General features: G+C 62.1%; 69 protein-coding genes and 3 tRNA genes (2 of these 72 only partly in view). 22 read left to right on the top strand and 50 right to left on the bottom strand.

The annotated features are described in order from the left end of the window. From A3M3_RS0108170 to A3M3_RS0107965, 41 genes are all read right to left on the bottom strand, one after another. Positions 1-166, bottom strand: the 5' end (the start) of a protein-coding gene (locus A3M3_RS0108170; RefSeq protein WP_155854328.1) for a phage portal protein. Its footprint begins 1,253 nt before the window's first position; 166 of the gene's 1,419 nt are visible here — the first part of the coding sequence; it begins with the start codon at positions 164-166; its stop codon lies off the left edge, out of view. A gap of 11 nt (positions 167-177) precedes the next feature. Then, a complete protein-coding gene (locus A3M3_RS0108165; protein ID WP_155854327.1) occupies positions 178-1,647 on the bottom strand; it encodes a terminase in 1,470 nt (489 codons plus the stop codon). Continuing rightward, positions 1,616-1,777 carry a hypothetical protein gene (locus A3M3_RS28805; protein ID WP_155854326.1) on the bottom strand — a complete coding sequence of 54 codons (162 nt, stop codon included), beginning with the start codon at positions 1,775-1,777 and terminating at the stop codon, positions 1,616-1,618. The genes A3M3_RS0108165 and A3M3_RS28805 overlap by 32 nt, the downstream gene beginning before the upstream one ends. Before the next feature lie 270 nt (positions 1,778-2,047). Beyond that, positions 2,048-2,875 (bottom strand): HNH endonuclease, encoded by an 828-nt coding sequence (locus A3M3_RS0108155; RefSeq protein ID WP_028265923.1) that lies wholly within the window; start codon positions 2,873-2,875, stop codon positions 2,048-2,050. Between the two features lie 76 nt (positions 2,876-2,951). After that, the gene (locus A3M3_RS28465) at positions 2,952-3,257 is read right to left on the bottom strand and encodes an HNH endonuclease (protein WP_051423031.1); all 306 of its coding nucleotides are present in this window, start codon (positions 3,255-3,257) and stop codon (positions 2,952-2,954) included. A gap of 356 nt (positions 3,258-3,613) precedes the next feature. Further along, positions 3,614-3,697, bottom strand: a tRNA-Ser gene (locus A3M3_RS27975). Positions 3,698-3,748: 51 nt separating this feature from the next. Beyond that, a tRNA-OTHER gene (locus A3M3_RS27970) sits at positions 3,749-3,821 on the bottom strand. A 379-nt stretch (positions 3,822-4,200) separates the two neighbouring features. Continuing rightward, positions 4,201-4,365 (bottom strand): hypothetical protein, encoded by a 165-nt coding sequence (locus A3M3_RS27965; protein ID WP_155854324.1) that lies wholly within the window; start codon positions 4,363-4,365, stop codon positions 4,201-4,203. Further along, positions 4,362-4,958: a hypothetical protein gene (locus A3M3_RS0108140; RefSeq protein ID WP_028265922.1), complete on the bottom strand. Its 597-nt coding sequence runs from the start codon at positions 4,956-4,958 to the stop codon at positions 4,362-4,364. Before A3M3_RS0108140 ends, A3M3_RS27965 begins: the two co-directional genes overlap by 4 nt. Then, positions 4,955-5,134: a hypothetical protein gene (locus A3M3_RS0108135; RefSeq protein WP_028265921.1), complete on the bottom strand. Its 180-nt coding sequence runs from the start codon at positions 5,132-5,134 to the stop codon at positions 4,955-4,957. Before A3M3_RS0108135 ends, A3M3_RS0108140 begins: the two co-directional genes overlap by 4 nt. After that, positions 5,131-5,541 carry a RusA family crossover junction endodeoxyribonuclease gene (locus A3M3_RS24270; protein ID WP_051423029.1) on the bottom strand — a complete coding sequence of 137 codons (411 nt, stop codon included), beginning with the start codon at positions 5,539-5,541 and terminating at the stop codon, positions 5,131-5,133. The genes A3M3_RS0108135 and A3M3_RS24270 overlap by 4 nt, the downstream gene beginning before the upstream one ends. Continuing rightward, a complete protein-coding gene (locus A3M3_RS0108125; protein ID WP_028265920.1) occupies positions 5,538-5,918 on the bottom strand; it encodes a hypothetical protein in 381 nt (126 codons plus the stop codon). The genes A3M3_RS24270 and A3M3_RS0108125 overlap by 4 nt, the downstream gene beginning before the upstream one ends. Then, positions 5,915-6,160: a hypothetical protein gene (locus A3M3_RS0108120; protein ID WP_028265919.1), complete on the bottom strand. Its 246-nt coding sequence runs from the start codon at positions 6,158-6,160 to the stop codon at positions 5,915-5,917. The genes A3M3_RS0108125 and A3M3_RS0108120 overlap by 4 nt, the downstream gene beginning before the upstream one ends. A 109-nt stretch (positions 6,161-6,269) precedes the next feature. Further along, the gene (locus tag A3M3_RS0108110) at positions 6,270-6,509 is read right to left on the bottom strand and encodes a hypothetical protein (RefSeq protein WP_028265918.1); all 240 of its coding nucleotides are present in this window, start codon (positions 6,507-6,509) and stop codon (positions 6,270-6,272) included. Then, a complete protein-coding gene (locus A3M3_RS0108105; protein ID WP_028265917.1) occupies positions 6,506-6,883 on the bottom strand; it encodes a hypothetical protein in 378 nt (125 codons plus the stop codon). The genes A3M3_RS0108110 and A3M3_RS0108105 overlap by 4 nt, the downstream gene beginning before the upstream one ends. Positions 6,884-7,108: 225 nt before the next feature. Beyond that, positions 7,109-7,456 carry a hypothetical protein gene (locus tag A3M3_RS24265; protein ID WP_051423027.1) on the bottom strand — a complete coding sequence of 116 codons (348 nt, stop codon included), beginning with the start codon at positions 7,454-7,456 and terminating at the stop codon, positions 7,109-7,111. A 27-nt stretch (positions 7,457-7,483) separates the two neighbouring features. Continuing rightward, entirely contained in the window at positions 7,484-8,122 is a 639-nt protein-coding gene (locus tag A3M3_RS24260; RefSeq protein ID WP_197023151.1) for a DNA cytosine methyltransferase, read from the bottom strand. Between the two features lie 54 nt (positions 8,123-8,176). Next, positions 8,177-8,596, bottom strand: coding sequence for a hypothetical protein (locus A3M3_RS0108090; RefSeq protein ID WP_028265916.1), 420 nt, complete (start codon positions 8,594-8,596; stop codon positions 8,177-8,179). Positions 8,597-8,789: 193 nt separating this feature from the next. Then, positions 8,790-9,083: a glutaredoxin family protein gene (locus A3M3_RS24255; RefSeq protein WP_051423026.1), complete on the bottom strand. Its 294-nt coding sequence runs from the start codon at positions 9,081-9,083 to the stop codon at positions 8,790-8,792. Positions 9,084-9,185: 102 nt separating this feature from the next. After that, a complete protein-coding gene (locus tag A3M3_RS27960; RefSeq protein ID WP_155854323.1) occupies positions 9,186-9,359 on the bottom strand; it encodes a hypothetical protein in 174 nt (57 codons plus the stop codon). Positions 9,360-9,364: 5 nt separating this feature from the next. Then, positions 9,365-9,811: a single-stranded DNA-binding protein gene (locus A3M3_RS0108070; protein ID WP_028265915.1), complete on the bottom strand. Its 447-nt coding sequence runs from the start codon at positions 9,809-9,811 to the stop codon at positions 9,365-9,367. Further along, positions 9,811-10,089 (bottom strand): hypothetical protein, encoded by a 279-nt coding sequence (locus A3M3_RS0108065; RefSeq protein WP_028265914.1) that lies wholly within the window; start codon positions 10,087-10,089, stop codon positions 9,811-9,813. Before A3M3_RS0108065 ends, A3M3_RS0108070 begins: the two co-directional genes overlap by 1 nt. After that, positions 10,086-10,649 carry a hypothetical protein gene (locus tag A3M3_RS24250; protein ID WP_051423024.1) on the bottom strand — a complete coding sequence of 188 codons (564 nt, stop codon included), beginning with the start codon at positions 10,647-10,649 and terminating at the stop codon, positions 10,086-10,088. The genes A3M3_RS0108065 and A3M3_RS24250 overlap by 4 nt, the downstream gene beginning before the upstream one ends. Beyond that, positions 10,646-11,329 (bottom strand): lambda exonuclease family protein, encoded by a 684-nt coding sequence (locus tag A3M3_RS0108055; protein ID WP_028265913.1) that lies wholly within the window; start codon positions 11,327-11,329, stop codon positions 10,646-10,648. Before A3M3_RS0108055 ends, A3M3_RS24250 begins: the two co-directional genes overlap by 4 nt. Positions 11,330-11,794: 465 nt before the next feature. Continuing rightward, the gene (locus tag A3M3_RS0108045; RefSeq protein WP_155854322.1) at positions 11,795-12,019 is read right to left on the bottom strand and encodes a hypothetical protein; all 225 of its coding nucleotides are present in this window, start codon (positions 12,017-12,019) and stop codon (positions 11,795-11,797) included. Beyond that, complete coding sequence (locus A3M3_RS0108040; RefSeq protein ID WP_028265910.1) at positions 12,016-12,345, bottom strand: hypothetical protein; 330 nt, start codon at positions 12,343-12,345, stop codon at positions 12,016-12,018. Before A3M3_RS0108040 ends, A3M3_RS0108045 begins: the two co-directional genes overlap by 4 nt. Then, the gene (locus tag A3M3_RS27955; RefSeq protein WP_155854321.1) at positions 12,342-12,491 is read right to left on the bottom strand and encodes a hypothetical protein; all 150 of its coding nucleotides are present in this window, start codon (positions 12,489-12,491) and stop codon (positions 12,342-12,344) included. The genes A3M3_RS0108040 and A3M3_RS27955 overlap by 4 nt, the downstream gene beginning before the upstream one ends. After that, entirely contained in the window at positions 12,481-13,047 is a 567-nt protein-coding gene (locus A3M3_RS26890) for an HNH endonuclease (protein WP_155854320.1), read from the bottom strand. Before A3M3_RS26890 ends, A3M3_RS27955 begins: the two co-directional genes overlap by 11 nt. Next, the gene (locus A3M3_RS0108025) at positions 13,044-13,535 is read right to left on the bottom strand and encodes a hypothetical protein (RefSeq protein ID WP_028265909.1); all 492 of its coding nucleotides are present in this window, start codon (positions 13,533-13,535) and stop codon (positions 13,044-13,046) included. The genes A3M3_RS26890 and A3M3_RS0108025 overlap by 4 nt, the downstream gene beginning before the upstream one ends. Beyond that, positions 13,532-13,822, bottom strand: a complete 291-nt coding sequence (locus A3M3_RS0108020; RefSeq protein WP_028265908.1) for a hypothetical protein — start codon at positions 13,820-13,822, stop codon at positions 13,532-13,534. The genes A3M3_RS0108025 and A3M3_RS0108020 overlap by 4 nt, the downstream gene beginning before the upstream one ends. Further along, positions 13,815-14,036, bottom strand: a complete 222-nt coding sequence (locus A3M3_RS0108015) for a hypothetical protein (RefSeq protein ID WP_028265907.1) — start codon at positions 14,034-14,036, stop codon at positions 13,815-13,817. The genes A3M3_RS0108020 and A3M3_RS0108015 overlap by 8 nt, the downstream gene beginning before the upstream one ends. 136 nt (positions 14,037-14,172) lie before the next feature. Next, the gene (locus tag A3M3_RS0108010) at positions 14,173-14,388 is read right to left on the bottom strand and encodes a hypothetical protein (protein WP_028265906.1); all 216 of its coding nucleotides are present in this window, start codon (positions 14,386-14,388) and stop codon (positions 14,173-14,175) included. Between the two features lie 9 nt (positions 14,389-14,397). Next, entirely contained in the window at positions 14,398-14,616 is a 219-nt protein-coding gene (locus A3M3_RS0108005) for a hypothetical protein (RefSeq protein WP_028265905.1), read from the bottom strand. After that, positions 14,613-14,906 carry a hypothetical protein gene (locus A3M3_RS0108000; protein ID WP_028265904.1) on the bottom strand — a complete coding sequence of 98 codons (294 nt, stop codon included), beginning with the start codon at positions 14,904-14,906 and terminating at the stop codon, positions 14,613-14,615. The genes A3M3_RS0108005 and A3M3_RS0108000 overlap by 4 nt, the downstream gene beginning before the upstream one ends. A gap of 109 nt (positions 14,907-15,015) precedes the next feature. Next, entirely contained in the window at positions 15,016-15,192 is a 177-nt protein-coding gene (locus A3M3_RS27945) for a hypothetical protein (protein WP_155854318.1), read from the bottom strand. After that, positions 15,189-15,338, bottom strand: a complete 150-nt coding sequence (locus A3M3_RS27940) for a hypothetical protein (RefSeq protein WP_155854317.1) — start codon at positions 15,336-15,338, stop codon at positions 15,189-15,191. Before A3M3_RS27940 ends, A3M3_RS27945 begins: the two co-directional genes overlap by 4 nt. Then, a complete protein-coding gene (locus A3M3_RS24240; RefSeq protein ID WP_051423020.1) occupies positions 15,335-16,069 on the bottom strand; it encodes a phage antirepressor in 735 nt (244 codons plus the stop codon). Before A3M3_RS24240 ends, A3M3_RS27940 begins: the two co-directional genes overlap by 4 nt. 75 nt (positions 16,070-16,144) lie before the next feature. Beyond that, entirely contained in the window at positions 16,145-16,534 is a 390-nt protein-coding gene (locus A3M3_RS0107980) for a hypothetical protein (protein ID WP_028265903.1), read from the bottom strand. Further along, positions 16,531-16,752, bottom strand: a complete 222-nt coding sequence (locus tag A3M3_RS0107975) for a hypothetical protein (protein ID WP_028265902.1) — start codon at positions 16,750-16,752, stop codon at positions 16,531-16,533. Before A3M3_RS0107975 ends, A3M3_RS0107980 begins: the two co-directional genes overlap by 4 nt. Positions 16,753-16,849: 97 nt before the next feature. Further along, entirely contained in the window at positions 16,850-17,089 is a 240-nt protein-coding gene (locus tag A3M3_RS0107970; protein WP_028265901.1) for a hypothetical protein, read from the bottom strand. Further along, positions 17,086-17,331, bottom strand: coding sequence for a helix-turn-helix domain-containing protein (locus A3M3_RS0107965; protein ID WP_028265900.1), 246 nt, complete (start codon positions 17,329-17,331; stop codon positions 17,086-17,088). Before A3M3_RS0107965 ends, A3M3_RS0107970 begins: the two co-directional genes overlap by 4 nt. Before the next feature lie 106 nt (positions 17,332-17,437). Between A3M3_RS0107965 and A3M3_RS0107960 the strand changes: the two genes are divergently transcribed. The 3 genes from A3M3_RS0107960 (at position 17,438) to A3M3_RS0107950 (ending at position 19,723) form a co-directional block, all read left to right on the top strand. Next, positions 17,438-17,686: a helix-turn-helix domain-containing protein gene (locus A3M3_RS0107960; RefSeq protein WP_155854315.1), complete on the top strand. Its 249-nt coding sequence runs from the start codon at positions 17,438-17,440 to the stop codon at positions 17,684-17,686. Positions 17,687-18,037: 351 nt separating this feature from the next. After that, positions 18,038-18,271, top strand: coding sequence for a helix-turn-helix domain-containing protein (locus tag A3M3_RS0107955; protein WP_028265898.1), 234 nt, complete (start codon positions 18,038-18,040; stop codon positions 18,269-18,271). Between the two features lie 390 nt (positions 18,272-18,661). After that, positions 18,662-19,723, top strand: a complete 1,062-nt coding sequence (locus tag A3M3_RS0107950; RefSeq protein WP_028265897.1) for a hypothetical protein — start codon at positions 18,662-18,664, stop codon at positions 19,721-19,723. Between the two features lie 51 nt (positions 19,724-19,774). On the opposite strand, the gene A3M3_RS24235 is transcribed toward A3M3_RS0107950, so the two are convergent. Next, positions 19,775-21,211 carry an MFS transporter gene (locus A3M3_RS24235; protein WP_035741501.1) on the bottom strand — a complete coding sequence of 479 codons (1,437 nt, stop codon included), beginning with the start codon at positions 21,209-21,211 and terminating at the stop codon, positions 19,775-19,777. Beyond that, positions 21,208-23,379, bottom strand: a complete 2,172-nt coding sequence (locus A3M3_RS0107940; RefSeq protein WP_028265896.1) for a RecQ family ATP-dependent DNA helicase — start codon at positions 23,377-23,379, stop codon at positions 21,208-21,210. The genes A3M3_RS24235 and A3M3_RS0107940 overlap by 4 nt, the downstream gene beginning before the upstream one ends. 130 nt (positions 23,380-23,509) lie before the next feature. Between A3M3_RS0107940 and A3M3_RS0107935 the strand changes: the two genes are divergently transcribed. The 4 genes from A3M3_RS0107935 to A3M3_RS0107920 all read left to right on the top strand — a co-directional run bounded on the left by A3M3_RS0107935 (position 23,510) and on the right by A3M3_RS0107920 (position 27,182). After that, on the top strand, positions 23,510-24,940 hold the full coding sequence (locus A3M3_RS0107935) for a phosphomannomutase/phosphoglucomutase (RefSeq protein WP_442853115.1): 1,431 nt from the start codon (positions 23,510-23,512) through the stop codon (positions 24,938-24,940). Between the two features lie 27 nt (positions 24,941-24,967). After that, positions 24,968-25,420 carry a hypothetical protein gene (locus A3M3_RS0107930; RefSeq protein ID WP_028265894.1) on the top strand — a complete coding sequence of 151 codons (453 nt, stop codon included), beginning with the start codon at positions 24,968-24,970 and terminating at the stop codon, positions 25,418-25,420. Between the two features lie 24 nt (positions 25,421-25,444). Continuing rightward, positions 25,445-25,894, top strand: a complete 450-nt coding sequence (locus tag A3M3_RS0107925) for an RrF2 family transcriptional regulator (protein ID WP_028265893.1) — start codon at positions 25,445-25,447, stop codon at positions 25,892-25,894. 127 nt (positions 25,895-26,021) lie between these two features. Beyond that, the gene (locus A3M3_RS0107920) at positions 26,022-27,182 is read left to right on the top strand and encodes a globin domain-containing protein (protein ID WP_028265892.1); all 1,161 of its coding nucleotides are present in this window, start codon (positions 26,022-26,024) and stop codon (positions 27,180-27,182) included. 38 nt (positions 27,183-27,220) lie between these two features. Here the strand turns inward: A3M3_RS0107920 and A3M3_RS0107915 are convergent, their stop codons facing one another. Beyond that, entirely contained in the window at positions 27,221-29,818 is a 2,598-nt protein-coding gene (locus A3M3_RS0107915) for a PEP/pyruvate-binding domain-containing protein (RefSeq protein ID WP_028265891.1), read from the bottom strand. A gap of 252 nt (positions 29,819-30,070) precedes the next feature. Beyond that, the gene (locus tag A3M3_RS0107910) at positions 30,071-31,906 is read right to left on the bottom strand and encodes a phosphoenolpyruvate carboxykinase (GTP) (RefSeq protein WP_028265890.1); all 1,836 of its coding nucleotides are present in this window, start codon (positions 31,904-31,906) and stop codon (positions 30,071-30,073) included. Between the two features lie 283 nt (positions 31,907-32,189). On the opposite strand from A3M3_RS0107910, the gene A3M3_RS0107905 reads away from it, so the two are divergent. Next, positions 32,190-32,263: transfer RNA gene (locus tag A3M3_RS0107905), tRNA-Arg, on the top strand. A 25-nt stretch (positions 32,264-32,288) separates the two neighbouring features. Here A3M3_RS0107905 and A3M3_RS28800 read toward each other — a convergent pair. After that, the gene (locus A3M3_RS28800) at positions 32,289-32,615 is read right to left on the bottom strand and encodes a helix-turn-helix domain-containing protein (RefSeq protein WP_028265889.1); all 327 of its coding nucleotides are present in this window, start codon (positions 32,613-32,615) and stop codon (positions 32,289-32,291) included. A 248-nt stretch (positions 32,616-32,863) separates the two neighbouring features. After that, positions 32,864-33,592 carry a FadR/GntR family transcriptional regulator gene (locus A3M3_RS0107895; protein WP_028265888.1) on the bottom strand — a complete coding sequence of 243 codons (729 nt, stop codon included), beginning with the start codon at positions 33,590-33,592 and terminating at the stop codon, positions 32,864-32,866. Positions 33,593-33,954: 362 nt separating this feature from the next. Here A3M3_RS0107895 and A3M3_RS0107890 point away from each other — a divergent pair, with 362 nt between their 5' ends. The 13 genes from A3M3_RS0107890 (at position 33,955) to A3M3_RS0107830 (ending at position 49,857) form a co-directional block, all read left to right on the top strand. Continuing rightward, complete coding sequence (locus A3M3_RS0107890; RefSeq protein WP_081736733.1) at positions 33,955-35,595, top strand: ABC transporter substrate-binding protein; 1,641 nt, start codon at positions 33,955-33,957, stop codon at positions 35,593-35,595. Positions 35,596-35,751: 156 nt separating this feature from the next. After that, positions 35,752-36,708, top strand: a complete 957-nt coding sequence (locus A3M3_RS0107885) for an ABC transporter permease (RefSeq protein WP_028265886.1) — start codon at positions 35,752-35,754, stop codon at positions 36,706-36,708. A 2-nt stretch (positions 36,709-36,710) separates the two neighbouring features. Further along, positions 36,711-38,849 carry a dipeptide/oligopeptide/nickel ABC transporter permease/ATP-binding protein gene (locus A3M3_RS0107880; protein WP_028265885.1) on the top strand — a complete coding sequence of 713 codons (2,139 nt, stop codon included), beginning with the start codon at positions 36,711-36,713 and terminating at the stop codon, positions 38,847-38,849. Then, on the top strand, positions 38,846-39,664 hold the full coding sequence (locus A3M3_RS0107875; RefSeq protein WP_231497209.1) for an ATP-binding cassette domain-containing protein: 819 nt from the start codon (positions 38,846-38,848) through the stop codon (positions 39,662-39,664). The genes A3M3_RS0107880 and A3M3_RS0107875 overlap by 4 nt, the downstream gene beginning before the upstream one ends. Positions 39,665-39,700: 36 nt before the next feature. Further along, positions 39,701-40,618: a dihydrodipicolinate synthase family protein gene (locus tag A3M3_RS0107870; protein ID WP_028265883.1), complete on the top strand. Its 918-nt coding sequence runs from the start codon at positions 39,701-39,703 to the stop codon at positions 40,616-40,618. Between the two features lie 110 nt (positions 40,619-40,728). Further along, positions 40,729-41,667 (top strand): ROK family protein, encoded by a 939-nt coding sequence (locus tag A3M3_RS0107865; protein ID WP_028265882.1) that lies wholly within the window; start codon positions 40,729-40,731, stop codon positions 41,665-41,667. 26 nt (positions 41,668-41,693) lie between these two features. After that, the gene (locus A3M3_RS0107860; protein WP_028265881.1) at positions 41,694-42,380 is read left to right on the top strand and encodes an N-acetylmannosamine-6-phosphate 2-epimerase; all 687 of its coding nucleotides are present in this window, start codon (positions 41,694-41,696) and stop codon (positions 42,378-42,380) included. Positions 42,381-42,546: 166 nt separating this feature from the next. Continuing rightward, the gene (locus A3M3_RS0107855; protein ID WP_028265880.1) at positions 42,547-44,007 is read left to right on the top strand and encodes a dihydrolipoyl dehydrogenase family protein; all 1,461 of its coding nucleotides are present in this window, start codon (positions 42,547-42,549) and stop codon (positions 44,005-44,007) included. Between the two features lie 30 nt (positions 44,008-44,037). Next, on the top strand, positions 44,038-45,648 hold the full coding sequence (locus tag A3M3_RS0107850; RefSeq protein ID WP_231497208.1) for a serine hydrolase: 1,611 nt from the start codon (positions 44,038-44,040) through the stop codon (positions 45,646-45,648). Positions 45,649-45,733: 85 nt separating this feature from the next. Continuing rightward, the gene (locus A3M3_RS0107845) at positions 45,734-46,483 is read left to right on the top strand and encodes a hypothetical protein (protein WP_028265878.1); all 750 of its coding nucleotides are present in this window, start codon (positions 45,734-45,736) and stop codon (positions 46,481-46,483) included. Next, a complete protein-coding gene (locus A3M3_RS0107840; RefSeq protein WP_028265877.1) occupies positions 46,480-48,516 on the top strand; it encodes a YhgE/Pip domain-containing protein in 2,037 nt (678 codons plus the stop codon). The genes A3M3_RS0107845 and A3M3_RS0107840 overlap by 4 nt, the downstream gene beginning before the upstream one ends. 2 nt (positions 48,517-48,518) lie before the next feature. Further along, positions 48,519-49,175 (top strand): TetR/AcrR family transcriptional regulator, encoded by a 657-nt coding sequence (locus A3M3_RS0107835; protein ID WP_051423016.1) that lies wholly within the window; start codon positions 48,519-48,521, stop codon positions 49,173-49,175. A 64-nt stretch (positions 49,176-49,239) separates the two neighbouring features. Continuing rightward, positions 49,240-49,857, top strand: a complete 618-nt coding sequence (locus A3M3_RS0107830) for a hypothetical protein (protein ID WP_231497207.1) — start codon at positions 49,240-49,242, stop codon at positions 49,855-49,857. Here the strand turns inward: A3M3_RS0107830 and A3M3_RS24230 are convergent. Further along, positions 49,830-50,786: an EamA family transporter gene (locus A3M3_RS24230; protein WP_081736732.1), complete on the bottom strand. Its 957-nt coding sequence runs from the start codon at positions 50,784-50,786 to the stop codon at positions 49,830-49,832. The two genes, A3M3_RS0107830 and A3M3_RS24230, sit on opposite strands and share 28 nt — an antisense overlap. Before the next feature lie 72 nt (positions 50,787-50,858). Here A3M3_RS24230 and A3M3_RS0107820 point away from each other — a divergent pair, with 72 nt between their 5' ends. Then, positions 50,859-51,809, top strand: coding sequence for a LysR family transcriptional regulator (locus A3M3_RS0107820; protein WP_028265874.1), 951 nt, complete (start codon positions 50,859-50,861; stop codon positions 51,807-51,809). A gap of 81 nt (positions 51,810-51,890) precedes the next feature. Here A3M3_RS0107820 and A3M3_RS0107815 read toward each other — a convergent pair whose 3' ends face one another. Further along, positions 51,891-52,421, bottom strand: a complete 531-nt coding sequence (locus A3M3_RS0107815; protein WP_028265873.1) for a SixA phosphatase family protein — start codon at positions 52,419-52,421, stop codon at positions 51,891-51,893. A gap of 94 nt (positions 52,422-52,515) precedes the next feature. Then, positions 52,516-53,120, bottom strand: the 3' portion of a protein-coding gene (locus A3M3_RS0107810; protein ID WP_028265872.1) for a winged helix-turn-helix domain-containing protein. The gene runs 265 nt beyond the window's last position; the window shows 605 of its 870 coding nt (coding positions 266-870); its start codon lies beyond the right edge, outside the window — the gene reads right to left on this strand; its stop codon occupies positions 52,516-52,518.

Here is a 53,120-nt window from a genome sequence, read left to right as displayed (position 1 = left end):
TATGCGGCGGAACCGAAAAGCCGATCTTGTCCAAACGCTTCTTATCGTCCACATACTGGGCGCGAAGCTTATTGCGGGACCCTTTCCGCCGAATAGTCGAAAGCATCCGGTAAAACGCCGCCGACTCCTCAAAAGAGAGCTTCCGAACCACATCATGAACAGCCACCAGCGTCACCCCTAACCAACAATTGCGTGTCTCTGCTTCCTCTCAGAAGCTGGGAGACGACGTTTAGCAAACTTGACCGCGCCGAAATGTGCGCACGTGATAGAGACGATGGGAGACAGATCAACGTCCAGGCTCGGACGGTTCCACTTGAACGAGCCCGGACGGTTCTTGATCTGATCCTGAACCGTGTTCTTAGCCGAATGATCAAGATGCTCCTGCCCAAAATGAGTGATCGCCGGATGCTTCTCGACGGCCTCACGCAGCATCACGCAGGCCTGCGAATACTCATTGGCGTCGAGAATCCGAACAAGCATCTTCTTGTTCTTCAAAGCGGCCTCAAGGATCGGACGCGCCGGAGAGTAAGCATCGATCACGACAGGAACGTGGCGCTTGGCTCGCGTCCACAACCAATCGACAAGGGCCGAAGTACCAGCCTCATCAAACGGCGCATCAGCAGCAACCTCCAGGTGCACACCACCATCATCAGAGAACGTCGCCACGCCTATCGAGACCTTCGTCCGCTCAGGATTCATATCCACGCCATAAGCAGCAACTGGCCACTCAGGATCAGGATTCTCAATGGCCAAGTCATCCCACTTCTTCGCAGTGAACGCCAGCTTGCCGAGCGAGATCTCATCCCAAATACCGAGCGCCTCACGCATAAACGAATCAGGAGAAAGTTTCCGACGCATCCGAAGCATCGCCGCTTCCTTCGTGCGCTGAGGATACGAAGGATTCGCCTTCCGCCACTGGGCACGATCATCAGGATCAGCCTTAGGATCAGCGCTGAACTCGATATACAGAGCATCAGGAGCTTCGCCATTCAGGGCAGCGCGGCGAGCATCCTGAAAGATCTCAGACGGGTCAATCGGCTTCGGAGGCGTGCCAATCATGATCGTCAACGCATTATCTGAAGCGTTCTGCGCCGGAATCATGTCATCAATAGAGCGTTCCGTGAGAATCTGAGCCTCATCAAAAACCACAACATCAAGCTTCGTGAAACCACGCCCAAAGCCGCGCTCCCGGGCACCAAAAACGACGCGCGAACCGTTCTTGAACTCGATCTTCTGCTCACTGCCGTTATCCGGCGTGCGATCAATATGTGGCGCCATTGTCGGCGTCGCAGCCATCGACTTCATGCCATCGAAGGTCTCATCAGCAGTCGAAGCGCGGTGCGCCGTCCAAACCACCGTCAAGCCGGGATAGATGATGCACAAGGCAAAAACTATCCAGCCGATCATGAACGTCTTGCCAACCTGGCGAGGAATACTGATCGTCACGCCACCGACAGTCGTCGCATACAGCCCATCAGCACCCTTGGACAGGATCAGTTGAGCCGAGCCCTGCTGCCAAGGGTCAAAGGTGATGCCGAGCTCGCGGCAGGTATCCCGAACCGCCGGCCAGCCGGTTGAAACAATCCCTTCCGGAACAATCACATGGCGGGCGGACTCAAACAGCGTAGGGGTCGAATGCCTCATCATCAGTCTCAGCCGCCTTGCTCAGATCATCACCCTCGGCCGCCGTCGAGAGCTGATCAATCTCCTTCGAGATCTCACGCACCTGCCGCGTCAGCGCAGCCAGGTCACGGGCCAACGTATTCTCGCTCTCCATATGCGTCACCAAAATGAGGCGTATGGCCTTCAACTCATCGAGACGCGTTCCATGCTCAGTAGCCTCACGCAAAGTCATTGCACGCGCAGGGACGTCAAACTCCGTAGCGATTCGCACCGGAGACAATTGCTTCCTCCCGGCCATAGGAACCACCTCCTAAACTGTGGAAAAACCCTCGCCCATCTGTGGAAAACGGCCCATGAGCGAGAATGCGCTAATGCCGTGGGTGCGAACTGGAGGCCCCCGGGGAGGGGACCCCCGCCTGGGTGCCTATGCCACTCGGAGGTGACTCACTCGGTTCAAGACAGGGTGGGTTGGCGCCATTTCGGATATCGCCTTTTCGAGCTCTGCGATGCGCGCCTCCAGTGAGTTGCGCGTGATCATTTCTGCAGTGTTCTCACGGTGGGTTACCGGTTGTAGGTGATCTGGATTGACACACGACGAGTTGGCGCATGCGTGGTGTGCGGCGAGTACGCCGAGCGGCTTGCCCTCGCAAGCCTCGATGACTAGTCGGTGGACCTGCAAGTACTTGTCTTTGAACTTGATGATTGGATAACCGCGTTTGAGTTGGCCTTGCCACTCCCAACATCCTTCGTCGTTGATGACGACTTTGGCTTGGATGCCTGCGATGAACCGTTCGTAGTTGCGGTCCTCGTACCCTGCCCGTATTTCCGATCGAAGGTCTCGCTTGGGCTGAGATGCAAGGTGGGCTCGCTCTGCTTGAGCTTGATCCCTGCGACGTGCGCGCTCAATCTTGGGGTCTGGATTCCCCTTGCGCTGCCACTCCGGAACCTTGTTCTTACACTCGCGATGCAGCGTAACGAGGGCGCCTCTGCTGCGCGCCATCGCTTCGCCGCAGTGCCCGCATGTGACGATCGGCTGCTCCTGACGCTTCGTCGCGTTGTAGTCGGCCATTCGTTCTCGTTGCCCGGCTTTGCATTTCTCGCAGCGGCATCCGCCCTTGTAGGCGTTATGCGACCCGTGGACCGGATTGGCCTTGCGGCATTGATTATGCGCGGCCTCACCCTGGGGCTTGGATGTCTTGGTCTTCTGCATTGGCAGATTGCAGATGGCGCACATGAGCGACATACTGGGCATATCGAACTCCTAGAAAGTTCGGTCGCGCTCCCGGATTGTTGACGCAATCGCGGGAGCTCTCTATTTGGTTATTGGGTCACCAGCGCCGGCTGGTCTTGAGCGGCTTCGCGGCCAGGATCGTAGCTGTGCTTGGGGCCGGACGGTTGCCTTTGGAAATGTTGCAAGTGCGGCAAATGACACTGAGATTTTCGATGGTGTCTTGGCCGCCTCTGGCGTACGGGACGATGTGGTCCGGTTCGGCACTGTTTGGCAATCTGCCTCGCTGATAGTCGAGCAGGACTCTGCAGTGCGGGCAGTGGGTCAGGCCTTGGGCTTGGGCGAGGCGCAATGCCTTGGCTCGAAGCTTCTTCCATTGACTGGTGCCTGTGCGTGAGGTTGCCATTGCTCGCCGCCTTGGTGTTCTCCGGTGTCGGAGCAGGCAAGGCCATAGCAGGTCCGCGAGAGCAGCGGTCCCGGCGTTACCTTCGTTCCGTGGGTGCGCTTGGGCGCCGTGGGTGACGTTGACTCCGGCACCGGAAAGGTTGTTCCCGCTCGCCCTGCTCGCGCATGTTTGTTGGTCAGGGGCGGGAAGTATTGGCTCCTGCATGGAGTAGGCGCGTAGCATCGCCTCGTTCTTAGGCTCCAAGGTGGCGAAGTCTTCCCGGAATACCGATCGATGATCCGGGTTCGCCAGTTGACTCCCTAGCTGCATGGTAAGGACATGCCCTTGTACCAGCTCGGAGCCTCCATGCAGGAGAGCGGAATGCAGAGGAGTCGAACCCCTACGGTTTCCCGTCGCCCGGTATTCGACACCGGCGCCCCACCACTGGGGCGTTACATTCCTTGCCAGAGCCCGCCGCGGCCGGCAAGGCTAAGGGGTCTTTTGATCGACCGTGGCAGCAGTTGGAATCGAACCAACCGTGGACTGATTTACAGTCAGCCCTGGCACCTTGCCTCTTCTACTGCCGGACAGCGCTGTTACGGGCGCCTCCCGGATGGTTGAGCCATCATGCTTTGTGTGTTCCCGCAGGATGTCCTTGGCAGGCGCATGGGGTCGCCCGGCGCATCCTTCGTTGGTTCCTTGCCTGACGTTGACGGGTTCACGGGGTGGTGGATGCTTGGGTCTTGACGCATCTACCGGACGAGGAACCATTTTGGTTCCCGTGGGCTGGCAGGACTCGAACCTGCTGAGCCACCCGTATGACTCAGCCCTCCCGCCGTTCATGTCCGGCGGGCTATGAAGTTGTGGTGTGCGCGCCCGCAGTGGATTTGGGCACGAAAAAAGCCGAGCGCTTAGAGCGTTCGGCTTGGTTGCGGGTACGTCAAATACGCCGCTTTGCCACACTTTACGGGACTGGCTGGCCGGTTGCAATTAGGTACGCGGCGTAGGCGAGTCGCAGGTGCTTGTCGCAGAGCTGGATGCTGATTCCGTCCGGGATGCTCCGGTCGCAGTTTCGGTACTGGCATACGCCGTCATCGTTGTTGTAGTGGAGGTGTTTCGCGTTGCTCATCTGTGATCCTCCTTTCTGGTTTGGTGCCATGCGGCTAGGACTTCGTGTGGATGGTAGGTGGGTGACGGTTCACGTTCAGCGGCTGTGAGCTTCCCTCGTCGTGCCCAGTCGCGGATTTGCTGGGCGTTGATGATGATCCCGGTCTTTTCTCTGAGCCAGGGCACGAGTTGGCGGGTGGGCATTGGTGGTGCGATGCCTTTGATGCGCTCGCGGTTTGCTGCATGGTTCACGGGCGGTTCTTCGGGTCCGCTGACGAGTAGTTCGGCTTTGGTGATCCAGTCTCGGATGAGCCATGCGATCCCGGCGGCCCGTTCGTCGCGTGCGTAGTCCTTGGCGCAACGGCCGACGCTCTTGAGGTTTTGTTGCAGCTGGAGGGCGTCGAGGTTGATGGGTGCAGCGCTGCCGGGTTTGCCACCGGCGTTCCATCCTGCGTTTGCAGGCCGGACGTGGTCGAGTTTGGCGATGGTGACGCCCAGGGTTTCGATGAGGACGTCCACTTTGTCGAGCCAAGCTTGCAGGTCGCGGACGCAGTGGGTGCACAGGTAGGTGTCAGTGTGGTTGAGGCAATCCTCCGTGGTGCATTCATGACTCATCGGCTGCCTCCGGCTTCGAGTTTCTGGATTTGCATGCGGAATCCGGTGGTGACTCTGACGGGTGTTCTTGGGTCGATGTCGTGGTTGAGGGCGTTTTGGGCGAATGCGAAGACGTCGCCGACGGTCATGCCGGCTTTCTTGTCGTCGGCTGCGTGTTCGATCTTGATGTTGCTCATGGCTGCTCCTGGGTGATGGTGATGTCGAGTCCGCTTAGGTTTTCGGCCCAGACTTTGCGGACATTCCAGTGGACGATTCGGGCATCGTCTTTGATGACTTTGGATTTGGTGAGGGCGTCGCCTACTGCTCTTTGGAGCTTGTCGAGGTCTGGTGTGCCGGCGGGTGCGTCCGGGTACTTAGTTGTGCGGGGTTTGGGCAGCCGGATCTCGCCCGCAATGGATACTGGCCCGTCGATGGTCGTCCAGTTGAGTCCGGCAGCGGCTCGGGCTGCTCCTTCGACTGCAGCGCGCCAGGCGGGCAGCTTCTCGTCCATCTCGACCATGACGATCTTCCGGCCACGCTTGAACGCTTTCTTGCTGCCTTGGCTGGCGGGGAGACCGTAGGCGACGACGCGCAGCGAGCTCATCGCCCGCCCCACTTTCGCCGGTCCCGACGCAGCGTGGGGTCGCGTGGGGTGTTCGGTGGCAGCGGGATCTGCGCGAAGCTCATGGCCTCTAAGGCATCAAGTGCAGACTTAGCCTCGGGGAGCGGCGCGTATTTTGCCGCAACGGCTGCGCTTTCTCGTTCGACAGCCGCCTTCGAGGCGTAGCCGGACCCAAATGCCGCAATGATTGGCGCGAAGGTAGCCGTCAAGCCGGAGCCCAGCAATGCCACGATGTGCCCGAACCCTCGCTCGTGCCGGTGGCATGCTTCGATGGCCCGGAACTGGTCGGGGTGCGTCAGTCGGACTTCGCAGGGTTCGCAGGTGTACGTCCATCGGGCTTTGCCTTCTTTGCGGTTCACAGCGTTTTCTCCTTGCGGTCGTGGATGTTTCGTACGAGTTGCTGGCCTTCGACGTCGTTGAGCATCACGTTCAGCGGGTCGGCGAGTATGAGCTCGTCGGGGTGGAACCAAAGCGGGTGCGATTCGAGGTCGGCGATGTGGAATGCTCCGGGCGCTTCATCGTGGACGGTGCCGGTTTGGTCGAACCAGCGGCAGGGTGTGGCGATTACGCGGACATGATCGCCGATTTTGAATTTGCTCATTGTTCGTCGCTTTCTTCTTCGAGGATGCGCAGTAGGACGTCGCGGGCGATTGGTGTCATTTCTTCGGGGTGTAGGAGTTTGATGGCCGCTTCGATGCGGAGATGGAGGCTCATTTGCGGAGATCGGCGAGGATGCGGGTGACGTCCATGGATCTGCGCCTTAGCGCGCCGGACTCGGGCGAACCGTATGAGTAATCGCCGTCTGACTTGGGGCGCGTGACGTTCCGCTTGGCCTGGTGGTCGTAGCGGACGCGCTCAGCATCGAGGCGTTCAAGCAGCGCGTCGCACGCGATGATGAGGCTTCTTGCTGCGGCCTTCGTGAGTTCGATCTTGCCTCGGGTCATGCTCATGCTTGCTCTCCTTCAACGACTGAAGCCGCCTCTTCCGAGACGGCTTCGTGGTGGTTGTGTGGTTCTGCTTTTCGGTCTGCGGCGCAGCATCGGCAGTTGTGTGCTTGTTCGCCTATGTGCCACTGGCATGGTTCGGGTCTGGGTAGTCTGGCTTTCGTCTTGGCCGGCCAGTGTGGGCCGGGGTGGAATATCGGCGCTGGTGTGACGCATGTTTGCTCCATGGCCTTGGTTGTGGCGGCGATGAGCAGCGAACCCAAGTCCATGGCGTCGGTGTGCTTGTTGATCAGGGACGTCAATGATGTGATGCCCCAGTCGGGTCGGATTTCGTGGAGCAGGTATGCGACAGCGCGCACTTGCTGGTCGGTGATGGTCAATGGATTCCTTTCAAGCCAAAAATCGCTCGAGTCTCGCGTTACGTAAGCGATGATTGGCTGGAACTTTTTTCATCGCTTCTTTGAAAAGCACCCCAAACACAAAGGCGAGATAACCCACACGAGGTGAGTATTAACTACTTGGTCTTGGTCTTGGTCTTGGACGATTTGAGGAACGGCGTTCGGAAACCGTTCCGGACGCTCTGGGAACGCTTTTGGAACGGCGTTCTACGTGCGTTCCTTAGCCGTGCTGTTTTTGTTCTGGATGAACTTCTCCTTGCGTTCCGCTGCCTTCTCCTTCGCTTCCAGGACTTGTTTCTTGGTGCGCTGATACTCGGCCCAGGACAGGAATTGGTAGTCCTCGCCGTCCGCCTCCCAGAAGCCCGTCTTTATGAGCTTGGCGGCTAGTTGCTTGCCTCGTGGCCAGGACTCCACGAACCAGAGCGGCACTGAGCCGTCTGTGAGGTAGTCGGTGCAGTAGGTGCCGGCGAGTAGCCATAAGCCCATTGCTTCGAGCCCAGCGGCGCGCGACTTTGGGTGGCCGTGCATCTTGTCGTCGGCGTTGAACCAAGCCACGGGGGATCCTTCCTTGATTGATGCGACTCATGCCGCGGCTTCAATATCAGCCTTGAGCTGAGCGAGCGCCTGTCCGGATTCGATGTGTTGCATGATTTGTCCGCCGATGAACCGGGAGTACGCCGGCGGTATAGCTTCAGCAAGGTTCTTGCGGTCGCTGGTCCAATGGATTCCCATTGCGTCCTGCCACTGCTTGACGGTTCCCTTGCCGCCTCCGCCGCCGTAGACAGCGAAGTATGGGCCGTCGAAGTACTCGCCGTGCCGCCAGCCGGCAACCCTTCCGCGGTGCTTCTTGTGTTCCAAGGGAAGTGCCGGGAATCCGGAGATCTCGAAGTATCGGTGGCGAATGACGGCAAGTCCGAACATCTCGCCGCAGAGCGTGAGGTCGCGGCGTAGGTCTGAGCCCTGGACATTCTCAATGACGGTGGGCACATCAAAGAGCGCCAGGAGCGCCCTTGTCGCCGGGATCAGATTGAGGTATTCCCGGCCCTTGTTGGTGCCCTTCGTGAGGGCGCTGGATGCTTGGCAAGGCGGGCTGGCGTGGATGGCGTCATATTCATGACCATGAGCCGCGAGGTAGGCAATCGCGTCGCCCTGGATGAAGGTCCCGGGGTAGTCGGGCATATCCTCAATGTCCACGCCATATACGTCAAAGCCAGCCTCCATGTAGCCCTTCCCTGCCCCCCCCGATCCGGCAGTAGAGGTCGAGCATCTTGGGTTTCATGCGGCTTTCTTTTCGTTGGTGCCCCAGTTCCATGTGCGGCCGATTCGTAGGGCCCGAATGTGTTCGTTTTGTTGTTCTTGGGTCCATTTGGCGTCGGGGTAGTGGCGGCGCATGGTTTCGGGGTCTACGTGGTGGGTGCGGCAGATTTCGATTTGGGACCAGCCGTCGCGTATGGCGTTCTCGATGAGTTGCCGGCGTTCTGGTGTTAGCATGCGGGGGCTGGTGATGCCGAGTCGCCGGCGGATTTGGGTGACGGCGCTTGTTGAGCATCCGAGGATTTGGGCGATTTGTTCGGCGGTTCGGTGGTTTTCGGTGAGTGTTCTGACGCGTTCGTAGTCGATGACAGGTCCGCGGCCGATACGCGGACGACTCGGGAAAGCTTCAGCGGTTGCGGCGCGCAGAAGGTCATTCGTCATCGCTCCTCCTTCTTGTGATTGCGGGTTGCGCGCATGACGTTGTTGATTGCCTCCCGCTCCGTTGGGTTGCGGTAGGTTTGGCGCGCCTGGTGATTGGCTTCGTCTTGCTTGTCGATCTCAAGGTGGTGCGGGCAGCGGTGATTGAGGCAGAGATCCATGGGCCCTCGGCAAAGAAAACAGCACGGATTTGCCATTAGGCGGCGTCCGCACGTGCGGTGAGGTGCGTTTCGATCTTGGCGACGTCGAGGCCGTACCAGTGCACGTCACCTTCAATGGTGGAGACGTAGACGACTGGGGCGCCGCTGTAGCCGAGGACTTCCTTGACGAAGTGCAGTGCTGCGGGGTCTTTGGTGACGTCTACTTCGGTGTAGTAGATGTCAGCTTGCTTGAGTTTGAGCTTCGTGATGCGGCAGGGCTGGCAGTTGGGCTTCGTATACAAGACCACTGCGGCGCCGTCTCGTGCTTGGGTTTCGAGTGCGTGGTTCATGGATGTCCTTTCGGTTGCGCACACCCCCTTCCGAGCTGGGGGTGTGCGCCGGGCATAAAAAAGGCCGCTCCGTGGCGGCCAATGTGTTGTGGTGCGGGCGGGCTAGAGCTTGCCGGGATAGTTTTCGCGCTTGAACGCGAAGGCGTCTTGCAGCACGACGTTGATGTCAGTCTCATAAGTGACTGTCCCGATGAGGTGGAGCGCATCGCTGCCCTTGACTCGGATCAGCAACTCGGCCTCTAGTGGGACGCGGATTGTCAGTGGGCTGTTAGCCATCGGCGCTATCCCCATCCGCCAGCATTGGCCGGTTGAGCGCCCCACGGGTCTTGCTGGGGTGCTGGTTCGTTGCCCCAGCCTTGGGAGTTCGTGGCGGCAGGCTGGGAGGTTGCGGCCGAGCCCTTCTTGTTGACCACGGACAGGCCGCGCACGGTCACATCAAGCGAGGTCTGGTGTACGCCGTCACGGTCTACGTACTCGCGCGCCATGAGATCGCCGAACACGCTCACCCTGGCACCCTTACGCAGCCGCTCGAAATAGTACTCAGCATCAGGGCCCCAGAGTGTGCAGCGGAACCATTGAGTCTGCTCAGCGGCCTTGTCCCAGTTGCCTTGATCGTCCTTCTTACCCTTGGTATCGGCCACCCTGAACTGAAGGCATGCGTTACCACTGGGCTTGAAGTCCATCTTCGGCTCGCCGCCAAGGTTGCCAGTGAAATTTATCTGCGCCATTACTCGGCAGCCTCAAGCTTCACGACGTCGGCCTCAACCTGTGCGGCGAACTTGTCCACGTCGGGCATGGATTCAAGATGGGGAGAATTCTGAAACACGTCTCCGCGGGACCAGTGAGCCCAGACCTTCAAGTATGATCCGCTGTGGAACACTGAATCTTCGTCGGCGAAGACTGCTTCGATGCTAAACATGATGGACTTATCAACAGCTTTGGCTCGAGCGAACAATGGCTCGAGCCGCGTGTGGGCGTATTGGGCGAGGGCTAGGACATTGCTCATTCTGATTCCTTGGTCTGTGCGTTGACGTAGTCGATGAAGTGTTGCGGCGCGTTGTTCTCGCCGAGCCACGCGAGGTAGCTGGGAACCTTGCCCTCAGCGATTGCCTTGGCCGTGTTGGCCTTGACACTGTCAGGGATAGTGAGGTCAGGCTGTTGTGGTGCGGGTACGGCGAGGGCTTCGGCTAGGGGCTTGACCGGATAGGGCCGCCGCTGACCCCTGCTCACCGTGATGCTGGGCGATGCGCCTTTAGGCCCAATGTCGGACATGTGCGAAATCCGGATGCCGCCAGGAACGTCTTTGCCGACCCTGACTGATGGATCTTTGAACAGGGTTACGCGCCGTCCAGCCCATTCAGAAGCTTCGTCGCCCCAGAGCTGAATAAGGACGGACAGCATTCCATTTGGTGGACGCCACGCTCGCCCTTCACCCTCTACCAGCTCAATGTCGTAGAGGGCTTCGGCGGTTCCATGTTTGACGCCAGCGATGGTGAACGTTCGTGGTCCGCCAGTGAAGTCGTCTGCGTTCCACTGGTCGGAACGTGGCTTTACTGCAACCTTCATAGTTTGAGCTCCAATTCTGCGTAGTGGTCGATGCGCTCGGTCATCGGCAATCCTTCGGTGGATTCTGCGTATCTGGCGAGCATTGCGTTTGCGGACATCTCGAACTCTGAGACGGATTCGATGATCGCCTCACGCCAGCGCTCATCAGGAGACACGCGCTTTACGTACAGCGGCATGCCACCACAAAAACTCACGTAATCGCACCACTTACGCCCGGAGACGAGCAGGCCACACTGGATCTGCGCCATATTCTCAATCGGCACTTCGTCGGCAAGGATCGTATTGAGCTGGATTTTCTGTTTCCGGGACTTGATCTCAATCAGCCCGTCATCGCCTACTAGGCCGTCTGGTGAGTAGCCGATCTTGAAGCCCCAGTCGTCACGGACCATGAACCCAAGTTCGGCCACTGGCGCATAGTGTTCGGCGTAGATTTCACGGGCGTAGGGCTCGTCCAGTGTGCCGCGCTCCATGTCTCTCGAAACGGTCATGGGCTCGACGTGCCCTGTGATGCGTTCGGCTACGAGCGTGGCTGTGAGTCCTCGGGCAGTCTCGTTCGCGGCCGGTTTGAGGGTCTTGGTGGTGACTAGCTGGCCAACGACGGATGCGGTCACGATGCCACACCGTGCGGCTAGCCACTCGTCGGACCCTTGCTCAAGTTCTTTGAAAATTTGCAAGCTCATGTTTCGTCCTTATCTGGGCATGAAAAAGGCCCCTCGTGGGGGCCGTGTTCCGGGCAGTTCGGGTTGGTGGGCTTCGGGCCACGCGGACTGTATCTGGCGGGCGGGCAGGTGCATCCGGGATAGGCGTTTGTTTGCCGCCCCCAGAAGTCTGCCCCGGTGCCCACGACGGGGTGGCTCATTCCCCGCCTCTTTCCGTCACCGCACGGGCACGGAGCCAGTCGGACCACTCTTGGCAGTCTGGCGCGGCAGGTTCATGCATCCCAAGAGCAGCGTTCGCGGCGTCTTTGAGTGCTTGTGCACGAAGGTGCGGGGCAGCGGCTTCGAGTATGGCCTTGGCTCGGTCGCGCCACACCAATTGGCGTCGAGGGTGCATGTCGTCATATTGATATCTCAGCGTTGGGCTGGACATGCATAGCGCCCTAGCAGCAGTCTCAATCACGCCGTCGGGGATCATTCCGGCCTCCTTCATAGTCCACACGTCCCACAGCAGCAAGATTCAGCGTCTTCGAGCTTCCCGTACCCGTTCGCGGCCAGCATGTGTGCCGCGTAACGTGCCTGATCCCATTCGCCAAGCCCGGCGAACACCGCTTCGTTGAATGCCTCCTTGATCGTCCGTGCCAGTTTCGTCAGGCCCTCGTCGTCGCGCACGGCGTCAACGATCTTGTGCACCTCGGCCATTGACGCGCTCACTCGGCCACACCCTTTGCCAACCGAATCTCAATGTCATTGGCCTGCTTACGTAACTTTGAGGCGCGGTCCTTGCACCAGTCCGCGAACTCCCGGCGCTCGTCGTTGGACAGGATGATTTCGTGTTTTACATCGTCCGCAGGACTCTTGCTCTTGAATATTCCTCCGAGGGTGCGGTGGAACCAACGCCCGCGCTTTACGGATACCTCGCTCACTGTTCCTGGCGTTTCGCATTCAAGCAGCATCCCGAGGCCGTCCAGAGCTCTGGCACGATTGCGGTATCTGTCCGCATAAGCCAAATCGGCGCGCATACTCTCAACGGCACTCATCGTTCCTCCTGGACTGCCGCTGAGAGCACGGCGCGGATGATCTGCTCGTAGTTCATGTAGCCTTCAAGGCAGCTAATAATCTCCCTGTGTACGCGTTCCACGGTGGCTTCGTCCAGTGTCAGGGTGTATGTCTTGTCAGCTTCCATGGTTCGCGGCCGCCTTTCGATTTTCGCGCTCTTTGGTGTTCCGGCATTCCTTGCAGTGCCGCTTCTTTCCGGGAACCAGCGGTGGAAGCTCGTGACCGCGCCTGCATACGGTAGCCGGCGCCTGCATCTGGTAGTGGCGGGTGGTGTTGATTGCCGCTGTCACGGGGTCAAGGTGGGACGGGTTGACGCAAGCCTTGTTGAGGCAAAGGTGGTCCAGTGCGATGTAATCCGGCAGTTCGGCGACCAAGTATTCGTAAGCGAACCGGTGTGCAAGCACGCCTTTTTTCTCAGGGCTCAGGGTGAATTTCCCGTAACCTTTCGGGTTTCGGGATTTCTGCCATTCCCAGCAGTCGCCATTGACCTTCACCCCGCGCCAGAATCGGACCTTGTTCGGAGTGGCGGTACGGGTGTAATCGGTGTGACCGTTCCTCTGAACACGAAGTAGGTGCATGTTGCACATGCCGTTTGCCCTGGGCGTCCGCTGACAGTCGTCAACTACACAGGCCGTTGCCATCTTCACGAATCTGCCGTGGAAGCCACGTGGTTGCTCACTCATGCTTCCCCCTCAAATAGGACCGTCGCGGAGAGATTGAACTCGCCAGCCGAATAGCCCATAGCCGATCCGACGGCAATCCAGTTCAGTCCGGCAGGTTCGGCCTCGTGTGCCCTGACAGCCGTCATGCCGCGCCAGTGAACGACCGCGCCTTCTGGCAGCGCGTCCAGTTCCTCAACAGTGGTGACCGTGCGGGTCTTCCGGTAACCAGCCCGTTCGAGAGGTCCGGTAAGGTCTTCCAGATATTCGTAGCCGCAGAATGCTTCGTGGCTGCTCCCATGCGGCGTACAGGTGCAACTGCCCACTTCGAGCAGGAGAATGCCGTCATCGATAACCAGCTTGTCGTTCTCGATAGTGCGGGGCTTCCGGTAGCCAGCGGCGAGGATAGCGTCGGCTGCCTTGTCGGGGCTCACGTAGTCATCGGCGTGCGAGCCGGGGATGTACTCGCCGCAGTCTTGGATGATCTCGGCCAGCTCGTCGCGGGCGTTCATTTCCCCTCCCCGAGTGCAGCGGTCACGGCGGTGACAGTCGGGCACGGCCAGCGCTGCCAGTTGCCGTCATCGGTCCCACAGCCGGTACAGACCTTCACAACTCGCTCGTGACGGCCCGGGTTCATGAGCGCATCAACCGGCTCATGGAGCGCAATCACCTTGTCGAGGGCTCCCAGCAGGCGCGGGACGTCCGCTTGGGACTGTTCCACGGTCGCGTGGCCCGGGTGGTCAGTGGCCGCAGCTTCCCGTGCGCGGATTGGTGCCAGGAGGGAAGACAGATCAGACATTGGTGGGCTCCGTCGCGTAGACGGGGCAGATGTCATAGAACCTGCCCCAGTAGGTCCGGTCATCCGTCTCGTCCTCCAAGTTCTTGCAGTAGGCCTGATACGGGCCCGTCATGGATTCGAGCGCGTCAACTCGCAGCGGGTGAAGTTCGCCGTCCCAGTCGATTTTCTTGGTCTTTTTGTCGACTACCACGTAGCCGATGATCTTCTCGCTCATTGTTGTGTGTCCTTACGGTTGAGGATGTCGGCTAGTAGTGCTGGTGGGAGTTTGGCCAGGTTCGCGCACAGGTGCGGGACGTGGGTGAGGTCCGGGAGGTGAATGTCACGGGTGGATGTGGGGACCGTTACGGGGGTCATGACTTGCTCGCTTCATCGAGGGCCGCATCCATAAGCGCCTGCATGTTGTCCTCGCGGCTCGAATCCTTCGTCCATATGGCTTTCAGGAATGCTTGGTTCTTGTAGATCAGAACGACACCGACAGGCTCATGTCCAAGCTGCTTGTCGCCTACCGCCAGCATCTTGTCGATGGTCGATAGCGTTGTCTCACGCTCGCTCGTTACGGGGGTCATTGGTTCGCCTCAGTAATTCTTGAGGATGTCAGCCGGGTGATCGGTTCCGCCCCAGTCCATGCCGCTCCCACAAACGGGGCAATCGACGAAGAATGGCGAGTTCTCCCAGTCGTCCTCGTCAGGCAGGTCAGCCACGGCATCCGGGTGTGGATAAATGACCATTGACGTCATGCAGTCTTCGTCTTCGCAGGTGCCCCAGTGGGCCGTGCGGTCTTCACGCTTGCTCATGCGACTTTCCTGACGTCGGCCGGTGCGGGGTGGATGAGGTCGTACGCGGTGGGTCCGGTGCAGACCGTCAGGCTTAGCGGGGTGGTGGACGCCGCGTACCGCACATGCGTCACCGTGCCAAGGACGCGCTGATCGTTGCGGACCAGATCACCAACCCGGATCACATGCCGTGCGGCGATGATCTCGTTGCGCGCATCCATGACAGTGAGCCCGTACATGCGGGAGTAGCGGAACACTTCGGCCGGCGTCGGGTTCGTCACCGGGTTACGGGGCATGAGTTCGGCGGTCATGGCTTGCCCCAAACAATGTGGTGACGGCCCGGGACAACCTGCGGGACGAGACGGTCAGCAAGTCGGCGGGCAAGCGTCCAACGGTCAGCGCGGCGGTGTGTGGTGGTCATTAGAATCCGTACTCCTTTCTGGCGGCGTCAGCGTCGTCTGACAGGCGGGTGTCACGCTCGGCATCGAGCAGGTCATAATCGACGTCCTCCGGCTCCTCAAGCAACCGGTCATGACGCATCGCGGCAGGGATGAACATGGCGGTCATGATGGTGGCGGCCAGGATGAGAATGATCATGATGCTCCTTCGGTTTTGCGGGTTGTGTACGCCGCGATGTCTTCCTTGATGCGCTTCTGCTGGGCGAGCTCCAGCGCGAGGGTGATCTCGTCCGGCCGCAACTTCGGTTCGTACTGCTTCTTCTTCGGCTTCGACTGGGCGCTCATGCTGCGTCCGGGGTGATATAGCCGCGGCGAACCAGCAGTCGGAACAAAGGGTCAACGCCGGACGGCAGAAGCTTGGACGAATATGTGACCCACGTTGCGCCGCTATTCCGCTCACCACTGGAGGCCTTCACCTCGAACCAGAGCGCGAACTCCTGATACGGGCGCCGGTCAGCCTGAATGACCTTCGCCGCGCGCAACCAGTCGAACAGCGTCTGCCGGCCAACCTTGAACATGTTGGCGACGGCACCGAGACTGAGCGAACCGTCCGCCTCGATGAACTTCTCGAACGCCTCAGCCTTTGGCGCGAGCTCCAGCACCCGAGACTCCGCAGCGTTCGCCCGATCCGACTCTTCGAGGATCGCCAGGGCGAGGGTGCGCGGATCGATAGCGTTCAAGTCAAGCGGCGCGTGACCGTAGCTGCCCGTCTTGCGGATGGCCGGGAGTACTTCGCCAGTCAGCCAGCGGCGGAAGGTAACCGCTTCCGGCTTATCGGAGCGGATCACAGCCTCATACATGCCGGACTCATTGACGATGGTCACTTGGCGAAACTGGCCGCCTGAGCTGATGTGAGTCTGGCTCACATCAGCCTCATCTAGACGTTCGGCAACGCGGGAAGGGGTTGTCAGGCCGAGGATCTGACAAAGGTCAGTGAGGACGAACCAAGGCTCGCCGTCGATTAGCACCGTGCGGACTTCCTGCCCGCCGTAGTTGAAGAGTTGTAGAGTGGTCACGAGTTGTTCCTTTCGGTAGGTACACAAAAGGCGGTCACCTTGCGCGGTGGCCGCCTCGCTTTTTGTTCTTGGTCATTACGTGGCGGGGCGGTCATCTTCGCCGCCCCGCCCAACCCCATCTGTAGGCTTCGTGGTGTTCAAACACGCGCAACCATGCGCACCTAGAGAAGGGGAAGTAATTTGGTCTGGAAATTCATGTACGGCGGGGAAGTTATCTCGCGCGCCGTCACTAATGAGCTGCACGATCTCATCAGGAGTCAGATCGACGAGGCGCTTCTGAACACTAAGGGCGGCTGGGTTGAGCTTCAGGGGGTGGAAGGTGGCGCTCGTGAACTGCTGATCACCCCCGGTGTGGCCATCAGCTTTGAGAGCGTCCCGGAGGAGACCGCGCAGGTCTTCTAACTGCTTGGCGAGTGCGTCCGTGATCATGCGGGCGCACTCGGCCTGGGTAATGAAGTCGCTCATGCTACTTTCCTTTCGATGTTGCGGATTGCCTTATTGGCGGTGGGATCTGAATGACCGAGGATGCGGGACAGCCCGAGAGGGTCAAGCGTCAAGATGTGCATATAGTTGCGATCGAAGAATGACTTCGACTTATCGGGGAAGAGGAAGAGTAGGTGCGCGACGGCGGACTTCTTGTCCATTCCTTCGAGCGCCTCCTGCAAAAGGGCATAGAGCAGCACGGGAAACCTCCGACTAAAAAGCCAGTAGGGGATGAGTGGTGGTGTGCCCGATTGGGCGAGGGTGCCGGCGCCTTGCGCTGCGGCGGGGTGGTGCGGGTTAGGCGGAGAGTTTGCGGAGTGCGGCTGCGATGCGGTCTTTGTCGTATCCGCCGCGCTTAGTGCCTGCGATGATCTGGGCTATCTCGTCCTGCTGGGCGGGTGAGAAGCGGTAGAGGCGGCCTATGCGATCACAGGGCCACTCCCCTGTTTGGACCTTGCGTCGCACCGTGTGGTTGCTGAGGCGGTATTTCGTCGCCATGTCCTGCGCCGTTGCATAGGACTCTGAACGCCGGGTCATGCTGCTGCGGCCATCATTGGCACTTCGCCCGGGAGGATTTCGGTGAGGCTTACGTCGAGTGCTGATGCAATCCGCCTAAGCTGAAATACAGTGAACTTGCCAGGGTTGGCCATGTTTCGCTCGAAGGTGTTCCGGCTGATCCCGGCCTGATCGAAGAGGGTCTTGCGGGTGACACCCTTGGCGGCGAGGTGGTTTTCAATGTTACGGGCCAGCTGGCTCTCGGCTTCATTTGGTGAGGTCATGAAGAGACCATATGCGGTCAAATGACCACAAGTCAAAGGGACACGCGGGGAAAAATTACCCATATGGATGTTGCGTACGTGCAATTGACCGCATAATGTGGCCGTTATGAGCACAGAAGAGAGCGACTATTGGGCGGCAGTGGCAACCGTCATCAAAATGGAGATGGCCGCGGCTGGAATGAGCCAGGCCAAGCTTGGCGCGTCGGCAGGCGTTGGCCGGGAGGCAATGAGTAACTACCTGCGGGGAAACCGGGATATGCCGTTCAGCGTGCTCGTGAAAGTCGCCGCCGCGCTGGGCCTCAGTCCTCGCGGACTGTTCGAACTGGCCGAAGCTCGACTTCAGCAAGGAAAGTAGACGGCCTCATGCCGCGCCCAAGCGACTCGCGGATGACGTCCTGCGCAGTCTCGCATCCCATTGCGTGAAGCCGCTCAATCATTTTCAAATCCCCATTTCGTTAGAATATATGTTCGAGTGATTCAGACTATAGACCATGCAGCTGACACTCAGGTTCAGGTGATATGACGATGGCCCAGAACGGCTATTATGCCCCATATGGGCCACCCCTTCCGGGTAGCTCTATCCCGATCGGATCATTCTGGAGTAGTTTTGGAGTCGTTGCAGGTCAGACCCATATGGGGCACCATTGGCCCATATGAGTCGGTTGCGCGGCGATAGAATCTCGGCGATCTTCGGACGGATACGATCATGAGCATGCCCTCAGGTAAGCAGCCGGCTCCCGGACCACTCGCGCGCTCATTTTCCGCGCACGTGAAGGGCGTGATGGACCGTGAGAGGATCACCATTTCGGCCATGGCCGAAGCTACTGGCCTGTCGCGAAACTACCTGGGCAAGCGACTCCGGGACGAAGTACCGTTCACCCTCAATGACGTCGAGGTTATCTGCGAAGTCCTCGGCCTCACGCCACCCAAACTTGACTGAACATCAACGCAAAAAGGGCCCCCGCCGTCTTGGCGGGGCCTGATCTGTTTCCGGGCCTAAAGGTTGAAAAACCTCCCCCCCACTGGGGGGACGGGGCTTAAATTTCCCCCAATCTATGCACTTAATGCACCTTCAATATTCCGGCCAAGATGGGCCTACTTCCCTTTGTTTATAAGGCAGGATCGCCATTGGAGCCGGTTTAGAAAATGGGGTTCAAATCCCCCCGTCTCCGCGTTTTGGCCCCGGTCTTTTGGACCGGGGCCTTTTTGCGTCCCAGGTCCCGAGGGCCGGAATTTCTGGGTTTTGGCGTGGTTCATGTCGCAGACTCTTGGAATTCAGCTCGCGCCAATAGCCTCGTCCGGGTAATCCGAGACCGACGAGGAGAAATTCATGCGTTCAACGACGAGATTCGCCATCGCGACGGTTGGGGCCGTCTTACTGTCAACCATCGTGCTCACTCCGTCTGCATTGGCGGCCGGCAACGGCTCAAACGGCAACGGGCACCAAGGCAACACCGATGGCTTCAGCTTCGGAGTAATCGGCGACGTACCCTACGGCGATGCTGAAATCCAGGCATTCCCGTCCTATATCCAGGATCTGAACGCCCACAAGGAACTGAGCTTTGTAGCACATGTGGGCGACATCAAGAATGGATCATCGCAGTGCACGGACCAGTATTTCGAAGCCATCAAGAAGAACTTTGACAGCTTCACCGCGCCGCTCGTCTACACCCCGGGCGACAACGAATGGACAGACTGCCACCGGACGAACAACGGCGCCTACGACCCCTTGGAAAGGCTGGCCAAGGTTCGGGAAATCTTCTTCCCGAAACCTGGTGTCACCCTTGGTTCGCCCATGCAGCTGAGGTCCCAGGCCAAGGAAGGCTTCCCGGAGAACGTCAGTTTCCGCAAACATGAGGTCGCCTTCACCACAGTCAACATTCCAGGCAGTAACAACTCGATGCTGCCTTGGACAGGATTGGGCCAAACCCAGCCCACGGCCGCCCAGCTCAACGAGGTCCAGCAGCGGACCCAAGCGGATATCCAGGAGTTGAAGGACACCTTCCGCAAGGCGCGGAACAATGGCGACCGAGCCGTCGTCGTGATGACGCAAGCCGACATGTTCGACCCGACAATCGCGGCTCCGTCCCAGGCCGATTTTGGCGCTTTCAAGCCGTTGGTACAGACTCTGATCGAGGAATCCAACTCGTTCGGTGGACCCGTCTACCTGATTAACGGCGACAGCCACGTTTATCACCAGGACCATCCCCTCGCGACCGGTTCCGCGTGGCTGTCCTTTTACGGCCAGCCCACTGCGGCGAAGAACCTGACGCGAGTCACTGTGGATGGATCAAACAATGCGAAAGACTGGCTCAAGGTCACGGTCAATCCTGAGGATGCAGCGAACGTTGTGTCCTTCGACCGGATACCGTTTACGCACCCGGCTTCCTAGCTAGCGTCCGGCGTCTTTCGTTTTGCCCGGCCAGCCCTCTGGCCTTGCCGTTTAACCTTGCCGTTTCTCGGGCCTGCTCACGCTCCGGCTGACTGCTGCCCCGGCGTGCCGGGGCAGCATGAGGCTGTCCACGGTGCTCAAAAGCATCGCTACAGCCATCGCGAGGAACGCGCCACGGTACGCGGAGGAAGGGCCGCCGCCGAAGAGTGAAGCATGATCGAAAAGGCGCAGGAAGAGTGCGCCTACCGCGATGCCGGTCCCCGCTGCCAGTTGCACCAGAGTGGCCGAAACGGCGTTGGCCGAGGGAAGCTCTCCCGGAACGATGTCCGCATATTGCACGGAGGCGTAGGCCGAGAAGCCGATCGAACGGAAGGCTCCGCTGGCCAGGAGCAGGACAAAAATCAACGGCTCCGGGGTCCCGGCGTTGAGCATTGCGCAAGCTGCAAAGGTGATCGCAGAGGCAAGGGAGGCGGAGACCAAGACGGGCTTGAAGCCGAAACGGCGGATGATAGGCGTCGTTGCAGGCTTGATGCTGATGTTGCCGATGAAGACGGCAGCCACCATGGCGCCGGACCTGAGCGGATCCCAGCCAAAACCGTCTTGGAACAACAACGGCAGCAAGAAGGGAACCGAGCTGATGGTCAGCCGGTAGACAAACCCACCTGTGGAGGTCGCCCGGAAAGTGCGGGTAGCGAAGACCCTGAGGTCGAAAAGCGGCGACTTGGCCTTGAGCATCCACCAGGCCGCCCCGGCCAAAGCCAATACTCCGGCCAACAGCACAACGGCCGGGAACACGCCCGGGCCGTGACCGCCCACTCCTTCAAGGCCTACCACGAGAGATCCGACGCCGAAAGTGGTTAGTGCGAGCCCCCGCCAGTCGAGCCGTCGGCCAGTGTCACCTCCCGTGCGCGGAACCAGCCGCAACGCCGCGAGGAACGCGACAATACCCAGCGGTACATTGATCAGGAAGATCCAGTGCCATGAAAGATAGGTGGTGAAAGCTCCGCCCACGAGAGGCGCCAAAACGGGAGCGAGCAAGCCCGGCCAAACAAGGAATGCCGTGGCTCGGAGCAGCTCTGATTTGGGAGTACCCCGCAGCACTACGAGCGTCCCTACGGGCACCATCATGGCCCCGCCTGCGCCCTGTGCCACCCGGCTCAGCGTCAGCCAGGTGAGGTCCGGGCTGACCGCGCAAAGCAACGATGCCGTCGTGAATACTGCTATCGCCAGGCAGAAGATTCGACGTGCCCCAAAGCGTTCTGCGAGCCAGCTGCTAAGCGGAATTCCCATGGCCACGGTCACCAGGTAGGCGGTCATCGTGACATTGATATCGGCAGAAGCGACTGTGAAGTCGGCTGCAATGCTGGGCATGGCGGTGGTGAGGACCGTACCGTCCAGGAACTCCATGAAGAAGGTGGCGGCAACCAGCAGTGCGAGCCGTGGCTGCCACTTGGATCCGGACTCGACAGACGGGGCTGCGCCGTTCAAGCTGCTTGACCGAGTACGAGAGGCAACACCGATCCCGCTCCGGCTTGCCTGAGGGCGCGGCCGGCAATGGTCATGGTCCAGCGGCTGTCCGCCAAGTCATCGACCAAGAGGATGCCTTGGCCGCCGAGCGAGGCGAGGTTCTGTGCAAGTTCAGTGCCAACTACGAGGCGCTCCCAGACACCGGCCAACCGGTAGGCGCTGTTGCCTCCCCGGGCGCCGGCGGGTCCACCATGCTCGAGTTGGAGGGGGCCCAGATACGGCATCTGGCCGATCCCTGCTATGCCGCGGGCCAAGGATTCAACCAGCACCGGCTTGTTTCTGGAGGGGATGCTCACGACGGCTACCGGCCGTCCTTGCCCGCTCCAACCCGTGGTTCTGCCATCTCCGACGGCCCACTCGCGCAAGACCTGAACACAGCCCTGCAACATAGCAGGTTCAATTTCACGGTCAGCCGCGCCGGCCGCAAAGAGTTCGCGGAGGGCCCCTCCCCAACCCAAATCAGTCAGGCGGGCCAGGACACGGCCTTCAGCCAGCAACTCTTCCGGCTTGATCTTGCCTTTCACAGCCACGCCCAGCCGGTCCATGCCGCTGGGCCATTGAAGCCGGGGTTCCAGCACCAGGCCCGCGCGCCGGAGGGTCTGCCCCGCAGCGTCTGCGGCGGCTGCTTCCACGTTGGCCGGGAACCATATGCCGGCGCAATTGTCGCAACGGCCGCATGCACGTGCGGACTCGTCGTCCAAGACGGCGGTGATATATTCCATGCGGCATCCAGCGGTGTCCTGGTAAATCACCATGGAGTCTTGCTCGTCCACCCGGGCCTCGGCAATACGAGCGTAGCGTTCGGCATCGTAGATCCAGGGACGTCCCGTGGACCTCCAGCCGCCGCCGACTCGCTCCACCGCGCCATCGACCGCAAGGACCTTCAACAGGAGTTCCAAGGGTGTCCGGCGCAGGTCCACCCGCGCTTCGAGGGCCACGGTGGACAACGCAGAGCCGGACCCGGCGAGGACGTTGAGGACGGCTGCGGCCTTTTCCTCCGAAGGCATGGAAGCGGTGGCAAAGTACTGCCAGATTTCGCGGTCTTCGGACCCAGGCAGGAGGAGGACATCGGCATTTGCGGCGCCACGACCGGCTCGGCCCACTTGCTGGTAGTAGGCCACCGGCGACGAAGGTGCGCCGAGGTGGATAACGAAACCAAGATCGGGTTTATCGAAACCCATGCCGAGGGCCGAGGTGGCCACCAGCGCCTTCACTTGGTTGTCCTTGAGAAGCTGCTCGGCCCGTTCCCGGTCCGCGGGGTCCGTGCGTCCTGTGTAGGACAAGACCTGGTGGCCCGCTTCGGAGAGAAGCCGTGCAGTGTCTTCGGCGGCGGAAACGGTCAAGGTATAGATGATCCCGCTGCCTGGCATATCAGCAAGATGTGTGAGCAACCAGCCCAGGCGATCCCTTGAGTCGGCAAGCTTCAGGACACCCAGCCGCAAGGACTCTCGGCCAAGAGTGCCACGGATGGTAAGAACGCCGGAGCCGAGCTGCTCCTCGATGTCATGCACCACCCGGGAGTTGGCCGTCGCCGTGGTCGCCAGCACGGGGACGTTACCGGGCAACTGCTCGATGAGATCGGAGATGCGCCGGTAGTCGGGACGGAAATCGTGGCCCCAGTCCGAAATGCAGTGTGCCTCGTCAATCACCAGGAGGCCGGTACGGCGGATGAGCTCGGGCAGCTGGTTCTCCCGGAAGGAAGGGTTGGTGAGCCTTTCCGGCGACACCAGGAGAACGTCCACCTGGTCCGCGGCGAGTTGCTCGCGAACGTTGTCCCACTCGAGCTGGTTGGCCGAGTTGATCGCCACTGCGCGCACACCGGCCCGGGCGGCGGCGGCCACCTGGTCCCGCATGAGTGCGAGCAGCGGGGAGACAATCAGCGTGGGCCCGGCTCCTCGCCGCCTCAGCAACAACGACGAGACGAAGTACACCGCGGATTTACCCCAGCCAGTCCTCTGGACCACCAGGGCGCGCCGTCCGGCGTCTACGAGGGCTTCGATCGCCTCATACTGGCCGTCATGGAATTGCGCGTCCGTACTCCCCACAAGCTCCCGCAATACCTCAAGAGCTTGCAGCCGGGTGGTGGACTGTTCTGCTGCGAGGAGAGCAGCATCAGGGTTGTTGGGCATGGGTTCAGTATTCCAGCATGCGCAAACAGCCAGAACCTGGAACTTCATCTATGTGGACGAACATCCGTGTAGCGAAGGTTTTCCACATAGCCGCTTTTCTGGCGAGGTGACGGCCGGGCTCCACAGTAGGATTGAGCCCGTGAATAGCGAGCAGAAGAAGAAGACATTTGACCTCTCGGCTTCCTTCAAGGCCTACGACGTCCGGGGAATCGTCGGTGAATCCATTACATCCCGCATCGTGGAATCCGTCGGCGCCGCTTTCGTCGACACCCTCGGGCTTTCGGGCGAGACCGTTCTGGTGGGCGGCGATATGCGCCCGTCATCTCCCGAATTCATCAAGGCATTCGCCGACGGCGCCGCTCGCCGGGGTGCCAATGTCCAGCTTCTGGGCCTCATCTCCACCGACGAGCTCTATTACGCTTGCGGCGCCCTCAATGCCGCCGGCGCCACGTTCACTGCGAGCCACAATCCCGCAGAGTACAACGGCATCAAGATGTCCAAGGCTGGTGCTCAGCCGATCTCGTCCGAAACAGGACTCAAGGAAATCCAAGCACTCGCGGAGAAGTACCTCAATGACGGCGACATTCCTGCTGCGGACGTCCACGGTGAGATCAGCTCCCACGATGTACTGAAGGATTACTCGGAATACCTGCGCAGCCTGGTTGACCTTAAAGTCTCCCGTCCTTTGAAGATCGTCGTCGACGCCGGGAATGGCATGGCCGGACTCACCACGCCCGCCGTGCTCGGTGACACGCTGCTTCCGGCGCTGCCGTTCGAAATCGTCCCCCTGTACTTTGAGTTGGACGGTTCCTTCCCGAACCATCCGGCCAATCCCCTTGAACCTGAAAACCTGCGTGATCTGCAGGCCGCCGTCATCGAGCACGGCGCGGATATCGGGCTGGCGTTCGACGGAGATGCCGACCGTTGTTTCGTAATCGACGAGAAGGGCGAACCGGTATCGCCCTCGGCGATCACCGGCATGGTTGCGCGGCGGGAAATCGCCCGCGCCCAAGCCGCGGGAGAAGAAACCCCCGTGATCATTCACAACTTGCTGACCTCGCGGGCCGTCCCGGAGCTCGTGGCCACGGATGGTGGCAGGGCTGTCCGCACCCGGGTGGGACACTCGTTCATCAAGGCGGTCATGGCAGAAGAAGGGGCCGTCTTCGGCGGCGAGCACTCGGCCCACTTCTACTTCCGCGATTTTTGGAACGCGGACACCGGGATGCTCGCGGCCATGCACGTGTTGGCAGCCTTGGGCGAGCAGGACGGCCCGCTGTCGGAGCTCGGCCGCCAGTACGAGCCTTACGTTTCCTCCGGCGAAATCAACTCCGAAATCGAAGACAAGGCCGGAGCCATTGAGCGCGTCCGCGCCGAATTTGATGGCGAAGACGTCGATGTCGACACCATGGATGGCAGTACCTTCACCGCGAAGGATGGAAGCTGGTGGTTCAACCTTCGGCCGTCCAACACGGAGCCGTTCCTGCGCCTGAACGCCGAAGCAAAGGATGTGGCCACCATGGAAAAGGTCCGCGACCGCGTCCTCGCGCTGGTTCGAGCCTAGCCAGCAGCCCCGAAGACGAGCAGCAGCATGGGCAACACAGCCAACAACTCCGAAAATGCAGCAGAGCGTGAACTCCACTACGTCCGCGAGACCTTGGGGGCCGCCTTGGCGACGGCGCAGGAACACTTGGAACAAAATGGCGGCTTCCTGCCCTTCGCAGTCACGCTCGCGGACGACAACGAACTCCGGCTCGTCTTCGTCTCGCCCGGAGAGCCGGATGACGAAGGAAACGTCGATACAGAGTCGATGTTGGCCGACGTCCTCGAGTTGCTCCGTCAAGGTCGGGATGGATACCGCGCCGCCGCGATTGCCAGCGACGTCATCCTTCCCGAACATGGCTCGGACGGAATTCACGCCGCTGCTGAGGATCGCGACGGCGGGCTGATGGCAGCTGTGATCCCCTACGTTCAGACAAGCGGAGGTTTCACCTTTGACACCGCAGAAGCAGATACCAACGAACCCCTTATCTGGGTGGACTAGACCTGACTACGTAAGCTTAAAGGCATGAAGATCAATGCCTTCGCAGATGTGAGCCTGCGTGCGCTCCTGGTCCTATCGTCCGCGCCCGCAGGTGAACTCCTGACCACCCAAAACATCGCCGATGCTGTTGGGACGCCCTACCATCACGTCAGCAAGGCCATTGTTCGGCTGCGCGAGTTGGGCTTGATTGACGTCGAGCGCGGACGAAAGGGCGGATCCCGGCTCAGCACAGCCGGGCACAAAGCCACTGTGGGCCAGCTCCTTCGGGAACTTGATACCAGATCGGATCCCGCGGAGTGCCACTCCTCCCACGGCGACTGCCCCTTGATCATCGAATGCGGCCTACGTGGCGCCTTGGCCCGCGCCCGGGAGGCCTTCTACCGGGAGCTTGACGGCGTCGTCGTCTCCTCCCTGCCGAGTTTTCGGCAGATGGCCCCGGTGTTCCAAACGATCGGCTTGCGCCCCGGGATGTAACTCTCAGCCGTCGATTGGCAAAATCCTTCTACGACGTGTAGAAATGAGCCATAGATACTTGCATTCTAAATACAAGTATTAGTCTCGGCCCGTACGGAAGCTGTGGGCCACTACGACAGGAGTACGTATGCTCTCGGACAAGTCCTTCCCCGTCATTCAGGCGACGTTGCCGCTCGTTGGCTCCAGGATTGGCGACATCACCCCCAAGTTTTACGAGCGCCTCTTCGCCGCGCACCCCGAGTTGCTCGACGGGCTGTTCAGCCGTTCGAACCAGCGTTCCGGCAGCCAGCAGCAAGCCCTCGCCGGAAGTATTGCCGCATTCGCGAGCCACTTGATAAGCAACCCGGGAAGCCTGCCGGAGACTGTGTTGTCCCGCATTGCCCACCGTCACGCTTCACTCGGCATCACAGAGCCGCAATACCAAGTGGTCTACGAGCACCTCTTCGCTGCCATCGCAGAGGACCTGGCCGAAGTCATTACCCCTGAAATTGCCGAAGCTTGGACTGAGGTCTACTGGCTCATGGCGGACGCCCTGATCAAGCTCGAAAAAGGACTCTACGCAGCCCAGGCCAACGGCAAGATGTGGAGCCCCTGGAAGGTCGCGTCCAAGGCTCCCGCGGGCACCGGGTCCATGACCTTCGTCTTGGAGCCCGCAGACGATACACCCGTCAGCGAGGCGCTCCCCGGCCAATACATCAGCGTCAAGGTCACGCTCCCCGACGGTTTGCGCCAGGTCCGGCAGTACTCGCTTTCCGGCGCCGCAGGCACCAGCCGCAGCTTCACTACCAAGATCGATGACGGCGGCGAAGTTTCCCCCGTGCTGCACAACTCAGTGAAGGTCGGTGACGTCCTGGAGATTTCCAACCCTTATGGCGAAATCACGCTCAAGGACGGCGACGGGCCCGTAGTCCTCGCCTCGGCCGGCATTGGCTGCACGCCCACGGCTTCCCTCCTGCGTTCACTGGCCGATTCCGGCTCGAATCGTCAGGTCCTTGTCCTGCACGCCGAGAGCAACCTGGACAGTTGGGCGTTGCGCGGGCAGATGACGCACGACGTCGAGCGCTTGGATGCGGCAGAACTCCAGCTCTGGTTGGAGGAACCGCAAGGCGGGTCCAATGCGGGCTTTATGTCACTGCGCGAAGTGGACCTTCCGGCCGATGCCTCGCTGTACCTATGCGGCCCGCTGCCGTTCATGAAGCACATTCGCAATGAAGCGATCAATGCCGGAATCCCTGCCACGAAGATTCATTACGAAGTCTTCGGGCCGGACATCTGGCTCGCCAACTAGCTAGCAGTAGATGTCGTTTATAGGCCCCAAAACGACATCTAGTGCGAGTCAGTTGGGGTGCTCGAAGCGGCCGGCAGGACCACTCCCAAGGTTCCGTCGACGAGCACCCATTGCCCGTCGGTCAAGGTGCTGGTGGCCGAACCAGCGCCCATGACGGCCGGAATTCCGTATTCCCTCGCAACGATCGCCGCATGCGAGGCGAGTCCACCGGCATCCACCACAACCGCGGCGGCCCGTTGGAACAGCGGAGTCCAGGAAGGGTTGGTGTAGGGGCAGACCAGGATTTCCCCACTACGCAGCTGGCCGAACTCGCTCGGTGCCCGGATCACGCGAACCTGACCGGTTGCTTGGCCACGGCTGGACGGAGTACCGGAAACCAAGACGCCTGCCCGCTGCTTTCCTCGAGCAGGGCGCCCTCCAGAGGGCAGGTGTCCAGAGGGCAGGTGTCCAGCAAAAAGCAACGCAGGATCAAGCAGTGGAATACCTTCGAGCTCACGCCGTTTCGCCGCCCGAGCGAGCACCAGCGGCCGGAAACGGTGCCGGAGGGAAGCCGGCAGCGCGCCGTCGTCGGCGTCTGTAATGGACTCCAGTTCCTCGAACCGCAAGTGATAGATCTCCTCCGGCTTGTCGATCACGCCCGCCAACACCAACCGGCGTCCCAGCTCCCGGTAAGCGCGGCGGATCGACGGAATGGCTTTGGTGGCGTAGAAGTGGCTGTCTTCGCGGAACGCAATTCCAGCCCTGGCGGACTCGACCGCAGCGAGCATCCTCCGGCGCAGCGGTTCGAAACGGAGCACCGGGTGCCGGTTCAATTCCTCCATCGCTGTCCCGGCCTGGTCAACCGTTTGAAGCCGCCCGCCGGACATCGCTTTCACGAGGCCCAGAACCACTTCGGGGGCATCGGACCAGGTAGGCGAACTGCTCAAGACAACGCTAGTGGTTTCGCGGTGGCCGTATTCCAGCTGGAACGCCTCGAACGCCGCGCGGAAAACACCATGTTCGGGATCTTTTTCCACCAGGTCCAGCAGCTGGCCGGAATCGGCCTCAAGAAAGGCGCGTGACAGCCCGGGGTCGTCCGCCGCGATGGACGCCAGCTGTTCAAGGGCGCGGTTCGCCTGGCTTGTCCGGGTCTCCGCGCCGGCGATCAGCACAGGAGCCAGCTTCATCTTGCCAAGCAACAGGAGCATGAGGCGCATTTTCAGCATTGGCAAGAGAATCCCCGGCAGGTAGGAAATCCGGAGATCCCTGATGGCCCGCATCGTCCCGAAGCACTCCTCAACGAAGGCGATGACCGCGCGCCATCGCAGCGGAGCGAGGTCCGTTCCGTTCAACCGTTCCGTGTCGGCAAGGAACTGCCCAAAACGCGGATCCCGGGTCCACTCGCCGGCCTTGAATTCCTTTGAGCGGCGCAGCAATGACACCGGCGCAGCAAGCGACCGGAGGCTCGGGCACGGCACCGGCGGGATGAGCTGCACCACCACGCCGTCTTCCTCAGGCAGCAACTCCTCGACCATGGGGAATGCAACGCCCACGCTCCCGGCCATCCCGCGCAACATTTCCAATATGCCGAGGCGCATCCACCCCGAAACGTCCAGCGGATACGGCCGCTCCTGGAACATCTCCCAGAAGAAGGGTCCCACCCACCGTTGAAACCAGTTGAGGCTGGGCGGTTGGGGCGGGAGTGCGGTTATCGGCCGGACTTGCAGAACATACAGCACGCCTCCCGCCACCGCCCACTCAATGTCTTGGGGACGGCCAAAATGCTGCTGGGCTTCCTGTCCCAGCTGTGCCAGCTCCGCCAATTGCTCCGCCACGAGCCCGGGCCTAGCACCCGGCGTGCCGGTCATTTCCCGCGTTCCCCCGCCCGCAGCCGCACTGATCACTACCTCCCGGCCACCCGGCACGAAACTGAGCACTTTTCCGAAGCCGTCCAGGACGTAGCGCTCCGGCGTCACCCGCCCCGAAACCACGGCTTCCCCGAGCCCGGGATTCGCATCCACCACCATCTCGCCGCGCTCACCCGTTACCGGGTTCGCCGTGAACATGACGCCCGCCACCGCGGCGGGCACCATTTTCTGTACGACGACGGCGATTGCCACCTCGCGCCGGTCGATTCCCTGCCGGCGGCGGTAGGCCATGGCCCGCTCGGTCCACAACGAGGCCCAGCAGCCGACGACGGCCCGTACCACCTCATCCTCGCCGGTCAGGTTGAGGAAAGTGTCCTGCTGCCCGGCAAACGCGGCCCCCGGAAGATCCTCCGCAGTAGCACTGGAACGGACAGCGACCGCACCCCGGCCCAGCTTCGCATAGGCGGCGAGGATCTCCTCTCGAACGCGCTCGGGCATATCCGCGCTTGCGAACAGCTCCCGGATGGCGGCAGCGCGGGTTCCGTTGCCGCCGTTGGACGCACCGACGTCGAACGCGTCACCGGGCTCCGAGGACAACAAGAGGTCCAGTTCTGCCCCCGCCTTCGTTTCCGCCAGGAAGGAGAGGTACGCGCCCGTGGTGATGATGAATCCCGGCGGCACAGGAAACCCTTGACGCACCAATTCCCCCAGGGCCGCACCCTTGCCGCCGGCGACAGCAACGTTGCCCCTACCGAACTCGGCCAGTGACGCAGTGATCTGCTGAGCCATCCGGGGCTCACTGACCGTGGCGGGCGCATGGAGGATTGGTTTTGGCGGCTGGGCGTCGTCCATGGCGGTCCCTGAGAATAGAGAACTATTGGTTCCCTGAAAGCTACGCCAGGCGCTTGCACGGCACAATGCCCGGAGACGACGGCGGTCCCGCACCTTGAGCGCCAAGGTGCGGGACCGCCGTTCGTAGAAGGGGCCTCCGCCGCCGAGGGGCCCCAATCGAGCTTGCGAGATTGGGGAGGCGGTGGGGACCTAGGCCAGGCGGGCCTTCAGGCCTTCCAGCTCGGATAGCAACGCAGCCGGCAGGGACCCGCCGAACTTTGCGTACCACTCCTCGATCGATGCCAGTTCGGTCTTCCACTCGGCGGGGTCGACGCGGACTGCGGCCTCCACCTCAGCGGGGGTCATGTCCAGTCCTTCGAGATCGATGGACTCACCTGTCGGCACGAATCCGATGGGGGTCTCGACGGCGTCGGTCTTGCCTTCAATGCGCTCGATGGCCCATTTGAGGACGCGGGCATTGTCACCGAAGCCAGGCCACGCGAAGCCACCTTCAGCGGTGCGGCGGAACCAGTTGACCAGGAAGATCTTCGGCAGCCGGTTCTGGCCAAGGGAGTTCGCCTTGGCAGACAGGTTGACCCAGTGGTTTAGGTAGTCGCCTGCGTCGTAGCCGATGAACGGCAGCATGGCCATGGGGTCGCGACGCACAACGCCGACGGCACCTGCCGCAGCAGCAGTGGTCTCGGAGGACAGCGTCGAACCCATGAAGATGCCGTTGGACCAGTCGCGTGCCTCAGTGACCAGCGGGATGGTGGTCTTGCGGCGTCCGCCGAAGAGGATCGCGGAGAGTTCCACGCCTTCGGGGCTGAAGTACTCCTCGGCCAGCATGTCGATCTGGTCGATCGGCGTGCAGAAACGGGAGTTCGGGTGTGCGGCAGGCTTGTCGGACTCCGGGGTCCAGGAGTTGCCCTGCCAGTCAGTCAGGTGTGCAGGAGTCTCCTGCGTCATTCCCTCCCACCACACACCGCCGTCGTCGGTCAGCGCAACGTTGGTGAAGATGCTGTTGCCCTTGGCGATGGCGCGCATGGCATTCGGGTTGGTGCCCCAACCGGTGCCCGGAGCAACGCCGAACAGGCCAGCCTCGGGGTTGACGGCGCGGAGTTCGCCTTCCTTGCCAAAGCGCATCCAGGTGATGTCGTCGCCGAGGGTTTCTACCTTCCAGCCCTTGATGGTGGGGTCCAGAAGGGCCAGGTTGGTCTTGCCGCAAGCAGACGGGAAGGCCGCAGAGATGTAGTAAGTCTTCTGCTCAGGCGAGGTCAGCTTCAGGATGAGCATGTGCTCGGCCAGCCAGCCTTCGTCGCGGGCCATGACGGACGCGATACGCAGGGCGTAGCACTTCTTGCCGAGGAGGGCGTTGCCGCCGTAGCCCGAGCCGAAGGACCAGATGGAGCGCTCTTCCGGGAAGTGCACGATCCACTTGTCCGGGTTGCAGGGCCATGCAACGTCTGCCTGGCCGTCCTCGAGCGGGGCGCCCAGGGAATGCAGTGCGGGGACGAAGAACGCATCCGTCTGCGTGATGCGCTCCAGCACGTCGGTGCCGATGCGGGCCATGATGCGCATCGAAGCAACAACGTAGGCGGAGTCGGTGATCTCGACGCCGAACTTCGGGTCTTCGGCGTCCAGGTGGCCCATGACAAACGGGATGACGTACATGGTGCGGCCGCGCATGGAGCCCGCGAACAGTCCACGCAGCTTCTGCTTCATCTCGGCCGGAGCCATCCAGTTGTTGGTGAAGCCTGCGTCGCGTTCCTTTTCGGAGCAGATGTAAGTCTGCTCTTCTACACGGGCCACGTCGGCAGGATCGGAGAAAGCGGCAAAGGAGTTCGGGAACGTCTCCGGGTTCAGCCTTTTCAGGGTGCCCGCGGCGACGAGTTCGTCGGTCAGTTTCGTGTATTCCGCTTCGCTGCCGTCAACCCAGTGGATGCGGTCCGGCTGTGTCAGCTCGGCCACTTCCTCCACCCAGGCCAACAAGCGTCCATGCGTAGTAGGTGCCTTCTCAAGCAGCGGCAGTCGCGCCAGATCGCCCATCGTGGTTCCCTTCCTCGGGTTCAGTGGTGTGTCCTAAATGCTAGGGCTCGCGGAGTAGACCAATCTGGGTTCGGACGTGGGATCTCTTGAGCAATTCGAAGCAAAACCCCTAAAAATCAAGGATCTTGTTCAGCGCTTCGCTAAATTTAGTGACCAAGGTCACATAGACCGGTCTAGTTAGGTAGATTACATCCAACCAATTTGGCACGAAGGGCGATCTCGCGTAAAGTTTATTGAGGTTCGAGGGGGGAACGAGTTTGAAACTCCCGAGAATCACCAAGATGCGCCCATAGCTCAGCTGGATAGAGCGTCTGTCTACGGAACAGAAGGCCGGGGGTTCGAATCCCTCTGGGCGCACAAATGTGATGAGTCGAGACATCCTTCACGGATGAGTCGGGTCATCGGTTACACCCCGGTCTTCGGACCGGGGTGTTTTTCTTTGTCTGGCCTGGTAGTCGCGGCTCGGGTCGATGGTGAGTTCGCGGATGATCTCTCCGGTGGTTGTGTCGCTGATGGTGACCTCGGTGTCGTGGATGAGCATCAGGAGGTGCTTGCCGGCATGGGCGCGGGCGGCGTCGATGCCCCCTTCGGCTTCACGCCGGAGGAGTTCGTGGACCCAGCGGCGGCTGACTCCATAGCGGCGGGCCGCGGCGGCGACGGTCAGGCCTTGGTCACGGACTGCGAGGACGATGACTTTCTGCTTCGACATGAATCATGCTCAACCATCCCCGGTGTGAAGCATGTCCCGACTCACCAGTGAAGGGTCAGCTGTGAACTATGTCGTGAAACTACACACCTCTGGGCGCACAAATGAAGACCCGCACCGGCCTCGGTGCGGGTCTTTTTTCGTAAAATCGACAGCCGGGACGGCGATGACCTGGGCCGCGCACAAAAGCCAAGGGCCGCCGTCGTACTTCCTGGAAAGTACGACGGCGGCCCTTGCGTGCCGGTGGCGCTCTACGCGGCGACGGCCTCGCTGATGCGGCGGCGGATTCCGTCGAAGTGGCGGTTGAGCAGTTCGGCGGCAGCGGACTTGTCGCCGGTTGCCACGGCGGAATAGATGTTTCGGTGCATGGCAGCGGTGGCTACAAGGTCTTCGTTGGCCGAGCCGATTTCCACATGGATCTTCCGGTAGACCTTCCAGAAGACGCCCATGAGGTTGATGAGGAGCTCGTTATTCAGCGGTTCGAACAGCCGGCGGTGGAACTCGGCGTCGGCGGCTACGAAGTTCTCTCCGGCGCCTGCGAGCTCTTCCATCTGCTTGACGGTTTCTTCGATCGAGGCGAGCTGCTCGGCGGTCATTACGTCCATGGAGGAGCCGATCAGCCCCGACTCGAGGGCCTGGCGCACATCCACGAGTTGCAGCGCCTCGAACCCCTGGTGGCGCAGGGACAAACGGCCACGGAAGGTTAGGCCGTCCGCGAGGGCCTCGAAATTGCTAGGGGCGACGAACATGCCGAAGCCGTGGCGAATCTCGATAACACCCAGGGCCTGGAGCACTTTCAGAGACTCGCGGAGGGTGTTCCGTCCGACTCCCAGCGCCACGGAGAGTTCATTTTCCGTGGGCAAAGGATCGCCTGCCTCCAGCTCGCGCTCGAGGATCAGCTCCATAATGTCCGACTGAAGGGCCCTGAGCCGGGCCTGTGCGCTGAACCGCGCTTGCGGAACGACACCGGAAGTGGTCATGGCTCTCCTTGCAAAAGTACTCAACCTTGGCCGTTATCCATTTTTCGGGAGTGAAGACAAGGAATCAGTGCGGTGTTAATCTTTAGGTGAGCCTAGCGCCCACAACGAAGACGGTGCTTCGCAACATACAATATCGGATGTCCCATCTCCTTGATAGATGTTTGCCCTGATTTTTGTTTGAATCCCAGGCTGGTCACGGCGCGGCCGCGCACGCCGGGACGGCCGAGCCCCTGCGCGGCGGCGTCACAGGCCTATCCAAAGCCGAAGGTGACCCAAATCTCGCTTGACGACTTCCTGTGACCGCCCTTACAGTTTCATTACGAGCATCGGATGTCCTACATCCGATAACCAAGAAAACTTGAATGGTGAGGCATCTTATGAGCAACACGATTAACAACCTGTCGGTGGTCAACGACGCCAGCCGACGCAACTTTCTCAAGCTGAGCGCAGCTGCGGGCGCTGCCGCGGCTTTCACGGCTACCCTGTCAGCATGTGGCGGCCCCGCCGCAACCACCGCGGGTGGAGGGAACAACACGGCTGCGGTCAACAAGGACCTCACCATCGAAGCGGGCATCTCCTATGCGCTATCCACAGGTTTCGATCCTCTGACGTCCTCTGGTGCCACACCGCAGGCCGCCAACCTGCACATCTTCGAAGGGCTCGTGGAGCTCCACCCCGCCACCCGCGAGCCCTATAACGCGTTGGCCGCCAGCGACCCCAAGAAGGTCAACGACACCACGTACCAAGTGACCATCCGCGATGGTGCCAAGTTCCACAGCGGTGCACCTGTCACGACGGACGATGTTGTCTACTCCTTCACGCGCGTGATGGACCCGGCCAACAAGTCTCTGTTCTCCCAGTTCATTCCGTTCATCAAAGACGTCAAGGCCCTCGACGCCAAGACGGTGGAATTCTCCTTGAAGTACCCATTCCCGGGCTTTGGACCGCGAATCTCCGTGGTGAAGGTGGTTCCGAAGGCGTTGGCCTCGACCGACCCGAAGGGATTCGATGCCAAGCCCGTCGGTTCCGGCCCATACAAGCTGATCTCGGCCGTCAAGGACGACAAGATCGTCTTCGAAGCATTCGCCGACTACAACGGACCCAAGCCCGCACTCGCCAAGGGCATGACTTGGCTGTTGCTCTCAGACGCCGCTGCACGTGTCACCGCGGCCCAGTCGGGCCGAGTCCAGGCGATCGAAGACGTACCGTACCTGGACATGGACGGACTCAAGTCCAAGGAACGGGTTGAATCCGTGCAGTCCTTCGGCATGCTCTTCCTGATGTTCAACTGTGCCAAGGCCCCGTTCGACAACAAGCTGGTCCGCCAGGCCCTTCACTATGGACTGGACAAGGACTCCATCATCAAGAAGGCCTTGTTCGGCAACGCCAAGGCTGCGTCGTCGTACTTCCAGGAGGGCCACCCGGACTACGTCAAGGCCAAGAACGTTTACGGCTACGATGCGCAGAAGGCCGCCGACCTCCTCAAGCAGGCCGGCGTGAGCAACCTTGAATTCGAACTGCTCACCACGGACACGGCCTGGGTCAAGGACGTTGCCCCGCTGATGCTGGAGTCCTGGAACAAGATCCCCGGCGTCAAGGTCACGGCAAAGAACCTGCAGTCCGGCGCGTTGTACACCGACAGGGTCGGCAAGGCTGACTTCTCTGTGATTGCGGCCCCCGGCGATCCTTCAGTCTTCGGCAACGACGCAGACCTGCTCCTGAGCTGGTTCTACTCGGGTGCCACCTGGATGACCAAGCGTGCCTATTGGACTGCTCCGGAAAGCGCTACCCTGCAGGGCCTGATGGACAAGGGCTCACAGGCCTCAACCGCTGACGCCAAGAATATCACCGGGCAGATCGTGGACCTCGTCTCCGAGGAACTCCCGCTGTACCCGATCTTCCACCGCCAGCTCCCCAGCGCATGGGACGACAAGAAGCTCTCGGGCTTCAAGCCGCTGCCCACCACCGGCTTGTCCTTCATCGGCGTCGGCCGCACGGCGTAGCCACACCCCCCCGACCCCAACTAGCTCGCATTTGTTGTCGTTTAGACGGCTCAAAACGACACCTACTGCGAGTTAGTTGGGGGAGGCGCACCCCTTGGAAGCACTACCCCGCGAGACCGCCACGCAGCGGCCGCAACAAAGCAAACCGGAGAACAAATGGTCATGATATTGCGTCTGCTTGGACGCAGACTCGCGGCATTGCCCTTGATGATCCTGGGCATCACGCTGCTGGTCTTCCTCGTCCTTCAAGCAGCCCCAGGCGACCAGGCCAGCTCGGCCCTCGGCGAAGGCGCCAGCGAGGCCGCCAAACAGCAGTACCGCCAGGACAACGGCCTGAACGATCCCCTGTTCATCCAGTACTTCCGTTTCCTGGGCAGGCTCGTGCATCTCGATCTTGGCGTGACCACCCCGCCGTCCAAGTCGGTGGCAAGCATGATTGCCTCGGCCTTCCCGCTGACCCTCCAGCTGACCTTCCTCGGCGTGATTATCGCCGTCGTACTGTCCTTGGTTTTCGGCATCATCGGCGCCCTTTACCGCGACAAGTGGCAGGACCAGCTGGTCCGGATCTTCTCCATCGCGGCCATCGCCACCCCGTCCTTCTGGCTTGGCATCCTGCTCATCCAGTGGTTCGCGCTCGGTGACAACCCGATGTTCCCTTCGGGTGGAATCGCGACGCCGGAGTCCGGCTTCGGCGGCTGGCTCAACTCGATGGCACTGCCGGCCCTCGCGCTCGGCATCCCCGTGTCTGCTTCCCTGATTCGCGTGGTCCGCACCTCGATGGTGGAGGAATTGGACCGCGACTACGTCCGCACGGCCATCGGCAACGGGGTCCCCTATCGTGAAGTGGTTTCCAGGAACGTCCTGCGCAACGCGCTGGTCACTCCGGTGACCGTGCTGGGACTCCGCGTGGGCTACCTGCTGGGCGGCGCCGTCGTCATCGAAATGATTTTCGCCCTTCCCGGCATGGGCCAGCTGATCCTCAACGGCATCACCAACCTGGACGTCAACCTGGTCCAGGGCGTGGTCCTCACCATTTCCGTCACCTTCGTTCTGGTGAACATCGTGGTGGACCTCCTGTACCTGCTCATCAACCCCCGAATCAGGACGGTATAGCCATGCGCAGCAAACTTGCTGAACGGCTCAGCGCCCCGGGCGTCCGCTTCAAGTCCCTCCCTTGGGGATCGCGTCTTGCCCTGTTGTTCCTCGTGGTGATCGGCCTGGCGGCTATCTTCGCGCCCCTCGTCGCACCGCACGATCCCCTGGAAACGTTCATCCCGGCCCAAGCGCCGGACGGCGACCATTTCTTCGGTACCGACCGTCTGGGGCGTGATGTCTTCTCCCGGCTGCTCTACGGTTCCCAATCCTCCCTGATGATCGGCCTCGGCGCGGTGGCCCTCGCGATCGTCGTCGGCGCCGTGCTTGGCTCGCTCGCTGCGACGTCCAGCAAGGCGGTCAACGAGATCATCATGCGACTCATGGACATCCTCATGGCGTTCCCGGGCATCGCCCTCGCAGCCGTGCTGCTGGCAGCTTTCGGCAACTCGGTACCCACCATCATCGTCGCCATCGCCATCATCTACACGCCGCAGCTTGCCCGGGTGGTCCGCGCCAATGTGCTCGCCCAGTACGGTGAAGACTACGTCCGGGCCGAACGAGTGATGGGTGCAAGCCGCCCCTACATCCTGCTCAAGCACATCGTCCGTAACACCGCCGCCCCCGTGCTGGTTTTCGCCACGGTCATGGTGGCCGACGCCATCATCCTCGAAGCCTCGCTGTCCTTCCTGGGAGCCGGCGTCCAGGATCCCGCGCCGTCCTGGGGCAACGTGATCTCATACGGCCGCAACCTGGTCCTTTCAGGTGGCTGGTGGGCAACGACCTTCGCAGGCCTCACGATCTTGCTCACTGTCCTTGCGCTGAACATCCTGGCCGAAGGCCTCACCGACGCCATGGTGAACCCGAAGCTGCGCAAGGCCCCGGTGGTGAAGGACGACGACGGTGCTGCCGCTGCCTTTGCCGGCGCCGCCGTGGCGGGTGCAGCCGTCGATACCGAAATCGCGACGTCGGTGGCACAGCCATCGGTCGTGGAACAGCACGAACTCGACGGCGTTCGGCCGGCAAACAGCGATCCCCTCTCCGAAGAGGACTACACAGCGTCGGTCCTGAACGATCCGAGGATTGCCCTGGCGAGTCCGCACGCGCTCCTCGACAAGGAACTCGAACTTCTGGCTTCCATCGAGGCCAAGCGTACCGATCGGCTCCCCCAGGTCCCGGCCGGCGCCAGGAACCTGCTGGAGGTCAAGAACCTGTCCATCCGCTTCCCCGGGCGCTTCGGCGAAACCGCGATCGTGGACAACGTCTCCTTCACCGTCCGTGAGGGGGAAACCATGGGCCTGGTGGGCGAATCCGGTTGCGGCAAGTCCATCACGTCCCTGGCCATCATGGGCCTCCTGCCCAAGACTGCCGAGATCACCGGGTCCATCGTCTTCGATGGCAAAGAACTCCTGGATTCCGGCTCGAAGCACAGCAACGCCAAGGCCTATCAGGGCCTGCGGGGCGAGCAGATCGCCATGGTCTACCAGGATGCGCTGAGCTCGCTCAACCCGTCCATGAAGATCAAGGAGCAGATGACCCAGCTGACCAAGCGCGGTGGACGCAAGACCCCCGCCGAGTTGCTGGAACTGGTCAAACTCGATCCCGTCCGCACGCTTGCCAGCTACCCGCACGAACTCTCCGGCGGCCAGCGCCAGCGCGTGCTGATCGCCATGGCTCTTTCCCGCTCGCCGAAGATCGTGGTGGCCGACGAACCCACCACGGCCCTGGACGTGACCGTCCAGAAGCAGGTGGTGGAGCTGCTCAACGAACTGCGCGAACAGCTCGGCTTCGCCATGGTCTTCGTCAGCCACGACCTCGCTTTGGTAGCCTCCTTGGCGCACCGGATCACGGTCATGTACGCAGGCCAGGTAGTGGAATCGGCACAGGCTTCCGAGCTCCTGCAGAACCCGCGGCACGAATACACGCGAGGTCTGTTGGGCGCAGTTCTTTCGATCGAGGCCGACGCCGTCCGCCTCCACCAGATCCCCGGCACCGTGCCGTCTCCGCGGGATTTCGCTTCGGGCGACCGCTTTGCGGCCCGCTCCTTGAGGCCCGACGCCGATCCGAACCAGCAATTGGTCCTCACCGTTGTTGAATCCGCCGGTGGCGGAGCAGACCGGGACCACTACTGGGCCAGCCACCTGAAGGAGGACGCAAAGTGAGTACTTCCCAACGGGATATCCCAGCCAAGCCGGTCATCGAACTCAAGGACGTCAAGGTTCACCACCGGGCCCGCACCGGCAGCCTCTTCCGGCCCAACATCGTCAAGGCCGTCAACGGTGTGGACTTCAGCATCAGCCGTGGCGAGACTGTCGGAATCGTCGGCGAGTCCGGCTGCGGCAAGTCCACGCTCGCTTCGGTGCTCGTGGGACTTCAGGCCCCGACGTCGGGCCAGGTGCTGTTCCACGGCAAGCCAGCCATCAAACGCAACGCACGCATGCGCAAGGAATTCGGGCGTGCCGTATCCGTGGTCTTCCAGGACCCGGCCACGGCGCTCAACCCGCGCATGACCATCGAAGATATCCTCACCGATCCCCTGCAAGTCCACGGCATCGGCAACGCCGCGTCACGCTCGGAGAAAGTCAAGGAACTGCTGGCCCTCGTCGGCTTGCCGCAATCGGCAGGCGAGGTCACGCCGTCGCAGGTTTCCGGCGGCCAGCGCCAGCGCGTGGCGATCGCGCGCGCCCTCGCTTTGGATCCGGACATCATCGTGGCGGACGAACCGACGTCGGCGCTCGATGTTTCCGTCCGGGCCCAGGTCCTGAACCTCCTGTCCGATCTGAAGACCCAGCTAAACCTCGGCATGGTGTTCATTTCGCACGACATCCAGACGGTCCGCTACGTCTCCGACCGCATCTGCGTCATGTATTTCGGACAGATCGTCGAGGAAGGCCCGGCCGCACAGGTCTTCGACAACCCAAGCAACGACTACACCAAGAAGCTGCTCGGCGCCGCACCAAGCCTGCTCCACACCTAAGTTTTTCCCTTTCAGATCCAAACAACGGAGATTTCTGTGTCTACTCAGTTCCAGGGCGTCATTCCCCCGGTCATCACCCCCCGCCACGCTGACGGCCGCGTTGACACCGCGTCCCTGAAGAACGTCACCAAGCACCTGCTCGACGGCGGCGTGTCCGGCCTTTTCGTGTTGGGCTCCTCAGGCGAGGTCCCCTACATGACCAACGAGGAGCGCGAACTCGTCGTCTCCACGATCGCCGACGCGAATGCCGGTGCCGTGCCCCTGGTCGTGGGCGCCAACGAACAAACCACCAACCGCGTGATCGAAGAAGCCAAGAAGGTCATCGACCTCGGAGCCGACGCAATCGTAGTCACCTCGATGTACTACGCCATCGGCAACGCCCAGGAGACCGAAACCCACTTCCGCAGCATCCACGCTGCCGTGGACAAGCCGATCTTCGCCTACGACGTCCCCGTCCGTACGCACTTCAAGCTGCCCACCGACCTTTTGGTCCGCCTGGGCCGCGACGGCGTGATCGCGGGCGTCAAGGACTCCTCCGGCGACGACGTCTCCTTCCGCCAACTGCTCCTTGCAGCCAAGGACATCCCCGACTTCGACATCTTCACGGGCCACGAAGTGGTCGTGGACGGAGCCCTCCTCGGCGGTGCCCAAGGCGTCGTCCCGGGCCTGGGCAACGTTGACCCCGCCGGCTACCGCCGCCTCTTCGATGCCAGCCAGGCCGGAGACTGGACGGCAGCCGCAGCCGAACAGGACCGCTTGGCGGACGTCTTCGAGATCGTCTACACCCCCAACGGCCGGGTCTCCGGCGGCGCAGCAGGACTCGGCGCATTCAAGACCGCCCTCCAGGTCATGGGCATCATCGAATCCAACACGATGAGCGCCCCCATGCTCTCCCTGAACGCCGAAGAAACCGCCGCAATCAAGGTCATCCTGGAACGCAACGGCCTGGTCTAGAGACGGGTTCGAGCCGTCCCACCCACGGCTGGCCAGTGACGCATGGCAGCATTGACGGACCCCGCAACAGACCCCGCAAAAGACTCCGCAACAGACCCGAAGGACAAAACATGATGCACGTGATCGGTGTCGATCTTGGTGGGACCAAGACCGCCGCCGGCGTTGTTGCCGCCGACGGGAGTGTGTTGTTTTCGGAGCAAATCCCCACGCTCAATCGCGAGGGTGGCAACGCCATTCTGGGTGCTACGGCGGCGCTCGTCGCATGGCTCATGCGGCGCGCGGCAGGCGAGGGAATCGCCGTCGGGCGTGTCGGCGTCGGTTCTGCCGGCGTCATTGATGCTGTGAGCGGGACTGTGGTTTCCGCTACCGACTCGATCCTGGGGTGGGCCGGGACCGGGTTGGCTGCGGGCCTGGCGGAACGGCTGGGACTCCCGCGGGACTCGGTCAGGGCTGTCAACGACGTCCATGCGCATGCCTTGGGCGAGGCGTGGCGTGGGGCGGCTGCGGGGTCGTCGAGTTCGCTCATGGTGGCCTTCGGGACCGGAGTCGGCGGCAGTTTTGTGCTGGACGGATCTCCTGTTTTGGGGCATCGCTATGTGGGCGGCCACGTAGGTCATTTTGCGTCGCCGTATGCCTACCACGAAGGTAAGGCGCTCCCCTGCGTGTGCGGCGGTTCCGGCCATGTTGAGGCGATCGCTTCCGGCCCGGCCATCCATGAATCCTTCGTGCGTTTCGGCGGCTCGCCCGACGTACCGGATACGCGAGCCGTGTTTGCCTTGGCGCTCCAGGGCGATGCTGCCGCCATCAAGGCTATTGGCGCGGGCGCAGGTGCCGCCGGACAGGCCCTCGGTGGGCTCGTCAACATCCTCGACCCGGAGACGGTAGTAGTTTCCGGTGGCCTGGCAGACGCCGGAGATCTCTGGTGGAAACCCATGGAACGGGCCATGCGCAAGGAGCTCATGGGCCCGCTCGCTGACATTCCCGTGCTCCGTGCGGCGCTCGGGAACACCGCGGCCATTGTGGGCGCAGCCAAGCTTGTCCTGAACTAATAACGAAAACCTCGCAAGGAGACCCCATGATCCTGACCCCTGAAGGCCTCGAAGCCCTCCGTTCGCAGTTGATCGTCTCCTGCCAGGCCTATCCGGGCGAGCCCATGCGCGATCCCCGAACCACAGGCCAAGTGGCGGCGTCGGCGGTAATCGGTGGTGCCGCGGCAATCCGTGTCCAAGGCCTCGCGGACGTCCAGTTCACCCGAACGGCTGTCGAGGTCCCGGTGATCGGACTCTGGAAGGACGGGCACGATGGCGTCTTCATTACCCCGACGCTCCGCCACGCCCTCGCCGTCGCGAACGCGGGAGCCCACGTTGTGGCCATCGACGGCACGCGCCGCCCGCGTCCTGACGGCCTGAGCCTCAAGCAGACGGTCGACGGACTTCACGCGCAAACGCATGCCTTGGTGATGGCCGATTGCGGTTCCTACGCCGATGCGGCGGCCGCGGTCGACGCGGGTGCGGACCTGATCGGCACCACGCTCGCCGGATACACCGGTGAACGTCCCAAGACCGATGGCCCCGACCTCGAGCTCCTCGCGGAGATCGCCGGCGCTGGACTAGGCACGCCACTCATCGCCGAGGGCCGCATCCATACCCCTGCCCAGGCCCGCCAAGCCCTCGACGCCGGTGCGTTCGCCGTCGTCGTGGGTACCGCAATCACGCATCCGGCCAGCATCACCGGCTGGTTCAAGGGTGCGATGCACGGCTAGCAGCGTACGGTCGCCCCAAGGCTGCTCAATTCCGCTGGATCATTCGCATTCTGTTGGAAAACATCCGCGCAAACACAGGCTTGACGATTCGGCTTCGAGGAATGATCCCGCAGAATCCGTCGCCGGGTCCCTGATCCGAAGCTGCGTCCGGGCGTAGGCTTCTCCCATGGCTGAGGAGAACATCCGGGAATTCGATGTCATTGTGATCGGCGCCGGAGCCGTGGGTGAGAACGTTGCAGACAGAACGGTCCGGGGAGGCCTCACCACAGCGATTGTGGAGACCGAGCTGGTCGGCGGGGAGTGCTCCTACTGGGCCTGCATACCGTCCAAAGCGCTCCTTCGGCCTGGAACTGCCCTGCACGCCGCCCAATCCGTGCCCGGAGCAGCCGACGCCGTCACGAAGGTCCTGGATGCCGCATCTGTCCTGAAGTACCGCGACTACTTCACCAACAAGTGGCAAGACGACGGCGCCGTGCAGTGGCTCGTAGACACAGGCATCGAACTGGTCCGGGGCCGGGCGCGCATCACGGGCCCCCGCGAAGTCCAAGTCGATGGCAAGGACGGCAACAGCTATTCGCTCAAGGCCCACCACGCCGTAGTCGTGGCCACGGGCTCCACACCGGTCATGCCGAAGATTGCAGGCCTGCGCGACGTCCCCTATTGGACAACCCGCGGCGCCACCTCGGCGCGGAGCATCCCTGAACGGTTCGTGGTGCTGGGCGGCGGCGTCGCGGGGGTCGAACTTGCCCAGGCGTTTGCCCGCTTGGGCTCGTCTGTCACGCTCGTCGCCCGGGGGAGGCTGCTCAGCACTTTTCCAGAGGAAGCCGCCCAGCTGGTTGCCGCAGGGTTGCGGGCCGACGGCGTCGATCTCCGGCTCGGGACGGACACCACGCGCGTCGAACATGACGCGGACCATGCGTTCACCGTCACCCTCGGGGACGGGACCGTCCTGAACTCTGACGAGTTGCTGGTGGCGACGGGCCGGCGACCCAACCTGGACAATTTGGGGCTTGAGAACGTGGGGCTCGACGCCGAAGAAGGCAAGGCTTTGCGGCTCACCACGGACTCGAGCGGTTTGGTGGAGGGGACTGCCAGCGACGGTACCAGCGGACTGTGGCTCTACGCGGCCGGTGACGCGGCGGGTTCGGCCCTCCTCACTCATCAAGGCAAGTACGAGGCCCGGGCCGCTGGCGACGCCATCGTGGCGCGTGCCAAGGGAACCCTCCACGGCGCGCCGAAACCCTGGAGCCCCCTGGCCAAGACAGCCGACGAATACGCGATCCCCAGCGTGGTGTTCACGGATCCGGAGCTCGCATCCGTGGGCCCGAGCCTCCAACAGGCATTGCAGAAGGGCATCAACGCCACAGCGGTGGAAGTCCCCATCAATGTGTCCGGCGCCCAGCTGCATTCGGAGAATTACGAAGGCTGGGCGCAACTCGTGGTGGACGAGGACCACAAAGTGGTGGTCGGGGCGACCTTTGCGGGGCCTGGCGTCGCTGAACTTCTGCACGGTGCCACTATTGCCATTGTGGGCGAAGTCCCCTTGGACAGGCTATGGCATGCTGTGCCGTCGTTCCCCACGATCAGCGAGGTGTGGCTGCGGCTGCTTGAGAAGTACGGGTTGTGAGCATTCATGGACCTTTCTCCGGATAGACGTGTGCTGCTCAAATCGATCGGGCTTGGAGCGGCCGGTATCGCGGGTATTTCAGTACTGTCTGCCTGCACGGGTGAAACAGCACACACCGAGCCGCAGGCGTCCGCATCACTGCTTCCGGCTCCCCCGGGACAGATCGAACCGCTGCTGGACCGGGCAAAGGTCACCAATGCCTTGGCCAAGCTCGACGGATTGGTCCAAGACGCCATGGAACAAACCGGACTGCCGGGAATGGCTGTGGCCGTGGTGTACCAGGATGAGGTGGTGTACGCCAAGGGCTTCGGCATCCGGGAGGTCGGGAAACCGGAACCGATCGGTCCTGACACGGTGTTCAAGCTCGCGTCGGTATCCAAGCCCTTGGCATCAACCGTGGTGGCGGGCGTTGTGGGGCGGCAGCTCATCAAATGGACCGACCCCGTCATTGATTCCGACAAGGGCTTCGCGCTCAAGGATGACTACGTCACCCGAAATGCCACTTTTGCCGACCTCATGTCGCACCAGAGCGGCCTGAGAACAGCGTCGGGCGATCTGCTGGAAGACCTCGGATTCGACCGCGCGTATATCCTCAGCCACATCAACCAAGAGCCCCTTGATACCTTCCGCTCGAGCTACAACTACAGCAATTTCGGCTACACGGCAGGCGGCGAGGCAGCCGCCAAAGCGATGAAGATGTCATGGGAGGATCTGGCGGACCAGATCCTGTTCCGGCCGCTGGGCATGTCCGCAAGCAGTTACCGCAACTCGGACTATGAGAAAGCGTCGGACAAAGCCGCCATCCACGTGCCGCTCGGGAACAAGCAATGGGCAGCGAAGTACCACCGCGACGCCGACTCCGAGGCTCCGGCGGGCGGTGCAAGTTCCTCGGTCCGGGACCTCGCCCAATGGCTCCGGCTGCAACTTGCCAGCGGCAGCTATGGTGGCAAGCCGGTTATCGATCCGGCTGCACTTCAAACGACGCATGTTCCGCATGCGGTTTCCGGACCGGCGTCGTCCCCGGCCGCCCGTTCCCGTTTCTATGGCCTGGGCTGGAACGTCTCTTATGACGATCAAGCACGTGTCCAGCTGGGACACTCCGGCGCGTTCAATCTTGGCACCGCCACCGCTGTTGCCATGCTCCCTGGGGAACAGCTTGCCATCGTGGCCTTGACTAACGGACGGCCACAGGGGATTCCCGAAGCAATCACCGCGGGTTTCCTGGACGCAGCGCAGCACGGTGCACCCACGGTCGATTGGCTGGCATTCACCGCTGGCATCTTCAAGCAGCTCGATGACTCCGAGAAGCCGAAGGTCGACTACTCCAAGCTTCCTTCCAACCCTGCTCCGGCGCGGCCAGACAATGCGTACACCGGCACGTACGCGAACTCGTACTACGGCCCGCTCGTGGTCCTCGATCAGGATGGGAAACTCGCCCTGAAGATGGGGCCGGCAGGCAACCCGACTACTTTCCCGCTGACCCATTTTGACGGCGATACCTTCAGCTTTGAGTCGATTGGAGAGAACGGAAATGGCCTGGCCGGTGCACTGTTCGCCGGAAACGGCGGCGGCACTGCACCAAGCGTCACCCTCGATTTCTACGACAAGACAGGATTGGGGACTTTTACGCGGATCTCGTGACAGCAGGACAGTGGATCTATTTGAACTGACCGGTCAGTTCAAATAGTATTGGGGGCAGACTATTGGTTCTGCGAAAGGTCCACTTGTGCTGTCCGCACAGCAACTCCAGATCGACGGCCGCCGGGACGATCTCCTGCCTCCCACCTCACTCGAAGCCCAGCGCGGCGAGCTCCTCCTCGTGACCGGCGACGGCCAGGACCAGCGCACAGCCTTGGCCTTGGCACTCAGCGGCCGAATGAAGCCCGGCAAAGGACTCCTGAGCTGGGACAACTCCGTAAAAACCAAGAAGCTCCGGGCAGCGAGCGCCCTCATCGACGCTCCCGGCGTCAATGAACCGGAGCAGCACTTGAGCGTCCGCGACCTCGTGACGGAAGACCTCTCGCTCATTCCCCGCCGCTACCGAGGTGCCCTCCTCAGCAAGCCATGGCTCAAGGTCAATCGCTTCGAGGACATCGCCGGGCTGTGGATTGAGCAACTCCCGGCGGACCGCCGCCTTGAGTTGCTGACCGCCTTGGCCCTCGCGGATCCGGCCCTCGATCTGCTGGTGCTCGACTCCCCGGACCGGCACAGCGCGAACCCTGCGGACTGGCTCCCGCGCCTGGAGCAGTTGGCGTACGACGCCGGGCGGCCGCTCGCCGTCGTCGCGGTCGTCTCAGCCCTCCCGGACAGCTGGCACGGCCCGGCCGCGGCGATCGGCAACTCAGTCAGCCACACGGCCGCGCCGGCAGCCGCCGCCGAACCCGCGGCCCCCGCCGAACCCCTCCAAAACGCCCAAGAAGATCCCGAAGAAGCACCCGAAGAAGCACCCGAAACCCTGCAAAGGACCGCAAAGTGACTGTTCTGCGGCTGGCCCGCTCCGAACTCAAGCGCATGACCGGCGGGCTCCTGCCCAAGCTGACCATCCTCGCCCTGACCATGGTGCCCCTCCTCTACGGAGCCGTGTACCTCTACGCGAACTGGGATCCCTACGGCAACCTCAACCAGATCGACGCCGCGCTGGTGGTCGAGGACGCGGGAGCCCAGCCGGCCAGCGGGCCCGAGCTGCAGGCCGGCCAGAAAGTGGCCGACAGCCTCGTGGAAAGCCACGTCTTCAACTGGCAGCGGGTCACCACCACGGCCGAAGCCGACGCCGGAGTTGAATCCGGCAAGTACGCCTTCGCCCTGAAGATTCCGAAGGACTTTTCCGCCAACCTCGTCTCACCGGGCAGCTTCGACGCCGCCAACCAGGCGATGCTCAACGTCACCACCAACGACGCCAACAACTACCTCCTCAGCACCATCGTGGACAAACTCACCACCGCGGTGCACTCCACCGTGGCCAAGGAAGTGGGCGAGGAAACCGCCAACCAGCTCCTCACCGGCTTCGGCACCATCCACGCCTCCATCGTCAAGGCATCCGACGGTGCGGCCCAGCTCGCGGACGGCGTCGGCAAACTCAGTGACGGTGCCGCCACCCTCCACGACGGGACCAGCCAACTCAGCAGCGGCGCGTCCGAGCTCCTGGCGGGCCAAAGCCGACTGCGCGACGGAGCGAACCAGCTCAACGACGGCGCCGGGCAGCTCAGCACTGGACTCACCGAACTTAAGAACAAAACCGCCTCCCTCCCGGCAGACTCCCAAAAGCTCGCCGACGGCGCAGCTCAAGTAGCCGCCGGAAACGCGCAGCTTAATGCGAAGGTCCAGGACGTCGTCGGGCAGCTTTCCGCGTTCGACGCCGGAGCCCGGGACCGCGTGGTGGCCTCCAACGGGCGGCTCGTGTCCGCGGGAGTCATCACGCAAGACCAGGCCAACAAGATCCTGGCGGACTTCGACACTGCCGCCGCTTCCAGCCAAGTCACGGATGCCAAGGCCAAGATTTCGGCCGATGCCGCCCAGATCCAGCAGCTCGCCGACGGCTCAGCCGCGGTCAGCGCGGGCGCCGCCAAACTCGCGGGCGCCACGCCTGCCCTGACCGGTGCCATCGGCCAGGCCTCGGCCGGCGCGGACCAGCTCAGCTCGGGCGCTGCGACCCTCGCGGCAGGCGAACAGTCTGCTGTCAACGGCACGGTTTCCCTCGCTGACGGTGCGGCCAAGCTCGACGACGGCGCGGCGCAACTTGCGAGCGGCGCCGCCACGGCCGCGGACGGATCCCGCACCTTGGCGAGCGAGTTGGCGAAGGGGGCAGGCAAGGTCCCGAACCCGAACGACGCCCAAAAGAGCGAGGTGTCCAAGGTGATCGCGGATCCGGTCGCGGTCAACAACGTTTCCCAGGCCAAGGCCGGATCGTACGGCGCCGGCCTCGCCCCGTTCTTCCTGACACTGTCGCTCTGGATCGGCGTGTTCATGCTCGTCCAAGCGATGCGTCCCATCACCCAGCGGGCCCTGGCGTCGAACGCTCCGTCGTGGAAAATCGCCGTCGGTGGCTGGCTCCCCTTCTTTGTGGTCTCCGTGCTGCAGGCCAGCATCCTCACCCTCGTAGTGGACTTGGGGCTGGGCCTCAACGCGGCACACCCGGTGTGGATGTGGTTGTTCATGCTGGCCGCCGTCATGGCGTTCACGGCCCTCATCCAAGGCATCGTGGCTTTACTGGGGACTCCTGGAAAGTTCGTGGTGTTGATCCTGCTGGTCCTGCAGTTGGTGTCTTCCGGCGGAACGTTCCCGTGGCAAACCACTCCGATGCCGTTGCACGTGGTCCACGAGATCATGCCCATGGGCTACGTGGTAACGGGCATGCGGCACTTGATCTACGGCGGCGAGCTGTCGATGATCTGGCCCATTGTCCTGGGCCTGTGTGGCTACACTGTGCTGGGGGCAGCGCTTTCCACGCTGGCCGTCCGGAAGCACAAGTTCTGGACCCTCAAGACCCTGAAGCCGGAGATTGCAGTATGAGCATGCAAGAGCCTGCGACACAGGCCAACGGGGGCCCGGACGGCCCGGGTCCGGAAACTCCGGAAAAGAAGCTCCGCCCAGTCCGCACCAACGCGAGCAAACAGCGCCTCTTCGACGCTTCGATGGAACTGATCGGCGAGCGCGGCGCGGCAGGCGTCACGGTGGACGAGATCGCAGCCGCCGCCGGCGTGTCCAAGGGAACGGTCTACTACAACTTCGGCAGCAAGGCCGATCTGATCGCCCAGTTGCTGCGCCACGGCGTCGACATCATGCTCGGCCGGCTCCAAACCATCGAGGGACTGCACGCCGATCCGCTCGAGGCCATGGAAGCCATGCTTGGCCAAGCCATGGACTTCATGGACGACTACCCGTCCTTCGCGCGGCTCTGGATCAGCGAAAACTGGCGGACGCCCAGCGAATGGGGCAGCCTCTTCGTCGAACTCCGTAGCGAGTTGTTGGCAGTGATCGGTGCTGCCATCGAGAAGGTGGCCAGCGAATACACCGTGGATACGGGCATTGCCCGCGGCAGCCTCGAAGCGGCAATGTTCGGTGCGATCTTCGTGGTGGGCCTGGACCGGCAAACGTACAACCCGGAACGTACCCGGGAGCAAAGTGTCGCAGCCATCATGACCATGATGCGGGGCTACGTCCTGCGGTAACGGTATGGCAACTGCGGCGTCTTACGGGCGTGGCGATTCCGCCCGGTCGGGGATGATGGTTTCCATGCGCCTGGGGAACAGTGGAAAGCTTGCGATCATCTCTGCTGTGGTGTCGGCTGGCTTGCTGGTGTTGCTCGCGATCACCCTGGAGGAAACCGTGATGTACACGTTCCTCGCGGTCCTGGCAATCGGCTACCTTGCGTGTGTCGCGGAAGTCTTCGCGCGGCGACGCTACTTCATGCTGGTCCTCGGCACGATCGCATCGGCCTTGTTCATCGCTTTCGGAATCGCGTTCCTGCGCATGTGGGGACTGGCCTTCAACCAGGACGAGAATGCCTTGGGCAGCGCGGTGAGCAGCCAAGATTCGGATATCTACTTCTACCTTGCAGCCGCTGCAGGCTGCAGTTCCCTGCTGGTCCTGTTTGTGGGTGCAGTCTGGCCATCCCGCAGGAACCGAGCGGCGGCGTCCCGCCCCGTGACTCGGCCAGCGGCCCGATCTGCGCAGCGGCCTTCCTCGGCAGCTGCCAGGGCCGCCCAGCGGCCGGCGGCCCGGCCAGCGTCGGGGGCGGTGAAGCGCGCTGCACCGCGCTCACCGGCGCCGGCCGCGCCCGCTAAGCGTCCGACGTCGGGATCCCCTGCTCCGGGATCGCCAGTTCAGCGCAAGCCCGCTCCCAGGCGCTGACGGTCTTCGGGCAACGCCGGGGCCGCAGCTTTAGCGCGCCGCTGCAGGACCGCCGTCGCCACGCCGCCCAACAAAAGGAGACCGCCGGCCAGTTCCGCCGCGGTCGGGATCTCTGAGATCAGCAGCCACGCCGCCGTCATTCCCACCACCGGAACCAAGAGCGTGAACGGCACCACGGCTGAACTCGGATAGAGGCTCAGCAGGCGATTCCAGATGCCGTAGCCCACCAGTGACGCGAATACCGCAGTGTAGAGCGCGCTCAGAATCGTGGCCGGTTGCAGATTGGTGAGGGTCCCGACGACGGCGCCCGGGCCATCCACGATGAGCGACAAGCCCGCAAGAGGCAGCGGGACCACAGCCCCGGACCAGACCACCAGGCCCAATCCCGAAGCTGCCTTGGCTTTGCGTGCGATGATGTTTCCCGCAGCCCAGGACAGTGCCGCTGCGAGCACGATCATGAGCGGCACCAAGGGCGCCACCAGGCTGCGTCCCACCGCGACCAGGGCAAGCCCCGCGACACCCAGTACCACGCCTGTCAGTTGGCGTTTACTGGGACGTTCTCCGAGGAACCGGGCGGCCAACAGCACCGTCAGGAGCACTTGGGCTTGTAGCACCAAAGAGGCGAGCCCCGCGGGCATGCCGAGGGCCATGCCCAGGTAAAGCAGGCCGAACTGGCCAGCACTCATGAACAGTCCGACGCCGATGATCGCCTTCCAGCTGACATCCGGTTTGCGGACAAAGAAGATGCAAGGGAACACCACCAGCACAAAGCGCATCGCCACGAACAACAACGGAGGCACATTTGCCGCGCCACCGCTCCCGTTGCTGCCGTTCCCGCTTACGGGGTGCAGGCCAAAGTCGATCGCGACAAAATTCAGGCCCCAAAGGACGGCGACAAGGACGGCAAGTGCTGAGTGGCGGATATTCACGATTCAACTCTGACAGTGATGCGGATGAAGCACCAGCGTTGAATTCTTCATCGAATCATGTACGTTTGCTTCATGATTGAGATTGCGGCCTTAAGGGCCCTCGTAGCGGTGGAGCAGCAAGGCTCGGTGGTGGCTGCCTCGGAGGCGATGGGGTTCAGCCCTTCGGCGGTCTCCCAGCAGATCAAGAAGCTGGAGAAGCAGAGCGGCGTCACCGTCCTGGAGCGCCATGGCCGGGGCGTACTGCTGACAGACCGCGGCATGGCGCTGGCCGAATACGGACGCCGCATCCTGGGCGAATTGGAGGAGCTCCAGGCCACCCTGCTCGCCGACCCCTCAAAGCCAAGCGGCGTGCTGCGGCTCGTGGCGTTCTCCACGGCCTGCCGCGGACTGCTAGGGCCGATGCTGGGGAAACTCGGCACAGCCGGGGGTTCCTCTGCCGGTATTGCCGGCAGTTCCGGGCTTGAGGTCCGGGTGGTGGCCGAAGACCCGCGCGAGGCCGTCCAACGGGTCGCAAGCGGTGAAGCCGATCTCGGCGTGGTACACAACTGGAACTCGGTACCCTTGGTCATTCCGGAAAACATGGTGCACGAGGACCTCTGCCTGGACACGGCCGACGTCCTGCTCAACTCGGCGCACCCGCTGGCCGGCAGGACCGCCGTCGAGCCTTCCGAACTGGCGGACGAACACTGGATCAGCACCCCCGCCGGCGCCATCTGCAACGAGGCGTTGCTGGCGATCCTCGCGGGCCTCGGACGCGTGCCGGACATCCGCGTCTACGATCCCGACTTTTCCACGCATATCGCCATGGTCCAGCAGGGCGTCGCGGTGGCTTTGGTGCCCAGGCTCGGCAGGCCGGAACTTCCCGCCGGGGTGGTAGCTGTCCCCGTGGTCAATCCGGTGCAGCAACGCCAAGTGGGAATCGTATACCGGAAGACCATGACGGCAAGCCCCAGCATCCGCCATGTTGTCCGCCTGCTGCAAGACGTGGCCGCGGGACTCGACGCGGGACTCAACATGGGCTAGCGGCGCGAGTCGCGCGAACTGGCAGCAGATGCCCCCTGGCGGCCTTGAAAGGGGCAGCAGCTGCCAGTTCGCGCCCCGAGGTTACTTCTTTGGACGCGGAACGGCGAAGTGGGTCAGGCGAGCATCCTGCCCATCGAGTTCGGCCCACGGCTTCTCCAGCTCCATCACGGTCATGGCACTGGTGGGGTAACGGGTAGCGGCATCCATGTAGGCGTCATGGTCCGAGTCGCGGGAAGCCAGGTGCATGGCGAGGTCCTGCACTCCGGGCATGTGGGAGAAAATCATCAAGGTCGTGACGGTTTCCGGCACGTGGTTGATGACCGCCAACATGCGCAACGCGGAGGCGGCATACAGACCGTCCTCGAGTTTCGGCGTCGGCGCCTTGTCCCCCAGTTCGCTGCACACCCACGTGCAGGTCTGACGGGTCCGGAGGGCAGACGAGCAGAGGATGAAGTCCGGAATCACATGGTGCTTAAGGAGCCATTTTCCGGCTAGCGGCGCTTCCCGATGGCCACGCTCGGCGAGGGGCCGCTCATGGTCAGGCACCCCGAGAGGCCAGTCCGATTTCGCATGCCGCATGATCACCAGACGCTTGATGTGATGCTCGCTCATCCCCCCACCCTACTATCCCAACTAGCTCACATTACTTGTCGTTTTGGGGCCTCATAACGACGACAACTGCGAGCTAGTTGGGTGGGCCAAGAGCTTAGATCGAGTATTCCGGAGCGGCCCAGACGATGACCTCGGGGTGCTCGTAGAAACGGTATCCCTGACCGCGGACGGTGCGGACAGTATTCGCGAGGCGGCCGAGCTTGGAGCGGAGACGCCGGATGTGCACGTCGATGGTGCGCTCGTTGGGAACCTCTTCGGCATTGCGCCACAAGCCCTCGAGGAGTTCATCGCGGCCGACGGTGCGGGTGCCGTTTTCAACGAGGTAGTTGAGCAGCTCGAATTCCTTGAACGTGAGGTTCAGGGATTCGCCATCGAGGTGCACTTCACGGCGGGCGAGGTCAATCAAGACGCCGGACGGGCGGGCTTCCTGGGCAGGCTGCGGGCGGAGCGCCTCAGGGCGCTGGCGATTGCCAACGGTAGGGTCACCGAAAGTCGAGCGGACGACGTCGAGCGCGGAACCGGGCGCACTGGCCGGGGCCACCGCGACGGCGGCATAACTCTCGGCGCCGGAGACGAGGGACTGCGCGTAAGCGCGGATTTCCTGGGCGAGCTTGGCGATGGACGTTCCGGCAGCCGCCGCAGTGTCCTCGTCGATCCCCATGTAGAGCACGAAGCCACGGGCCACGTTGTCATTGGCAA

The sequence above is a fragment of the Arthrobacter sp. MA-N2 genome, from assembly GCF_000517125.1.
Classification (GTDB): domain Bacteria; phylum Actinomycetota; class Actinomycetes; order Actinomycetales; family Micrococcaceae; genus Arthrobacter; species Arthrobacter methylotrophus.
The sequence above is the reverse complement of the archived record's forward strand: the minus strand, read 5'-3'. Positions and strand labels throughout refer to the sequence as shown.

Coding starts and splice junctions, on each gene's coding strand:
- A3M3_RS0107965 (WP_028265900.1), bottom strand. CDS start 17,331: ATGACCTCACCAAATGAAGCCGAGAGCCAGCTGGCCCGTAACATTGAA.
- A3M3_RS0107940 (WP_028265896.1), bottom strand. CDS start 23,379: ATGCCCAACAACCCTGATGCTGCTCTCCTCGCAGCAGAACAGTCCACC.
- A3M3_RS0107920 (WP_028265892.1), top strand. CDS start 26,022: ATGCTCTCGGACAAGTCCTTCCCCGTCATTCAGGCGACGTTGCCGCTC.
- A3M3_RS0108000 (WP_028265904.1), bottom strand. CDS start 14,906: ATGACCGCCGAACTCATGCCCCGTAACCCGGTGACGAACCCGACGCCG.
- A3M3_RS0108165 (WP_155854327.1), bottom strand. CDS start 1,647: ATGATGAGGCATTCGACCCCTACGCTGTTTGAGTCCGCCCGCCATGTG.
- A3M3_RS27945 (WP_155854318.1), bottom strand. CDS start 15,192: ATGATCATTCTCATCCTGGCCGCCACCATCATGACCGCCATGTTCATC.
- A3M3_RS0108135 (WP_028265921.1), bottom strand. CDS start 5,134: ATGAGCAACATCAAGATCGAACACGCAGCCGACGACAAGAAAGCCGGC.
- A3M3_RS0108090 (WP_028265916.1), bottom strand. CDS start 8,596: ATGACGAATGACCTTCTGCGCGCCGCAACCGCTGAAGCTTTCCCGAGT.
- A3M3_RS0108070 (WP_028265915.1), bottom strand. CDS start 9,811: ATGGCGCAGATAAATTTCACTGGCAACCTTGGCGGCGAGCCGAAGATG.
- A3M3_RS28800 (WP_028265889.1), bottom strand. CDS start 32,615: ATGTCGAAGCAGAAAGTCATCGTCCTCGCAGTCCGTGACCAAGGCCTG.
- A3M3_RS0107885 (WP_028265886.1), top strand. CDS start 35,752: ATGGTCATGATATTGCGTCTGCTTGGACGCAGACTCGCGGCATTGCCC.
- A3M3_RS0107865 (WP_028265882.1), top strand. CDS start 40,729: ATGATGCACGTGATCGGTGTCGATCTTGGTGGGACCAAGACCGCCGCC.
- A3M3_RS0108025 (WP_028265909.1), bottom strand. CDS start 13,535: ATGAACGCCCGCGACGAGCTGGCCGAGATCATCCAAGACTGCGGCGAG.
- A3M3_RS0107970 (WP_028265901.1), bottom strand. CDS start 17,089: ATGACCCGGCGTTCAGAGTCCTATGCAACGGCGCAGGACATGGCGACG.
- A3M3_RS24255 (WP_051423026.1), bottom strand. CDS start 9,083: ATGAACCACGCACTCGAAACCCAAGCACGAGACGGCGCCGCAGTGGTC.
- A3M3_RS26890 (WP_155854320.1), bottom strand. CDS start 13,047: ATGAGTGAGCAACCACGTGGCTTCCACGGCAGATTCGTGAAGATGGCA.
- A3M3_RS0107930 (WP_028265894.1), top strand. CDS start 24,968: ATGGGCAACACAGCCAACAACTCCGAAAATGCAGCAGAGCGTGAACTC.
- A3M3_RS24250 (WP_051423024.1), bottom strand. CDS start 10,649: ATGAAGGTTGCAGTAAAGCCACGTTCCGACCAGTGGAACGCAGACGAC.
- A3M3_RS27960 (WP_155854323.1), bottom strand. CDS start 9,359: ATGGCTAACAGCCCACTGACAATCCGCGTCCCACTAGAGGCCGAGTTG.
- A3M3_RS0107925 (WP_028265893.1), top strand. CDS start 25,445: ATGAAGATCAATGCCTTCGCAGATGTGAGCCTGCGTGCGCTCCTGGTC.
- A3M3_RS0107960 (WP_155854315.1), top strand. CDS start 17,438: ATGAGCACAGAAGAGAGCGACTATTGGGCGGCAGTGGCAACCGTCATC.
- A3M3_RS0107855 (WP_028265880.1), top strand. CDS start 42,547: ATGGCTGAGGAGAACATCCGGGAATTCGATGTCATTGTGATCGGCGCC.
- A3M3_RS0107835 (WP_051423016.1), top strand. CDS start 48,519: ATGCAAGAGCCTGCGACACAGGCCAACGGGGGCCCGGACGGCCCGGGT.
- A3M3_RS0108020 (WP_028265908.1), bottom strand. CDS start 13,822: ATGTCTGATCTGTCTTCCCTCCTGGCACCAATCCGCGCACGGGAAGCT.
- A3M3_RS0108055 (WP_028265913.1), bottom strand. CDS start 11,329: ATGAGCTTGCAAATTTTCAAAGAACTTGAGCAAGGGTCCGACGAGTGG.
- A3M3_RS0108140 (WP_028265922.1), bottom strand. CDS start 4,958: ATGAGTCATGAATGCACCACGGAGGATTGCCTCAACCACACTGACACC.
- A3M3_RS0108065 (WP_028265914.1), bottom strand. CDS start 10,089: ATGAGCAATGTCCTAGCCCTCGCCCAATACGCCCACACGCGGCTCGAG.
- A3M3_RS0107880 (WP_028265885.1), top strand. CDS start 36,711: ATGCGCAGCAAACTTGCTGAACGGCTCAGCGCCCCGGGCGTCCGCTTC.
- A3M3_RS0108040 (WP_028265910.1), bottom strand. CDS start 12,345: ATGAGTGCCGTTGAGAGTATGCGCGCCGATTTGGCTTATGCGGACAGA.
- A3M3_RS0107950 (WP_028265897.1), top strand. CDS start 18,662: ATGCGTTCAACGACGAGATTCGCCATCGCGACGGTTGGGGCCGTCTTA.
- A3M3_RS0107895 (WP_028265888.1), bottom strand. CDS start 33,592: ATGACCACTTCCGGTGTCGTTCCGCAAGCGCGGTTCAGCGCACAGGCC.
- A3M3_RS24260 (WP_197023151.1), bottom strand. CDS start 8,122: ATGGAGGCTGGCTTTGACGTATATGGCGTGGACATTGAGGATATGCCC.
- A3M3_RS0107910 (WP_028265890.1), bottom strand. CDS start 31,906: ATGGGCGATCTGGCGCGACTGCCGCTGCTTGAGAAGGCACCTACTACG.
- A3M3_RS0107820 (WP_028265874.1), top strand. CDS start 50,859: ATGATTGAGATTGCGGCCTTAAGGGCCCTCGTAGCGGTGGAGCAGCAA.
- A3M3_RS28805 (WP_155854326.1), bottom strand. CDS start 1,777: ATGGAGAGCGAGAATACGTTGGCCCGTGACCTGGCTGCGCTGACGCGG.
- A3M3_RS0108010 (WP_028265906.1), bottom strand. CDS start 14,388: ATGACCCCCGTAACGAGCGAGCGTGAGACAACGCTATCGACCATCGAC.
- A3M3_RS0108015 (WP_028265907.1), bottom strand. CDS start 14,036: ATGAGCGAGAAGATCATCGGCTACGTGGTAGTCGACAAAAAGACCAAG.
- A3M3_RS0107915 (WP_028265891.1), bottom strand. CDS start 29,818: ATGGCTCAGCAGATCACTGCGTCACTGGCCGAGTTCGGTAGGGGCAAC.
- A3M3_RS0107815 (WP_028265873.1), bottom strand. CDS start 52,421: ATGAGCGAGCATCACATCAAGCGTCTGGTGATCATGCGGCATGCGAAA.
- A3M3_RS0107830 (WP_231497207.1), top strand. CDS start 49,240: ATGCGCCTGGGGAACAGTGGAAAGCTTGCGATCATCTCTGCTGTGGTG.
- A3M3_RS0107890 (WP_081736733.1), top strand. CDS start 33,955: ATGGTGAGGCATCTTATGAGCAACACGATTAACAACCTGTCGGTGGTC.
- A3M3_RS0108155 (WP_028265923.1), bottom strand. CDS start 2,875: ATGCCCAGTATGTCGCTCATGTGCGCCATCTGCAATCTGCCAATGCAG.
- A3M3_RS0107860 (WP_028265881.1), top strand. CDS start 41,694: ATGATCCTGACCCCTGAAGGCCTCGAAGCCCTCCGTTCGCAGTTGATC.
- A3M3_RS28465 (WP_051423031.1), bottom strand. CDS start 3,257: ATGGCAACCTCACGCACAGGCACCAGTCAATGGAAGAAGCTTCGAGCC.
- A3M3_RS27955 (WP_155854321.1), bottom strand. CDS start 12,491: ATGGAAGCTGACAAGACATACACCCTGACACTGGACGAAGCCACCGTG.
- A3M3_RS0108120 (WP_028265919.1), bottom strand. CDS start 6,160: ATGAGCAAATTCAAAATCGGCGATCATGTCCGCGTAATCGCCACACCC.
- A3M3_RS0108110 (WP_028265918.1), bottom strand. CDS start 6,509: ATGAGCATGACCCGAGGCAAGATCGAACTCACGAAGGCCGCAGCAAGA.
- A3M3_RS27940 (WP_155854317.1), bottom strand. CDS start 15,338: ATGAGCGCCCAGTCGAAGCCGAAGAAGAAGCAGTACGAACCGAAGTTG.
- A3M3_RS0107955 (WP_028265898.1), top strand. CDS start 18,038: ATGAGCATGCCCTCAGGTAAGCAGCCGGCTCCCGGACCACTCGCGCGC.
- A3M3_RS0108005 (WP_028265905.1), bottom strand. CDS start 14,616: ATGAGCAAGCGTGAAGACCGCACGGCCCACTGGGGCACCTGCGAAGAC.
- A3M3_RS0107980 (WP_028265903.1), bottom strand. CDS start 16,534: ATGAGCGACTTCATTACCCAGGCCGAGTGCGCCCGCATGATCACGGAC.
- A3M3_RS24270 (WP_051423029.1), bottom strand. CDS start 5,541: ATGAGCTCGCTGCGCGTCGTCGCCTACGGTCTCCCCGCCAGCCAAGGC.
- A3M3_RS27965 (WP_155854324.1), bottom strand. CDS start 4,365: ATGAGCAACGCGAAACACCTCCACTACAACAACGATGACGGCGTATGC.